The sequence below is a fragment of the Pseudomonas paraglycinae genome, from assembly GCF_021601625.1.
GTDB classification, from domain to species: Bacteria; Pseudomonadota; Gammaproteobacteria; order Pseudomonadales; family Pseudomonadaceae; genus Aquipseudomonas; species Aquipseudomonas paraglycinae.
The window spans coordinates 57,672-113,703 of record NZ_BQHR01000014.1 but is presented as its reverse complement, the minus strand read 5'-3'; the positions used below and the strand labels follow the sequence as shown (position 1 = coordinate 113,703).

The window sequence follows — 56,032 nt, the reverse complement described above, 5'->3', positions numbered from 1 at the left end:
ACCGGTTGCGTGGAGTCACCGACGAACACTGCGTTCGGCAATTCGTGCAGCACGGTTTCGAGGAAACGGGTCTGGGCCAGCGTCGGGGCATCCCAGGTCGCAGCCAGGTCTTCACGCAGACGCGCGGCACGCACCTGACCCCAATCGTTGCGGCGCTCGGCCAGCGGTTTGTGCGACAGCGCGCTCAGCAATGCTTGCGCAGCGTTGCGCGAGTCGGCCACCAGCGCCACGTGCGGCGGGTAGTTGCGCACGGTCTGGTCGGGATCGATATCGACGCGAAGCAACTTGCCGGGGATTTCGAAGCCGCCGGCGAAGGTGACGTCGTAGTCGGTTTCCGCCAGCTCGGTGCCGATCGCCAGCACCACGTCGGCATCGGCCACCAGAGCGCGAGTCGCCACCAGGCTCTGGGTCGATCCGATCAGCAGAGGATGGCTGGACGGTAGCATGCCTTTGGCGTTGATGGTCAGGGCCACCGGTGCGTCGAGCAGCTCGGCCAGTTCGGTGAGTTCGGCCGCTGCGTCGATGGCGCCGCCACCGGCGAGGATCAGCGGACGCTGAGCGCCGGCCAGCAGTTCAGTCATGCGGCTCACGGCGGCCGGCGCAGCACCGGCGCGGTCGATGTTGACCGGCACGCTGGCGAGCAGTTCGTCGGCTTCTTCGACCAGCACGTCCAGCGGAATTTCGATGTGCACCGGACGCGGACGCCCAGCCTGGAACAGCGCGAAAGCACGGGCCAGCACGCCCGGCAATTCGGACGCCGACATCAGGGTGTGGGAGAACGCCGCCACGCCGCCGACCAGTGCGCTCTGGTTCGGCAGTTCATGCAGCTTGCCGCGACCGCCGCCCAGTTGACTGCGCGACTGCACGCTGGAGATCACCAGCATCGGGATCGAATCGGCGTAAGCCTGGCCCATGGCGGTGGTGATGTTGGTCATGCCTGGACCTGTGATGATGAAGCACACACCCGGTTTGCCGCTGGTGCGGGCGTAGCCGTCGGCCATGAAACCGGCGCCCTGTTCGTGGCGCGGGGTGACGTGGTTGATGCTCGAACGGGCCAGCCCGCGATACAGCTCCACGGTATGCACCCCGGGGATGCCGAACACCTGCTCGACCCCATAATCTTCGAGTAACTTGACCAGTACTTCGCCACACGTCGCCATGTCTTTGCCCTTCTTGTTCGTTGAGGCACCGGGCTTTAAAGGAACCGGTGATTGGCCTCATTGAAACGGGCGACCCGTAGCCGCAACAATCGATAAAAGCTCATACTAGCCATGTCCTCACGTCATACCTTGGATCCACATGAAACGACTGCCTCCCCTGCCCGCCCTGCACACGTTTCTGATTACCGCGCAGTGCTGCAACTTCACCCGGGCCGCCGAGCAGTTGCACATCACCCAAGGCGCGGTGAGCCGGCAGATCGCGGGGCTTGAGGAACATCTGGGTTATGAGCTGTTCATTCGCCTGGCCCGAGGCCTGGAGCTGACGGCCGAAGGTCGCGAATGGCTGCCACGGGTGCAGCAGGTGTTCAGCCTGATCGGCGACTCGGTGGAGCAGATCGGCGCCAAACGCGAGACCTTGCAACTCAAGGCGCCGAGCTGCGTGATGCGCTGGTTGTTGCCGCGCCTGCTGCAATGGCAGCGCGAGCGCCCGGACGTGCCGGTGAAACTCACGGCGTCGCTGCAACACGGGGTGGATTTTCATCGCGAGCAGTTCGACGCAGCGGTGATCTACGGCACCGCGCCCCACGACTCACCCGCCACCCTGCACCTGTTCGATGAACAACTGACGCCGGTCTGCTCGCCGACGCTGCTCAACGGTGGGCCGGCCCTGCACACACCGGCAGATCTGCAACAGCATCTGCTGCTGCACCCGACTCACACGGATGACGACTGGACTCTCTGGCTCGAAGCCGCCGAACTGCACTTGAGCAATATCGCCAGCGGTCAGCATTTCGAAACGCTGGATCAGGCGATGTCGATGGCGTCCCACGGGACGGGGGTGGCGATCGGCGACTGGTCACTGATCGGCGACGACTTGAACGCCGGGCGACTGGTGATGCCGTTCGATCTGAAGGTGAAGACGGGACTGGGCTATTACATCGTGGCGCCGGCGTCGGAGCCGTCGGCGAAATTGCAGGAGTTGATGGGGTGGTTGGTTGAGCAGGCTCATACGCGGTGAGGCCTTGCCCTCACCCTAACCCTCTCCCGGAGGGAGAGGGAACTGACCGAGGTGTCTTACGTAATACATCGACCTGAAAAATCTGGGCGATTATGGATTCAATACATCCCGTTCAAGTCGGCGTAATTTTCAAGCATCCCACGATCGGCTCCCTCTCCCTCCGGGAGAGGGCTGGGGTGAGGGGCTTTTCAGTACTTAATAACCGACAGTAAACCGCTGACGCGAATGCTTCGGCGTTTCCACTTCGTCGATCAACGCAATCGCATAGTCGGCAAAGCTGATCGAGCTCTGCCCTTCGGCACTCACCAGCAAGTCATCCTTGCCCACGCGGAACTTGCCGGTGCGCTCGCCTTCGACAAACAGCGCCGACGGCGACAGGAACGTCCAGTCCAGTTCCTTTTCCTGACGCAAGGCATCAAGGAACGCCGCACCGGCGCTGGCCTCAGCCTTGTACTCGGCCGGGAAACCGGCGCTGTCGATCACGCGGGTGCCGTCCGGCAGCAACAGCGAACCGGCACCGCCGACCACCAGCAGACGTTTCACCCCGGCCTGTTTCACCGGACCGATCAGCGCGCTCGCCGGCACCGTGGCGAAATGCGCTGCGCTGATCACCACATCGTGGCCGGCGACGGCGTCCTGCAACGCGGCTGCATTCAGCACGTCGACATTCTTGCTGACCACACCGGCGCGGGCGCCGATCTTCGAGGTATCCCGAGCGATGGCGGTGACGCTGTGGCCGCGACGCAGGGCTTCTTCCAGCAATTGGCTGCCGGCACGGCCGGTGGCACCAATGATTGCGATCTTGCTCATGACATTCTCCAGTTGGCTTGAGAGTGCTGCGTTTTTCAGATTCGGGTTACCACTTCATCTCGCCCTTGGCGACTTTGGCGCTCAGCTCCAGCGAGCTTTCCTCGCCCAGTGTCGGGTAGCGTTTTTTCATCGCGGCGATCAGCGCGGCAGAGTCCTTGGCCTTGGCGGTTTCGGCATCGAACGCCTTGATGTAGTCGGCGGTGAATTTCACCGCCGCCAGCGAACGGGCGCTGTCACCCAGGTAGTGACCCGGCACCACGGTTTTCGGTTTCAGGGTTTCGATCGAGTGCAGGGTTTCCAGCCAGTCGGCGTGGGATTGCGCAGTCTGGGTGTCGGCCATCCACACGTGAATGTTCTCGGCGACAACCACACCACCGACCACGGCTTTCAGCGAAGGAATCCACACGAAGCTGCGATCCGGCTGCTTGCCTTCCAGACCAACCACCTGCAATTTCTGACCTTCGAGCATCAGGCTGTCGCCCTTGAGCACGCCCGGCACGATGGTTTTGGCCGGCACGTCGGCGCCCATTTTCGGACCCCAGAACGCAAGCTTGCCGTCGACGGTTTTTTTGATGTGATCAACGGTCGGTTGCGAAGCCAGCACCTTGGCGTCCGGGAAGGCTTTGGTCAGGGTGTCGAGACCGAAGTAGTAATCCGGGTCACCGTGGCTGATGTAGATGGTGGTCAGTTGCTTGCCGCTGGCGCGGATCTTTTCCACCACTTGCTCGGCCTGGGATTTGCCGAACTGCGCGTCCACCAGAATCGCGTCCTTCTCGCCACTGACCAGCACCGAGGTCACCGGGAAGATCGCATGGGTGCCCGGGTTGTAGACATCGAGGGTCAGATTCGCAGCCGCTGCGTGGGCAGCAAAGCCGAGGGTGGCGGTGGCCAGTAAAACGCGCTTGAGGGTGGTGAAGCCGATCATGGGTTGCTCCGCTGTTCGAATGCCGTGCTTGGCGATGGGGACAGAGCTTAGTTGCCAGACTCGTTACAAAAAATGCGATGCTTGAACATAGTTTGTTTCTGAAAGCGGGCAAATCATGGATCGTCTCCAAGCAATGCGGGTGTTTGTCACGGTAGTGGATCTGGGCAGCCAGTCGGCGGCGGCCGATCACCTGGACCTGTCGCGGCCGGTGGTGTCGCGCTATCTGGCGGAACTGGAAGACTGGGTCGGCGCGCGCCTGATGCACCGCACCACGCGCAAGTTGAGCCTGACCGCCGCCGGCAACGAAATCCTGCCGCGCTGCCGGCAGATGCTGGAGCTGTCCGGCGACATGCAGGCCGCCGTCAGCGAACCTGCCGATGCGCCACGGGGTTTGCTGCGGATCAGCGTCAGTACCTCGTTCGGCCATGCGCAACTGGCCGATGCCATGGCGGCGTTCGTCAAAGCGTATCCGGGGGTGAACATCGACCTGCAAATGCTCGATCGCACCGTGAACCTGGTGGACGAGCGCATCGACCTGGCGATCCGCACCAGCAACGATCTCGATCCCAACCTGATCGCCCGGCGACTGACAGTCTGCCGTTCGGTGGTCTGCGCGGCGCCCGCCTATCTGCAGGAACATCCGCAGCCACAACGGGTCGAGGATCTGAGCCGGCACAACTGCCTTACCCATTCCTATTTCGGCAAGAGCCTGTGGCACTTCGAGGAAGATGGCGAACCGGTTTCGGTGCCGGTGCAGGGCAACATCAGCGCCAACGAGGCCAGCACCCTGCTGCGCGCGACTCTGGCCGGCGCCGGGGTCGCGATGCTGCCGACCTATCAGGCCGGGGTGCATGTGCACAGCGGTGAACTGGTTCGCCTGCTGCCCCACGCCGAGCCTCGGCAGATGAACATCTACGCCGTATATGCCTCGCGCAAGCACATGCCGGCGGCGCTGCGCTGCATGCTGGATTTTCTGGTGCAGCGTTTTCCCGAAAACCCGCAGTGGGATCAGCTTTAAGCTGCAAGCTGCAAGCTGCAAGCTGCAAGCGGAGAGCTCCAAGCGGAGAGCGGAGAGCCTGCGTCAATCTTGAAGCTTCAATCTTGAAGCTCGAAGCTTGCAGCTGCTCCCCTCTGGCCTATGCTGAAAGTAGTACCCAAGGGTATTCGTTCAGAGGTCAACGCCATGAACACCAGAACAAGAAGATACCTCGCGATTTTCATCACCTGCGCGGCCACGCTGGCGCTGTACGGCACCGCGGCATGGCGCGTGGAGCAGTTGCGGCAACTGCCCCGTGAGTACGCGAGCTGCAACTTCGAGCGCTGCATCCCTCACAACGCCACCCTCAACGCCCTGCGCTGATACAAGGCTCAGGCGTCGTCGTTCTGCTCGGCCTTCAAGCGGTCGCGGAACGCCTTTGGCGAGATCCCCACCCGGCGCCGGAACAGGCGCGTGAAGTTGGTCGGATCGGAAAACCCCAACACCTCGGACATCTCGTAAATGGTCATGCTGGTGTAAGTCAGCAGGCGCTTGGCTTCCAGCAATTGACGCTCGTGCATGATCTGCAACGCCGGCTGCCCCGCCAGTTCACGGCAGGTGCCGTTGAGGTGCGAGACGGAAATCCCCAGCCGATGGGCCAGGTCTTCGACCTTGACGTGCTGGCGGTAGGTTTCTTCCACCAGCTGAATGAACCCGTTGAGGTATTCGCGCTGACGCTGCGGACGTTGCGTGGCGTTGTGACGGTGAATCGCCTGACGGCTGACCCAGACCATGATCACACTGACCAGCGAATGCATGAGCATTTCCCGCGCCGGTTGATGGCCGTTGTACTCGGCCTGCAACGCGGCGAACAGACTGTTGAGGTACTCCGCGTCCTTGCCCGCCGGATAACTTTCGGCCTGGGCCAGGGCCTGCACCGCGCTACCCAGTTGCGCCTGCAAATGGTTGATCAACGGTGTGGCGAGGGTGACGACAAATCCTTCGACGTCCTCGGAAAAACGGAATCCATGCACCGATAACGGCGGCAGGATCTGGATCGCGGCTTCGTTCAGTTGCGTGCGTTGGCCTTCGATTTCAAGCTCTGCCTGACCTTTGAATACGAAGAGCAACTGGCACAAATCGGCGTGGCGGTGGGGTTTGATTTCCCATTGGTGTTCGCGGCTGCGTTTGGAAATGGTTTCACAGTGCAGCAAGTCAGGGGTCGGCCAGTCCAGGCTTTCACCGTAGAGCTTGAACACCGGAATCGAAGGCAGGTCAGGCTTGTTCATCACTTCAATCCAGGCCTCGAGGTTTGCGGGCGATAATCGCACCGATTGGCAGAATGTACAGGTATCGGCTCAGTTTTCACCTTCAATTGACAGACCCGCAAGGGAAAAATGCAAGCACTCGAATCCTGAAAATCATTCACCGGCCGTTGTCGCGTGAAGCTTGCGAGTCATAAAAACAATGAAAACGCTGAAAACCCAAGTCGCCATCATCGGCGCCGGTCCGTCCGGATTATTGCTCGGCCAACTGCTGCACAACGCCGGCATCGACACTCTGATTCTGGAGCGCCAGACACCTGACTATGTGCTCGGCCGAATCCGCGCCGGCGTGCTTGAACAAGGCATGGTAGAGCTGTTGCGCGAGGCTGGCGTAGGTCAGCGGATGGACGCCGAAGGTCTGGTGCACGGTGGTTTCGAACTGGCCCTCGACGGGCGCCGGATCCACATCGACCTGCAAGCCCTGACCGGCGGAAAAACCGTGATGGTCTACGGTCAGACCGAGGTCACTCGCGACCTGATGGCCGCTCGTCGGGAGACCGGCGGACAGACAATCTATGAAGCCAGCCATGTCGTTCCCTGTGGCATGAAAAGCGACGAAGCCTATGTCACCTTCGAAAAGGATGGCGAAACCTGGCGCGTCGATTGCGACTACATCGCCGGTTGCGACGGTTTCCACGGCGTAGCCCGGCAGTCGATTCCCGAGGACTGCCTGAAAGTCTTCGAACGGGTGTATCCGTTCGGCTGGCTGGGGATTCTCGCCGACACACCACCGATTCATGATGAACTGGTCTACGCCCGCCACGAGCGCGGCTTCGCCCTGTGCAGCATGCGCTCGGCGACCCGCACCCGTTATTACCTGCAAGTGCCGGCCGAGGAAAACGTCGACGACTGGTCGGATCAGCGTTTCTGGGATGAGCTGCGCAATCGTCTGCCGGAGGATCTGGCGCAGAAACTGGTGACCGGTCCGTCGATTGAAAAGAGCATCGCGCCGCTGCGCAGTTTTGTGGTCGAGCCGATGCAATACGGGCGGATGTTTCTGGTCGGGGATGCGGCGCACATCGTTCCGCCGACCGGTGCCAAGGGCTTGAATCTGGCGGCCAGCGATGTCAGCACGCTGTTCAGGATTTTGCTGAAGGTTTACCGCGAAGGTCGCACTGACTTGCTGGAGAAATACTCGGAGATCTGCCTGCGCCGGGTGTGGAAAGCCGAGCGGTTTTCCTGGTGGATGACTTCGATGCTGCACCGCTTCGACGAGCATGATGATTTCAGCCAGCGGATCTGCGCTTCGGAACTGGACTACTTTGTCAGCTCGGAGGCCGGTCAAAAAACCATTGCAGAAAATTACGTCGGGCTTCCTTATGAGGCTATCGAATAGCCTGCTACCGACTTACACTGGCGAGCACTCACCCGCTCGCCGTGGCACTGCGGGTCAATCACTGCCCGCAGGTTCGCCCGTGACCAATCTCAACCATCCCGAAACGCCCAAACCGGCCATTCGCAGCGTGCTGGTCGCGCTGATGATGGCGATCTTTCTCGGTGCGCTGGACCAGACCATCGTCGCCGTTTCCATGCCGGCCATCTCCGCCCAGTTCAAGGACGTCAGCCTGCTGGCCTGGGTGATTTCCGGCTACATGGTGGCGATGACCGTCGCGGTGCCGATCTACGGCAAGCTCGGTGACCTGTACGGGCGGCGCAAACTGATGCTGTTCGGCATGGGCCTGTTCACCCTCGCCTCGCTGTTCTGCGGCATGGCCCAGAGCATGGAGCAACTGGTGCTGGCGCGGATTTTCCAGGGCATCGGTGCCGGCGGGATGATTTCGGTGAGCCAGGCGATCATCGGCGATATCGTGCCGCCTCGCGAACGAGGCCGCTATCAGGGTTATTTCTCCAGCATGTATGCGGTGGCCAGCGTCGCCGGTCCGGTGCTCGGCGGTTACATGACCGAGTACCTGTCATGGCGCTGGGTGTTCCTGATCAACCTGCCGCTGGGTCTTGGCGCGTACTGGGTGGCGCGACGCAACCTGATCGGCCTGCCGATTCCCCAGCGCAAACCGGTCATCGATTACCTCGGCACGCTGCTGATGATCATCGGCCTGACCGCGCTGTTACTGGCGATCACTCAGGTCGGCCAGGGCCATGCTTGGCGCAGCAGCGAAGTGCTCGGGCTGTTCGCTTGTGCGGTGGCGGTGCTTGCGGTGTTCGTCTGGCATGAGCGGCGCGCCCGGGAGCCGTTGCTGCCGATGCACCTATTCACCAACCGCAGCGCCCTGCTGTGCTGGTGCACGATTTTCTTTTGCAGCTTCCAGGCGATTTCCCTGATCGTGCTGATGCCGCTGCGCTTTCAGAGCGTGACCGGCGCCGGGGCCGACAGCGCTGCGCTGCACTTGCTGCCGCTGGCGATGGGTTTGCCGATCGGCGCGTATTTCGCCGGACGTCGCACCTCGATCACCGGGCGCTACAAACCGCAGATTCTGACCGGTGCGCTGCTGATGCCGATCTCGATCCTTGGCATGGCCTTCAGCCCGCCTGATGCGACGCTGCTCAGCAGCCTGTTCATGCTGCTCAGCGGGATCGCCGGTGGCATGCAGTTCCCGACGTCGCTGGTCGGTACGCAGAATTCGGTCGAGCAAAAGGACATTGGCGTCGCCACCAGTACCACCAACCTGTTCCGCTCTTTGGGCGGCGCGGTGGGTGTGGCGTTGATGTCGGCACTGTTGCTGGCATTGTTGCAGGACTCCAGTTTCGCCCACCTGACCGGCAGCTCGCTGATGAGTGAAGGGCATTCCGGCAACGTGCTGCTCGATGGCCTGAACGCGGCGCCCGGCGATGCGCAGAATGCCTTGCGCGCTGAGCTGCTGGTGACGTTCCGGCATTTGCTGATGGTCAGTGCGGCGGTGTCGCTGCTCGGGCTGGCGGCGGCGATTGCGATGCCCAACCGGTTGCTGCGGGGCCGTGAGCACGGCGCCCGCTGATTGATGCCGATGGCTCCCACGCGCCGCGTGGGAGCTTTCAGCAATCAAGCACTGTAATAACCGACCGCCACCAGCATGTTCCCGACCTTCTTCAGGTAGGCATGCTTGTTCTCGACCTTGCCGGTCACCGGATTTTTCCAGCGGTATTCATACTCGCCCTCATCCTGTTTGCCGATCAACGACAGAATCGGCTCGCCCACCGGTTTGCCTTCCGGGTCGTCGACCTTGGCGAAATCGGTGTTGATCAGCCGCAGGTTGGTGCCGTGGGCGACGTAGCGGTGGTTGTTGAGATTGACCACGAACACATACAGGTCGTCCTGCAGGTAACCGCCCTTGAGCGAGTTGATCGCGGACAGCGTGCCCTTCTCGTCCTTGGTCAAATCGCTGGCCGCTTTGTCGAGCAACGCTTTTGCCTGCTCCGCCGACGCCCGCGGCAAGTAATAACCCACCGCCAGAATCCGCTGACCGATGCGTTGATAGTAAACGTGCTTGCGCTCGACCTTGCCGTCGGACCAGTTCTGCCAGCGGTATTCGGCCTGCTGGATGCCGTTGCCTTCCGGCACTTTCAAGGCGTCCTTGAAGGACTTCTGCAAGTCCGGCCCGAGGACTTCGCTGACGTCGCGACCGATCAATGCCGACGACGGCCCGCCGCTGGCGAGCATCACGCCCTTGGTGTCGACCACGAACACGTAACGGTCCTTGTCGACGAATTCGCCCTGGCGGCTGAACGCCGCGAACGCCTTGTCGCCGTTGTCGTGGTAATAGGCCAGAGCCTTTTCCAGCAAGGCGATGGCGGCCTTGCTGTCGTCTTTTTCCGTGGTGGCCGCATTGGCCTGACCGAAACTCAACAGCAGCACCGCGCCGAGCCAGGCCAGCTTGTGCACAAACCCCATGACGCATCCCTCGTTCTTGTTGGTGTTTCAAGAGCGTAGACGGCCTGAAGGCATGTATGGATATTCAGAAAGCTTCTGAATGTTGCTGTGGCGAGGGCGTTCGCGCCCTCGCCACACAAGAGGCTTACGGACGGGCGTTGAGTTGCTGTTGCAGGTTCTGGATCTGCGCTTGCAGGGTGTTGATGTTGCGGGTCATCTGCGCTCGGAACGCATCGAACTCGGCGGTGTTGGTGCCTCCCTGCGCAGCGGCCGGACGGTTGTCCTGCTCGCTCTTGAGGATGACGATTTCCTGCTCCAGACGATCGATCGCCGGGTTCGACCCACCTTGTTTTTTCAAAGCCGTAATGTCGGCACCGAGGCTCTTGAACTGCGCATCGAATCCCTTCACCTGTGCATCAAAGCTCTTGAGCTGAGCATCGAGCTTGCTGGTGTCGGCCGAGGTGCTTTTCAGCGTGGCCAGTTCGGCGCTCAGGGCTTTGACCTGGGCCTGCAACTGAGTGTTGGCGTTCTGTTGTTCAGTGGTCTGGGCGGTCATCTGCGCCAGCCGCTTGTCCAGATCCGTCGCCTGCCCGGCCACGCCCTGCTGCTGTTTGCTCTGATCCTGAAGCGCACTTTGCAGCTGTTTGATCTGCAGCTTCAACGCTTCGCTGTCGGTGGTGACGTTGGTCTGGCTGGCCACGACCTTACCGGAAATGTCCTGCAGGCGCCCCGCCGCTTCCTCACTGATGCGCGCGAAACTTTCCTGGGTCGCCACCAGTTGCTGCTCCATCAGCGAGATCTGCTGGAAGCTCCACCAGGCAAGACCAATGAAGGCGAAGAACAATGCGCCGACCAGTGCCCACAACGGCCCGGTGCTGGCGGCCTTGACCTTGACCACCGGCGGCGTGCGCGAATGCACGGTGGTGCGGGCGGTGACCGGAAAATCGTCGTCATCGAGGGTGTCGGCGCGCAGGCTCGGTACATCGTCGAAATCGTCGTGGGCATCGTTACGCATGGACATTGAGGCAACCTTTGTGAAACGCGGTGATGGCAGAGTGGGGCGAAGTATAAACCCCGCGGCCGCTGGGGTTGACCCTCAAGCCGTGGCGCGGTTCAGTGCCGGCCGGCAGATTCGTATCAACGAATGTCCTGGGCCTTCCACCAGCCACAGAACTCATCGAGGGCCGTCCACAGACTGACTTTCGGATCGTAGTCCAGATAATGCCGGGCGCGACTGATGTCGAGGGTGAAATTTTTGTTCATCACCTGCATGCCCAGGCGCGACAGGGTCGGCTCGGGACGCCCGGGCCAGAGCTTGCACACCCCTTCGTTGAGCGCCGCCACGCTGTAGGCCAGACCGTAGGAACGGTACTTGGTGACCTGTGGGACTTCCATCTTGCGCATCACGTAATTGACCACATCCCACAGCGGCACCGGAGCGCCGTTGCTGATGTTGTAGGCTTTGCCCAACGCGGAGGCGTCGGCCAGCAGGCTGCTGAGCAACGCTTCGTTGAGGTTGTGTACGCTGGTGAAATCGACCTTGTTCAGACCGTTGCCGATGATCGCCAGACGGCCCTTGCGCTGCATGTTCAGCAAGCGCGGAAAGATGCTCATGTCGCCGGCGCCGGTGACGAAACGCGGGCGCAGGGCGAGGGTTTCGAGGCCGAATTCCTGGGCGCCGAAGACCTTTTGCTCGGCCAGGTATTTGGTCGCGGCGTAGTGATGCTTGAAGCGCTTGGGCACTTGCTCTTCGGTCAGGCCGAGATGGTCGCGACCGTCAAAGTAGATCGAGGGCGACGACAGATGCACCAGCCGCCGGACCCGTTGCTTCAGGCAGGCCTCGACCACGTTTTCGGTGACTTGCACGTTGCCCTGATGGAAGTCCTGATAACGGCCCCACAAACCGACCGCGCCGGCGCAATGCACCACGGCTTCGACATCGCTGCACAGCGCACGCACCAGATCCGGATCGCTCAAATCGCCTTGAACGAACTCGGCACCGCGACGCACCAGATGCTCGACACCCTCGGCCCGGCGACCGTTGACCCGCACGTCCAGGCCCTGCTCCAGGGCGAAACGCGCAAAGCGTCCGCCAATGAAGCCGCTTGCGCCGGTGACCAGAATTTTCATGTAGAGCTCCAACAAAACCAGCTGCAAGCTTCGAGCTTCGAGCTTCGAGCTGCAAGGTAAATACAGTACGCAAGCGCTTTACTTGGCGCTTGCAGCTTGACGCTCGTAGCTGCTTTCAGGCCACCAGCCATTGCGCCGACGAGCGCACCAATTGCTCGGTCAACAGCCCGAGCAACTGACCGCCATTGCGCCAATGATGCCAATACAAGGGCACGTCGATCGGTTTATCTGGCAACAGTTCGCGCAGTACGCCGCGCTCCAGCTGCTCGCGCACCTGCAATTCCGGCACCAGTCCCCAGCCAAGCCCGGCTTCGGTCAGGCGGATGAAACCTTCGGACGACGGGCACAGGTGATGTTCGAAACCGCCATCGACGCCGAGGGAGGCGAGGTAACGATGCTGGAGAAAATCGTCCGGGCCAAACACCAGCGCCGGGGTGCGCGGCAATTGTTCGGCCCGCACGCCGTCGGGAAAATGCCGCTCGATGAACGCCGGACTGGCCAGCGCCCGATAGCGCATCGCTCCGAGCAGCACGCTGCGCGCGCCTGCCACCGGACGCTCACTGGCGCACAGGCAACCGGCCACTTCACCGGCGCGCATGCGCTTGAGGCCGACGGTCTGGTCTTCGACGATCAGATCGAGCAATAGATGTTGTTCGGCGCAGAAGTCGCCCACCGCCTCGGCCCACCAGGTGGCTAGGCTGTCGGCATTCAGGGCGATGCGCAGGCGTTCCGGCAGGCCCTCTTCGTCCAGCGCCGGCACCAGCGTCTGCAAATCCCGTTCGAGCAGGCGCACCTGCTGCACATGGTTGAGCAGACGCCGGCCAATTTCGGTTGGCGACGGCGGTGTCCCGCGTACCAGCACCGGTTGGCCGACCCGAGCTTCCAGCAGTTTGATCCTTTGGGAAATCGCCGATTGCGAAAGGCCCAACACCTGCGCCGCGCGTTCGAATCCGGCCTGCTCGACCACAGCGGCCAGAGCGGAAAGCAATTTGTAGTCGAACATCAGTTTTCCTAATGAGCGATCAGCACTATTGGTTTTTCTTATACCGCGTCAACCGGGAGAATAGCCAGCAAGCACTCTTTATCAAGGACCACCATGATGGCTGGCGAAACCTCATTGACCACCCTGCTGCGCAGCATGAGCCCGCAGCTCAATGCCGGCGAATACGTGTTCTGCACCTTGCGCGACGGCCAGTTGCCGAGCGGTCTGGAAATCGTCGGCAGTTTCCGCGAACAGGAAGGCCTGACGGTAATTCTCGAACGTTCCCGCGCCGAGCGCGCCGGTTTCAGCTTCGACTACGTCGCAGCCTGGATCACCTTGAACGTGCATTCGGCGCTGGAAGCCGTCGGCCTGACCGCCGCATTCGCCACCGCACTGGGTAAGGCCGGGATCAGTTGCAACGTGATTGCCGGCTACTACCACGATCATTTGTTCGTCGGTCAGGCCGACGCCGAACGCGCCATGCAAGTGCTGCGCGATCTCGCAGCCAACGCGGAGTAACCGTCATGTGGCAAAGCTATACCAACGGCTTGCTGGTGGCGTTCGGGCTGATCATGGCGATCGGCACCCAGAATGCTTTTGTCCTGGCGCAGAGCCTGCGGCGTGAACATCACCTGCCGGTCGCCGCGCTGTGCGTCGCCTGTGATGCGTTGCTGGTGGCGGCCGGTGTGTTCGGTCTGGCCACGGTGCTGGCGCAGAACCCGACCTTGCTGGCGGTTACCCGCTGGGGCGGCGCGGTGTTCCTGATCTGGTACGGCAGCCAGGCGCTGCGCCGGGCCTGTTCGAAACAGAGCCTGCAACAGGGTGAAAACCAGACCGTACGTTCGCTGCGGGCGGTGATGCTCAGCGCTCTGGCGGTGACCCTGCTCAACCCACACGTCTATCTCGACACCGTTTTGCTGATCGGCTCCCTCGGTGCGCAACAGTCGGTACCCGGCGCTTATGTGGTCGGCGCGGCGAGTGCTTCGCTGCTGTGGTTCTTCACCCTGGCGTTCGGCGCGGCATGGCTCGCACCGTGGCTGGCACGGCCGAGTACGTGGCGGATTCTGGATCTGCTGGTAGCGGTGATGATGTTCACGGTGGCGGGGCAATTGATATTGGCTTCCTGAATTATTCCAAAAGGCTCTGGAACCTCTATCCCACACAGTTGTTGCGTGGTTAAGCCGCACCCCCGGTGCTATGATCCGAACCCTGCGCCGCAAAGAGTAAAAACTCGCCGGTGCATTTCTGGCCGCCCGTGATCGGCCTTGCGCTCACCGCAACAGACCTGATTAGGAGAATCATCATGGCTTTCGAATTGCCGCCGCTGCCTTACGCACACGATGCCCTGCAGCCGCACATTTCCAAGGAAACCCTGGAATTCCACCACGACAAGCACCACAACACCTATGTCGTGAACCTGAACAACCTGGTGCCAGGCACCGAGTTCGAAGGCAAGACCCTGGAAGAAATCGTCAAGACTTCCTCGGGCGGCATCTTCAACAACGCCGCTCAGGTCTGGAACCACACCTTCTACTGGAACTGCCTGGCGCCAAACGCCGGCGGTCAACCAACCGGCGCCCTGGCTGAAGCCATCAACGCGGCTTTCGGTTCGTTCGACAAGTTCAAGGAAGAGTTCAGCAAAACCTCGATCGGCACATTCGGTTCCGGCTGGGGCTGGCTGGTGAAAAAGGCTGACGGTTCCCTGGCTCTGGCCAGCACCATCGGCGCCGGCAACCCGCTGACCAGCGGCGACATCCCGCTGCTGACCTGCGACGTATGGGAACACGCTTACTACATCGACTACCGTAACCTGCGTCCTAAGTACGTCGAGGCGTTCTGGAACCTGGTCAACTGGAAGTTCGTGGCCGAGCAGTTCGAAGGCAAGACCTTCACCGCTTAAGCTGCACGCCAGACAAAAAACCCGGCTATTGCCGGGTTTTTTCTGCCCGCGAAAATCATCACCGTTGCGTCCCATCACAAACAGGGCCTTTTCCCACACGCAAAGCAGCCCTTCTCGCCTTGCTCCCAAGCCACGGCGAACTACCATCAAAAGAGGAAAAATTGTCCGACGCCCCTCAAGTTGGAGGCCAAAACTACCGACACAGTACAAATAGGGCAAATACTCCAGACAGCAGCATTTCGGCCAAGGCCACGGACAAATTTTCCGCGGCTCGATTGTCCCTTTGACTGCCAACACGGGATTGCCAATACTCATGGCAACTTGACGCTACCCGCACGGAACAAGGAATAACCCTTTGAAGCTGGAACTCAAGAACAGCTTGTCGGTGAAGTTGCTCCGGGTCGTGCTCCTGTCGGCATTGATCGTCGGCGTGGTCTTGAGCTGCGCGCAGATCGTTTTCGATGCCTATAAAACACGCCAGGCCGTCGCCGGCGATGCCGAACGCATCCTCGACATGTTCCGCGATCCCTCAACCCAGGCGGTCTACAGCCTGGACCGGGAGATGGGCATGCAGGTGATCGAAGGCCTGTTCCAGGACGACGCCGTGCGCCAGGCCTCCATTGGCCATCCCAACGAAGCGATGCTCGCGCAGAAATCCCGTGAGCTGCAGCATTCCAACAGTCGCTGGCTGACCGACCTGATCCTCGGCCAGGAACGCACGTTCACCACCCAACTGGTGGGACGCGGGCCCTACAGCGAGTATTACGGCGATCTGAGCATCACCCTCGACACGGCCACCTACGGTCAGGGCTTCATCGTCAGTTCGGTGATCATCTTCATTTCCGGCGTGTTGCGCGCCCTGGCCATGGGCTTGGTGCTGTATCTGGTCTATCACTGGCTGCTGACCAAACCGCTGTCGCGGATCATCGAACACCTCACCGAAATCAACCCGGACCGCCCCAGCGAACACAAGATTCCGCAACTCAAGGGCCACGAGAAAAACGAACTGGGGATCTGGATCAACACCGCCAACCAGTTGCTCGAATCCATCGAACGCAATACCCACCTGCGCCACGAAGCGGAAAACAGCCTGCTGCGCATGGCCCAGTACGATTTCCTCACCGGCCTGCCGAACCGCCAGCAATTGCAGCAGCAACTGGACAAGATCCTGGTGGATGCCGGCAAGCTGCAGCGCCGGGTTGCGGTGTTGTGTGTCGGACTGGATGACTTCAAAGGCATCAACGAACAATTCAGCTACCAGACCGGCGACCAATTGCTGCTGGCACTCGCCGACCGCCTGCGCGCCCACAGCGGTCGCCTCGGCGCCCTCGCCCGTCTTGGCGGCGACCAGTTCGCGCTGGTGCAGGCCGATATCGAACAGCCTTACGAAGCGGCGGAACTCGCGCAAAGCATCCTCGATGATCTGGAAGCACCGTTCGCCCTCGATCATCAGGAAATCCGTCTGCGCGCGACCATCGGCATCACCCTGTTCCCGGAGGATGGCGACAGCACGGAGAAGCTGTTGCAGAAAGCCGAGCAGACCATGACCCTGGCCAAGACCCGCTCGCGCAACCGTTATCAGTTTTATATCGCCAGCGTCGACAGCGAAATGCGCCGCCGTCGCGAACTGGAAAAAGACCTGCGCGACGCCTTGCTGCGCGATCAGTTCTACCTCGTCTATCAGCCGCAGATCAGTTACCGCGATCATCGCGTGGTTGGCGTCGAGGCATTGATCCGCTGGCAGCATCCGGAACACGGTCTGGTGCCGCCGGACCTGTTCATCCCGCTGGCCGAGCAGAACGGCACCATCATCGCCATCGGCGAATGGGTGCTGGATCAGGCCTGCAAGCAACTGCGCGACTGGCACGATCAGGGCTTCGTCGATCTGCGCATGGCGGTCAACCTGTCCACCGTGCAACTGCACCACGCCGAGCTGCCGCGGGTGGTCAACAACCTGTTGCAGATGTACCGTCTGCCACCGCGGAGCCTGGAGCTGGAAGTCACCGAAACCGGCCTGATGGAAGACATCAGCACCGCCGCCCAGCACCTGCTGAGCCTGCGCCGCTCCGGCGCCTTGATCGCCATCGACGACTTCGGCACCGGCTACTCCTCGCTGAGTTATCTCAAGAGTCTGCCGCTGGACAAGATCAAGATCGACAAGAGCTTCGTCCAGGACCTGCTGGACGACGACGATGACGCGACCATCGTTCGCGCCATCATTCAACTGGGCAAGAGCCTGGGCATGCAGGTGATCGCCGAGGGCGTGGAAACCGCCGAACAGGAAACCTACATCATCTCCGAAGGCTGCCATGAAGGTCAGGGCTACCACTACAGCAAACCGCTACCGGCGCGCGAGCTGAGCATTTATCTCAAGCAGGCCCAGCGCAGCAACGCGGCCATCCTCTGAAATCTCCCTGCGAAGCCCGGCAAACCCCTTGATCCGCCGGGCGTGCTCTACGCTATTGATCCAGCGCAACCCCCGCGCAAATAAGAAATATTTCCAGCTACAACCCTTTACACATAATGCGAAAGATTTGCATTATGTCGCAGCTTTTGCGCACCCCCGCGCCTGTCCACTCAATTACCGAAGCAGGATGTTCGCCATGATTCGTATGCCTCTGGCTACCGCCAGTCTGCTGGCCATCGCTATTTCCCTCGCCGGTTGCGGCGAAGGTAAAGACAAAGACAAGGCCGCCGCTCCTGCGCCGACCCCGGCTGCCAGCACCGCTGCACCGGCTGCGCCTGCTGCCGCCGGTAAAGTCGACGAGGCCGCCGGCAAAGCCGTTGTCTCGCACTACGCCGACATGGTCTTCGCCGTTTACAGCGATGCCGAATCCACCGCGAAAACCCTGCAAACCGCCATCGACGCGTTCCTCGCCAAGCCGAACGCCGACACCCTGAAAGCCGCCAAGGCTGCCTGGGTCGCCGCCCGCGTTCCTTACCTGCAGAGCGAAGTGTTCCGCTTCGGCAACACCATCATCGACGACTGGGAAGGTCAGGTGAACGCCTGGCCTCTGGACGAAGGCCTGATCGACTACGTCGACAAGTCCTACGAACACGCACTGGGCAACCCGGGCGCCACCGCCAACATCATCGCCAACACCGAAGTACAGGTCGGCGAAGACAAGGTCGACGTCAAGGACATCACCCCGGAAAAACTCGCCAGCCTGAACGAGCTGGGCGGTTCCGAAGCCAACGTTGCCACCGGCTACCATGCCATCGAATTCCTGCTCTGGGGCCAGGACCTGAACGGCACCGGCCCTGGCGCCGGCAACCGTCCAGCCTCGGACTACCTGGAAGGCGCCGGCGCCACCGGCGGTCACAACGATCGTCGTCGTGCCTACCTGAAAGCCGTGACCCAGCTGCTGGTCAGCGACCTGGAAGAAATGGTCGCTAACTGGAAGCCGAACGTGGCCGACAACTACCGCGCCACCCTGGAAGCCGAACCGGCTGAAAGCGGCCTGCGCAAAATGCTGTTCGGCATGGGCAGTCTGTCCCTGGGCGAACTGGCCGGCGAGCGCATGAAAGTGTCCCTGGAAGCGAACTCCCCGGAAGACGAACAGGATTGCTTCAGCGACAACACCCACAACTCGCACTTCTACGATGCCAAGGGCATTCGTAACGTGTACCTGGGCGAGTACACCCGTGTCGACGGCACCAAAATGACCGGCGCCAGCCTGTCGTCGCTGGTGGCCAAAGTCGACCCGGCTGCCGACACCGCGCTGAAAGCCGATCTGGCCGCCACCGAAGCCAAGATCCAGGTCATGGTCGATCACGCCAACAAGGGTGAGCACTACGACCAGTTGATCGCGGCCGGCAACACCGCCGGCAACCAGATCGTCCGCGACGCCATCGCTTCGCTGGTCAAGCAGACCGGTTCGATCGAAGCCGCTGCCGGCAAGCTGGGCATCAGCGACCTGAACCCGGACAACGCCGATCACGAGTTCTGATCACAGCGTCCGCGTTAAAAAAGGCGACCTTCGGGTCGCCTTTTTCGTTCTGGCTGACCTGACGTGCATCAAGCAAACGATAATTCCTCTTATTCAAACCCCCTCGCCCTGTTAGACTTTGCGCCTTTAAATTCGCCCCTCTTGCAGGAAGTCTGATGCCCTCGCTGCCTCTTCGCTTGTCCGCACTGTTTCTGGCCCTGGGCCTGAGTGCCTGCGATGACGCCCCGCGTTTCACCAAGGCCGAGCCGGGTGAGGCCCGTTCCGGCGGCACGGCGACCGTGCGCAAGAGCGATCAGAACGCGTTTTCCCTGCCGTCGGCCAACCTGCCGCCTTCGCGGCGGGTGGACTTCAGCGTCGGCAACAGCTTCTTTCGCAGCCCGTGGGTGATCGCGCCATCGACCACCACGGCCCGCGATGGCCTCGGCCCGCTGTTCAACACCAACGCCTGCCAGAACTGCCATATCAAGGACGGCCGCGGCCATCCGCCGACGCCGGATGCGGCCAACGCGGTGTCGATGCTGGTACGCCTGTCGATTCCCGATGCGCCGGCCTATGCCAAGGTCATCGAGCAAGTGGGCGTGGTGCCGGAGCCAGTCTATGGCGGCCAGTTCCAGGACATGGCCGTCCCCGGCGTCGCGCCGGAAGGCAAGGTGCGGGTCGATTACACGCCGGTGCCGGTCCGCTTCAAGGACGGCACCGAGGTCGAGCTGCGTAAACCGGTCCTGCAGATCACCCAGCTCGGCTACGGCCCGATGCACCCGGACACACGTTTCTCGGCCCGCGTTGCACCGCCGATGATCGGCCTGGGCCTGCTCGAAGCGATCCCGGAAGAAGCGATCCTCGCCAATGCCGCCGCGCAGGCCAAAGAGAACAACGGCATCAACGGCCGGCCAAACCGGGTCTGGGACGATGAGCAGCAAAAGACCGTCATGGGGCGATTTGGCTGGAAAGCCGGCCAGCCGAACCTCAATCAACAAAATGTTCACGCGTTTTCTGGTGATATGGGCCTCACCACCAGCCTGAGACCGTTTGATGACTGCACCGACGCGCAAACCGCCTGCAAACAGGCGCCGAACGGCAACGGCCCGGACGGCGAACCTGAAGTCAGCGACAACATCCTGCGCCTGGTGCTGTTCTACAGCCGTAACGTCGCCGTTCCTGCCCGCCGTGGGGTCAACGATGCGCAAGTGCTGGCCGGCAAGAATCTGTTCTTCCAGGCGGGTTGCCAGTCCTGTCACACACCGAAATACACCACCGCCGCCAACGCGGCCGAACCTGAACTGGCCAATCAAGTGATTCGCCCGTACAGCGATCTGCTGCTGCACGACATGGGCGAAGGCCTGGCGGACAACCGCACTGAATTCCAGGCCTCCGGCCGCGACTGGCGTACCCCGCCGCTGTGGGGCATCGGCCTGACGCAGGCGGTCAGCGGCCACACTCAGTTTCTGCATGACGGCCGCGCCCGCAACCTGCTCGAAGCCGTGCTCTGGCACGGCGGCGAAGCGAAGGCGGCGCAGCAACAGGTTTTGTCTTTCAACGCCGAACAGCGTGCCGCGCTGCTGGCGTTCTTGAACTCACTTTAAACACTTAAAAGAATCGGGAGCCCGACATGTTCCGTCCCAAGCTGTTGTTCACCAGCCTTGCCGCACTGGCCCTCGGCGCGTGCTCGCCGCAGGATCCGCAAGCCGTCACCTCGGCGGCCATCGCCAAATCGGTGATCCTGCCGACCTACACCCGCTGGGTCGAAGCCGACAAGCAACTGGCCGTCAGCGCCCTCGCTTACTGCCAGGGCAAAGAGTCGCTGGACACCGCCCGTGCCGACTTCCTGCACGCGCAGAAAGCCTGGGCCGAGTTGCAACCGCTGTTGATCGGCCCGCTGGCCGAAGGCAACCGTTCGTGGCAGGTGCAGTTCTGGCCGGACAAGAAAAACCTGGTCGGCCGTCAGGTCGAGCAACTGGTCACCGCGCAGCCGCAGATCGATGCCGCCGCACTGGCCAAGTCCAGCGTCGTGGTTCAAGGCCTGTCCGCTTACGAGTACATCCTGTTCGACGCCAAACCTGACGTCGCCAACGACGCGCAGAAAGCCAAGTACTGCCCACTGCTGGTGGCCATCGGCGAGCGTCAGAAACAACTGGCCGAAGAGATTCTCAGCAGCTGGAACAACACCGACGGCATGCTCGCGCAGATGAGCAAGTTCCCGAACCAGCGCTACGCCGACTCCCACGAAGCGATCGCCGATCTGCTGCGGGTACAGGTCACCGCCCTCGACACCCTGAAGAAAAAACTCGGCACGCCGATGGGCCGTCAGAGCAAGGGCGTACCACAGCCGTTCCAGGCCGATGCATGGCGCAGCCAGTCGTCGATGGAGTCGCTGGAAGCCAGCCTCGCAGCGGCCAAAACCGTCTGGGAAGGCGTCGACAACAAAGGCCTGCGCGGCCTGCTGCCGGCTGAGCAAAAGCCGCTGGCGGACAAGATCGATGCAGCTTACGCGGCGTCGCTCAAACTGTTCGGCAGCACTCAGCGCTCGCTGACCGAAATGCTCAACGATGACGCCGGTCGCCAGCAGCTCAACGACATCTACGACAGCCTCAACGTCGTCCACCGCCTGCACGAAGGCGAGCTGGCCAAGGCGCTGGGCATCCAACTGGGCTTCAACGCCAACGACGGTGACTGATGAGGGCACGTGCCATGCTGCGACGCCAGGCTCTGACTTTAGGTAGTTTGCTGCTGGGAGCAGTGACACTGGGCGGCTGGACGCTGTTCAAACGCAAGGACCAAAGCCCGCTGCTGTTGTCGGCGCGGGACGACACCGATGGCAAGCATTACGCCGTCGGTTATCGGCTGGACGGCACCCAGGTGTTTGCCACCGAAGTCGGCCAGCGCTGCCACGACATCATCAATCACCCGACGCTGCCGATCGCGCTGTTCGTTGCCCGTCGGCCGGGCACCGAGAGCTACCTGATCGATCTGCGCAACGGTGCATTGCTGCAAACCGTGACGTCGCAGCCGAACCGGCACTTCTACGGCCACGCGGTGATCCACCACAGCGGCGACTACCTGTACGCCACCGAAAACGACACCACCGATCCGGGCCGTGGACTGCTCGGGGTGTACAAGTTCGAAGGCGAACGGCTGGTGCACAGCGGCGAGATTTCCACCCACGGTCTCGGCCCGCATCAGGTGTCGTGGATGCCCGACGGTGAAACCCTGGTGGTGGCTAACGGCGGGATCCGCACCGAGGCCGAAAGCCGGGTCGACATGAACCTCGACGCCATGGAGCCAAGCCTGGTGCTGATGCAGCGCGATGGCACCCTGCTGAGCAAGGAAACCCTCGCCCAGCAGATGAACAGCGTGCGCCACCTGGGGATCGCCAGCGACGGCACCATCGTTGCCGGCCAGCAATTCATGGGGCCTTCCCACGAGCGCTCGGAGCTGCTGGCGATCAAGCGACCGGGCCAGCCTTTCGTGGCGTTCCCGGTGCCGGAGCATCAGTTGCAGTCGATGGGTCATTACACCGCCAGCGTCGCCGTGCACAGCGACCTGCGTCTGGTGGCACTGACCGCACCGCGCGGCAACCGCTTCTTCATCTGGGACCTGGACAGCGGCGAAGTGCGCCTCGACGCACCGTTGCCCGACTGCGCCGGCGTCGGTGCGGTGAAGGACGGGTTTGTCGTGACCTCCGGTCAGGGACGTTGCCGCTACTACGATTGCCGTCAGAACGATCTGCTGGCCAAACCGCTGGATTTGCCCGCAGGGCTCTGGGACAACCATCTTCATCTGATGGCCTGAAATTCGCCGCCGGCCGTTCGGTCGGCGGCGCTGCTTTTTTGTATCGCCTCCCCTCATACCCGGTAAAAACTGGCAGTTGGAATCCCTGCCGGACTCGGGGTAATGTGCCCGCCTGTCTCGCCTGATTTTCTCCAAGGAACTGGAAATATGCTGCGTCGCCGCATGCTGATCATGTTGGGTGTTGTACTGCTGATCGTTCTGCTTCTCGCCGGTTACAAGGCCTTCTCGATCTATACGATGATCCAGGGCTTTTCCAAACCGAAGCCGCCGATCAGCGTCGCCGTGGCCACCGCCGTCGAGCGCCCGTGGCAGATGCGTCTGCCCACCGTCGGCACGCTGAAAGCGCTGCAAGGCGTCGACCTGAGCCTGGAGAACGCCGGCACCGTCACCGAGCTGAAGTTCGAATCGGGGCAGAAGGTCAAGGCCGGCCAGCCGTTGCTACAACTGGACAGCGCCGTCGAAGCCGCCTTCCTCGAAACCGCCAAGGCCGATCTCGGCCTCGCGCAGCTGGATTACGGTCGCGGCAGTCAACTCGTCGGCAGCAGCGCCATCTCCAAAGGCGAATTCGACCGGCTCTCGGCGCAGTTGCAAAAGAACAAGGCCACGGTCAATCAGCTCAATGCGGCGCTGGCGAAAAAACGCATCGTCGCGCCCTTCAGCGGCACCATCGGCATCCGCCTCGTCGACATCGGCGACTACCTCGCCAGCGGCACCAAGATCGCCACCCTGCAGGACCTGAGCAGCCTCTACGCCGATTTCTACGTGCCCGAACAATCGGTGCCGAAACTGGCTATCGGTCAACCGGTACAGATCACGGTCGCGGCGTATCCCGGCCAGCATTTCACCGGCGCCATCAGCGCCATCAACCCGATCGTCGAAAGCACCACTCGCAACATTCTGGTGCGCGCCACCCTGGCCAACCCCGATGGCAAGTTGCTGCCGGGCATGTTCACCAGCGTCGAAGTGCTGCTGCCGGATCCGCAGAAACACATCGTGGTCCCGGAAAGTGCGATCACCTACACCCTGTACGGCAACTCGACGTACGTGGTCACCCAGAAGAAAGCCGAAGATGGCACCGTCGAAAAAGACGACAAGGGCCAACCGGTACTGATCGCCGAGCGTCGGTTCGTCGAGACCGGCGAACGCCGCGATGGTCAGGTGATGATCAACAAGGGCGTGCAGAGCGGCGAACAGGTGGTGACGGCCGGCCAGATCAAACTGGACAACGGCGCCCACATTGCCATCAGCGACGACAAGACCCTCGGCGAGCAGAACAGTCCGCCCCGCGCCGACTGATCAAGGAAACCCCATGGCTTTTACCGATCCGTTCATCCGCCGCCCGGTGCTCGCCACCGTGGTCAGCCTGCTGATTGTGCTGCTGGGCTTCCAGGCCTGGAGCAAGCTGCCGCTGCGCCAGTACCCGCAAATGGAAAACGCCCTGATCACGGTGACCACCGCGTACCCCGGGGCCAACGCCGAAACCATCCAGGGCTACATCACCCAGCCGATGCAACAGAGCCTGGCCAGCGCCGAGGGCATCGACTACATGACTTCGGTCAGTCGCCAGAACTTCTCGGTGATTTCGATCTACGCGCGCATCGGCTCCAACAGCGACCGCTTGTTCACCGAACTGCTGGCCAAGGCCAACGAGGTGAAGAACAAGTTGCCTCAGGACGCCGAAGATCCGGTGCTGAGCAAGGAAGCCGCCGACGCCTCGGCGCTGATGTACATCAGCTTCTTCAGCAAGGAGCTGAACAACCCGCAGATCACCGACTACCTCTCACGGGTGATCCAGCCGAAACTGGCGACCCTGCCGGGCATGGCCGAGGCAGAGATTCTCGGCAACCAGGTGTTCGCCATGCGCCTGTGGATCGACCCGGTGAAACTCGCCGGCTTCGGCCTCAGCGCCAGCGACGTGACCAACGCGGTGCGCCAGTACAACTTTCTCTCCGCCGCTGGCGAAGTGAAAGGCGAGTACGTGGTCACCAGCATCAACGCCAACACCGAACTGAAGTCCGCCGAAGCCTTCGGCAAGATCCCGCTCAAGGTCAGCGGTGACAGCCGGGTGCTGCTCAGCGATGTGGCACGGGTCGAAATGGGCGCGGAAAACTACAACTCGATCAGTTCGTTCGGCGGCACGCCTTCGGTGTATATCGGGATCAAGGCCACACCCGGGGCCAACCCGCTGGAAGTGATCAAGGAAGTGCGCAAGATCATGCCGGAGCTGGAAGCCCAGCTGCCGCCCAACCTCAAGAGCGAGATCGCCTACGACGCCACGCTGTTCATCCAGGCCTCCATCGACGAAGTGGTGAAAACCCTGTTCGAGGCGGTGCTGATCGTGATCGTGGTGGTGTTCCTGTTCCTCGGTGCCCTGCGTTCAGTGGTCATTCCGGTGGTGACCATTCCGCTGTCGATGATCGGCGTGATGTTCTTCATGCAGATGATGGGCTACTCGATCAACCTGCTGACCCTGCTGGCGATGGTGCTGGCCATCGGGCTGGTGGTGGACGACGCGATTGTGGTGGTGGAAAACATCCACCGACACATCGAGGAAGGCAAGACACCGCTGGACGCCGCGCTCGAGGGCGCACGGGAAATCGCCATGCCGGTGGTGTCGATGACCATCACCTTGGCGGCGGTGTATGCACCGATCGGTTTTCTCACCGGACTGACGGGGGCACTGTTCAAGGAGTTTGCGTTGACCCTGGCCGGGGCGGTGGTGATTTCCGGCGTCGTCGCCCTGACCCTGTCGCCGATGATGTGCGCCATGCTGCTGCGCCATGACGAAAATCCCACGGGCCTGGCCCACCGCCTCGACCGGATTTTCGACAGCCTCAAGCGTCGCTATCAGAGCATGCTGCACGGCACGCTCAATACCCGGCCGGTGGTGCTGGTGTTCGCGGTGATCGTGCTGTGCCTGATTCCGGTGCTGCTCAAGTTCACCAAATCGGAACTGGCACCGGACGAGGATCAGGGCATCATCTTCATGATGGCCAACGCCCCGCAACCGACCAACCTCGATTACCTGAACACCTACACCGACGAGTTCATCAAGATCTTCAAGGAGTTTCCGGAGTACTACTCCTCGTTCCAGATCAACGGCTACAACGGGGTGCAGAGCGGCATCGGCGGTTTCCTGCTCAAACCATGGAACGAGCGCAGTCGCACGCAAATGGAAATCCTCCCCGAGGTACAAGGCAGACTCGAGGGCATTCCGGGCCTGCAGATCTTCGGCTTCAACCTGCCGTCCCTGCCTGGCACCGGTGAAGGCCTGCCGTTCGAGTTCGTGATCAACACCGCCAACGACTACGAGCTGTTGCTGCAAGTGGCCGACCGGATCAAGAAGCGCGCCATGGAATCGGGCAAGTTCGCCTTCGTCGACCTCGACCTGGCTTTCGACAAACCCGAAGTGGTGGTCGACATCGACCGCGCCAAGGCTGCGCAGATGGGCGTGTCGATGCAGGATCTGGGCGGCACCCTCGCAACCTTGCTCGGCGAAGCCGAGATCAACCGGTTCACCATCGAAGGCCGCAGCTACAAGGTCATCGCCCAGGTCGAACGGGCCTACCGCGACAACCCGGACTGGCTGAACAATTACTACGTGAAAAATACCCAGGGCGAACTGCTGCCGCTGTCGACCCTGATTACGGTGACCGACCGCGCACGACCGCGACAGCTCAACCAGTTCCAGCAACTCAACGCGGCCAAGCTGTCCGGGTTCCCGCTGGTGAGCATGGGCGAAGCCATCGACAGCGTGTTGCAGATCGCCCGGGAAGAGGCCCCGGCCGGGTTTGCCTTCGATTACGGCGGCGCCTCCCGCCAGTTCGTCCAGGAAGGCAGCGCGCTGTGGGTGACCTTCGCCCTGGCATTGGCGATCATTTTCCTGGTGCTGGCGGCGCAGTTCGAAAGCTTCCGCGACCCATTCGTGATTCTGGTGACCGTGCCGTTGTCGATCTGCGGGGCGCTGATTCCGCTGTTCCTCGGCTGGTCGAGCATGAACATCTACACCCAGGTCGGGCTGGTGACGCTGATCGGGCTGATCAGCAAGCACGGGATCCTGATCGTCGAGTTCGCCAACCAGTTACGCAAGGAGAAGGGCCTGACACCCCGCGAGGCAGTGGAGGAAGCGGCAGCGATTCGCCTGCGCCCGGTGTTGATGACCACGGCGGCGATGGTCTTCGGCATGGTGCCGCTGATCGTGGCCACCGGCGCCGGTGCGGTCAGCCGTTTCGACATCGGGACGGTGATTGCCACCGGGATGTCGATCGGGACGTTGTTCACGCTGTTTGTCCTGCCGTGCGTTTACACCGTGCTGGCGAAACCCGATCCCAAGGCATGACGCAGTAAAAAAAGCCATGACGAAATAAAAAAGGCCTCGCATCAGCGAGGCCTTTGGCTCTTCTAGAAAGAGATTTCAATCGATTCAACTCTGCGGCCTCATTCCTTGAGAGAGTCCGAACATGAACAGCAACAGATCATGGTCCGGCTGGGTGGCCACGGCGGCTTTCGCCACCCGTGGCATCGGGCAATGCGGATCGCTCGCCGAGGCACCGATCACCTGCATGCGTGGCTGTTCCCAGGCCGCCACCGCCAATGATGCAACTGCCAAGGCTCCTACCAGAAACAAACCTCGTGCAATTTCTAGTTTCATCGCTATAAACCTTTGATAGCGCTGCCAAACGCCGTCTCATAAAAGTAGACGAGTTTTTTCCAGTCCGTTGCGCTGAACGACGAGTGGCGACGCAATTGCTTCATGTCATGGGCGGCTGCGCGATAAGCGGTCAATCGCTGACGGCACTTTTCCAGATCGATCAGGGCGACTTCGACCTTGACCGATTCACCTTCGCCCGTCACCCGCACAAATACGTGCTTGATGTAGATGCAGCTGTGCTGCCAACGGCCCTTGTGCATGCGCGCGAGGTTTTCGGCGAGGTCCTTGAGCACGCGCTCATAGACAGCTTCGCCATATTGCTCGCGACCGCCGCCGGCTTCCCAATGCTCAAGCTCCTGAAAGCCATCGAGGGATTTGGTCACCAACAGCGCTCGCCATTTGAATTGCGAATCGGGCTGGGCACCGCAGAACACGATTTCGGGGACTCGAACGCCGATCTTGGCAACGCCCGTCAGCGCATCGAGCTCGCGCAACACGGTCGGCCGTCCGAACGGGTGCAGCCAGCTGCGATAGATATGTCCGGTCTGGCGTTTGGCATACAGCAGCTGGCCGTCACGTCCCATGATCCGTTGCACACCACTTTCGCCACCCCGGCGTACATTGGGTTCCTCGACCCATTCGCCACGCTGGTTCCAGTAGTAGTCGAAGCGATCCTCGGGAGCGACTTCCGCTTCTGCTGCAAATTGCACTGCCATCCTGTTACCTCTTGCGTAATACGTAGACTCGCCACATGGCATAGAGCGGAATAAAGTCCAGTTGTTCCTGGATCCGGAACCCCGCGTCTTCAAATTCCTTTTCAACTGTAGCGGCCGGTAACACAAACCGGTTCTGGTAACCTTCCTGCCCACGCGTGCGCTCGGCGCGCTTGCGTTTCCAGGACTTGAAATTGCCGTCGACCCACAGCGAAATGATCACGCTGTCGCGAGTGACGCGCTCGAATTCGCGCAGAATCGCCCGGCGGTGCTCGGCTTCGCCGATGTGATGCAGCAGTCGCATGCAAAAAATGCTGTCGACGGCGTTATCGGGCAAGGCAATGTCGAACGCAGATGTGTGCAAGGGTTGTACCCGTTTCACCACATCCGCCGGTTGTGCCTGCATGGCGGTCTTGATCATCGACTCGGAATTGTCCGCACCGATGATCACCCGGTTGGGTTTTTCCGCGAGCATCGGCCAGAAACGCCCCGCACCGCACGGCAGGTCGAGTACCAGCCCCGGCTCACCGACCAGGGTCAGCGCCTTGCGGGCCATCTGCTGATCCCGCCAGTTGGACAAACGACGTCCCAGACCGTCCTGGTGCTTGCGCAGGTATTTCTGCGCATGTTTATCGTCGTACTTTTCGGAAAAATCGAGCTTGATCGGGCCGGCCATCACCAGGACTCCTGAATTACTGATGACGCCACCTTAAGCAGCGGCGTGTCAGCGTCAGGTCATCCCTTTGTGAAAAAAACGTCATGTAAATCGGCAATCTATTTCAAGGTTATACAGGAATTAGACAGGTTGGCGGGAGTACCCTCGTCGACCGGCTGATCTTCAGCGCTTGCCCAGATCGACCTCGAAACGGCAGCCATTGGGCTCCATCGTGCTCAACGTGACGCTCCAGCCCTGGTTCTCGCAGATGCGTTGAACCAGTGAAAGACCCAACCCCAGCCCTTCGCCGCGTTTTTCGTTTCCGCGTACAAAAGGCTGGAACATCGCCTCGCGTTTTTCCTCGGGAATGCCTACGCCCGAATCCTCGACCACGAAACCGTTCTCGTTGAGCGTCAGGCGAATGAACCCCTGCTCGGTGTAGTGCAAGGCATTGCGCAGCAAGTTGCCCATCACCGCATTGAGCAGCGTCGCGTTATAACAGGTGTCGGGCGGATTGCCCGGCTCGAAAATCAGCTGCAAGCCCTTGGATTCGATGGGTTCTCGCCACAGGCAAAGCAAACTGTCGGCCACTTGCGAGAGGTTATGCTGGGGCGCCGCGCCTGCGTCTTCACGCTGGGCGCGAGCGAGCATCAGGAAGGTCTGCACCAGCTCACGCATCTCTTCACTGGCCCGCGCAATGCGCTGAACCTGGGCCTTGCCGCGCTGATCGATGCCCGGATTTTCCAGCAGCAGTTCACAGGAGCTGGCCAATACCATCAGCGGTGTACGCAATTCGTGGCTGACGTCGCTGGTGAACAGGCGCTCCCGCGTCAGCGCCTGACGCAGGCGCCCAAGCGTGGCATCGAACGCCACTGCCAGTTCGCCCACCTCGTCAGCCGCATAGTCCGGCGCCAGTGGAGGTGCCAGCCCGAGCAACTGGTCGCGATGGCGCACCTGGCGGGCAAGACGCACCACCGGGGCCATCACTTTGCGCGCCAGCACCCAGCCAAGGAACACCGCCAGCGCCAGACTGAGCACGAAGCCCACCAGCACCACGGCGAACAGCACGCGCTCGCGTTCTTCAAAATCGCTTTGATCCTGCAGCAGCACGTAGCGGCGACCGTCGACCACCTCGACCATCGCGTGGTACGACAGCTGCTCGCGAAAGACTTCATGGAACCCCGAATCCAGGTGTCGCAGGTCCTTGGGCAGCTCGAAGTCGCCCGGCCCGCCGCTGAAGTAGAACAGTTGATCCGGCTCCGGCCGATGGCTCCAGTCCGAGACGTTGTCCATCAGCAGCAGGCGTTGCAGATCCCCGCCCAACCCGGCGGAAATCAGTTTTTCCTCGACCAGGTGCACGGTCGCGACGATGCCCATGGCAAACGCCCCGGCCACCAGCGCACTCATCAGCGCAAAGGCGATGATGATCCGCTGGGCAAGGCTTTGCTTAAACTCCATCGCGGCCCTCGGCCAGGCGGTAACCCACGCCGTGCACGGTGTGCAGCAGTGGCTTGGCGAATGGTTTGTCGATCACCTGGCGCAATTGGTGGACATGGCTGCGCAGGCTGTCGCTGTCCGGACAGTCATCGCCCCACAGCGCTTCTTCGAGAATTTCCCGACGCAAAACATGCGGGCTCTTTTGCATCAGCACCGCCAGCAGTTTGAGGCCGACCGGATTGAGCTTGAGCAGTTTGCCTTCGCGGGTCACTTCTAGGGTATCGAGGTCGTAGCTCAGATCGCCGACCTGCAGGGCCCGACGACCGCCGCCCTGGGTGCGACGCATCACCGCTTCGACCCGCGCCGCCAGTTCCGACAGCGCGAACGGCTTGACCAGATAATCGTCGGCTCCGGACTTGAAGCCCTGCAAGCGGTCATCGAGCTGATCGCGAGCGGTGAGCATGATTACTGGCGTATCGCGACGGGCGTCTTCGCGCAGGCGCTTGCACAGGGTGTAGCCGTCGATGCCTGGCAGCATGATGTCGAGCACGATCAGGTCGTAATGCTCGGTGGCGGCCAGATGCAGGCCCGACAGACCGTCCTGGGCGCAATCGACGGTATAGCCTTTGAGCCCCAGGTAATCGGCCAGATTGGCCAGGATATCGCGGTTGTCTTCGACCAATAGAATTCGCATGGGCACCTCCTACGTACACAGTAGCGGCCGTCTTGGCCCGCGCAGCTTACGGCCAAGTGTGGCTCACGGCTAGGCACCGAGTGGGTTGATTTGACTTAATTGCACGGATCGCCGGACTTGACGAGTTTTTCACGAGCGACCGACAAATCGCCGACAGAACCGGGCGCAGACTCACACGGTTGTGCTTCTTTGAAGACCTTACCGATGAAGGAATTGCCATGGTTTCGATCTCTGCCCGCCCTGCTTCAAGGCCTTTGAATGTATGGCTTTGCCTGGGCATTCCCGCCGTCGCGGCGGTCATTCTGGTGTTGCTGGAGCTGACCGACCTGGACATGGATCTGGCCCGGCTGTTTTACGATCCGGTCGCGGGCGACTTCATCGGCCGCCACAGTTACTTTCTCGAAGACATCCTCCACGACCGCGCCAAACAAGTGGTGATCGCCTTTTCGGTGTTATCCATCCTCGGGTTCATCGGTGCTTTTTTCATCGAACGGCTCAAACCATTCAAGCGTGAACTGGGTTGCCTGGTGTTGTCGCTGGGTCTGGCCACCTCGTTTGTCACGCCGGTGAAAGCCGTGACGGCGGTGCAATGCCCATGGAGCCTCGAACAGTTCGGTGGCCACGAAACCTACAGCAAACTGCTGGATCATCGCCCGCCGACCGACAAGCCCGGTCGTTGCTGGCCGGGTGGTCATGCGGCCACCGGTTTCACCTTGTTTGCGCTGTTCTTCGTGCTGCGTGACCGCCGCCCGCGGCTGGCCCGTCAGGCATTCATCTTTGCCTTTGCGCTGGGTTCGGTGTTTTCGATCAGCCGGATGATGCAGGGTGCGCACTTCTTCTCCCACAACGTGTGGACGGCGATCTTCTGCTGGCTGATCTGTCTGGGTTCGTATTACTGGATTCTGTATCGCCCGGCAGCCAAGAACCAGGCCACGACGTTGGCACAACCCGCCAACGCCTGACCCCTGAAACGCGGGCAATAAAAAACCCCGTCTGCTTTCGCAGACGGGGTTTTTCGTTACAGGGTGAGGCTGGCTTACATCATGCCGCCCATGCCACCCATGCCGCCCATGTCTGGCATACCGCCGCCAGCTGCACCTTCTTTCTTCGGTGCGTCAGCAACAGCAGCTTCGGTGGTCAGGATCAGACCGCCGATGGAGGCTGCAGCTTGCAGAGCCGAACGGGTGACCTTGGTTGGGTCCAGGATGCCCATTTCGATCATGTCGCCGTATTCGCCGGTAGCAGCGTTGTAGCCGAAGCTGCCTTCGCCGTTCTTGACCTTGTCGACAACCACGCTTGGCTCGTCGCCGGAGTTGGCAACGATCTGGCGCAGCGGCGCTTCAACAGCGCGGCGCAGTACAGCGATACCGACGTTCTGGTCAGCGTTGTCGCCTTTCAGTTCGGTCAGGGCTTCCAGAGCGCGGATCAGCGCAACGCCACCGCCAGGTACCACGCCTTCTTCAACGGCTGCGCGGGTTGCGTGCAGGGCGTCTTCAACGCGGGCTTTCTTCTCTTTCATTTCAACTTCGGAACCGGCGCCAACCTTGATCACTGCAACGCCGCCGGACAGCTTGGCCAGACGCTCTTGCAGTTTTTCACGGTCGTAGTCCGAGGAAGTCTCGGCAACCTGGGCACGGATCTGAGCGATACGGGCTTCGATGTCGCCTTGAACGCCAGCACCGTCAACGATGATGGTGTTTTCCTTGGACAGGGTCACGCGCTTGGCGCTACCCAGGTGTTCCAGGGTGGTGCTTTCCAGGCTCAGGCCGATCTCTTCGGAGATAACGGTACCGCCGGTCAGAACAGCGATGTCCTGCAGCATGGCCTTGCGACGGTCGCCGAAGCCTGGAGCCTTGACGGCTGCGACTTTAACGATGCCACGCATGTTGTTCACGACCAGAGTCGCCAGGGCTTCGCCTTCAACGTCTTCGGCAACGATCAGCAGTGGACGGCCGGCTTTGGCAACGGCTTCCAGCACTGGCAGCATTTCGCGGATGTTCGAGATCTTCTTGTCGACCAGCAGGATCAGCGCGCCTTCCAGCTCGGCAACCATGGTGTCCGGCTTGTTGACGAAGTACGGGGACAGGTAGCCACGGTCGAACTGCATGCCTTCTACAACCGACAGTTCGTTTTCCAGGCCCGAGCCTTCTTCAACGGTGATCACGCCTTCTTTACCGACTTTTTCCATGGCTTCGGCAATGATGTCGCCGATGGAGTTGTCGGAGTTGGCGGAGATGGTGCCTACCTGAGCGATAGCCTTGGTGTCGGCGCATGGCTTGGACAGGGCTTTCAGTTCTTTGACGATCGCGATGGTCGCTTTGTCGATACCGCGCTTCAGGTCCATCGGGTTCATGCCGGCAGCGACGGCTTTCAGGCCTTCGTTGACGATCGACTGAGCCAGAACGGTAGCGGTGGTAGTACCGTCACCAGCGTCATCGTTGGCACGGGAGGCAACGTCTTTGACCAGCTGCGCGCCCATGTTTTCGAAACGGTCTTCGAGTTCGATTTCCTTGGCGACGGAAACGCCGTCCTTGGTGATGGTCGGAGCGCCGAAGCTCTTCTCGAGAATCACGTTACGGCCTTTCGGGCCCAGGGTCGCTTTTACCGCGTCAGCCAGGACGTTTACGCCAACCAGCATTTTCTTGCGGGCGGAATCGCCGAATTTAACTTCTTTAGCAGCCATGATCGATATTCCTTAAATACTTTGTAGTAGCGGGAAAATGAACGGGGGTAATCAGCCTTCGATAACGGCGAGGATTTCGTTCTCGCTCATTACCAGCAGGTCTTCGCCGTCGACTTTCACAGTGTTGCTGCCGGAGTACGGACCGAACACAACCTTGTCGCCTACCTTCACGGACAGTGCGCGCACTTCACCGCTTTCCAGTGCCTTGCCCGGGCCTACAGCCAGAATCTCACCGTGGTTGGCTTTTTCAGCAGCCGAACCTGGCAGGACGATACCGCCAGCGGTTTTCTTTTCTTCTTCGCTGCGACGGATGACGACGCGGTCATGCAGAGGACGAAGCTTCATTGTCGATCTCTCCTAATTGTGGTTTTCATCGGCCGGTGTAGTCCCGGCGGGTTTAACGAATCCGGCCTGCGCCGGTTGCGGCTCGTCGAGCGAACCGCGGAAGTCTGTCCGGTTCAAATACCGGAAACCTTTCGGTGACCGATACATAAGGGCGCATAAGCTTATTACAAGGGCGGGGGCTAAAAAATTTTCACGCACATTGCATGAATTCGCCCCACAAACGAACACGGCACCCGAAGGTGCCGTGTCGACGTAGAAGTTACTTGGTGTCGCGGTGTTCGAATTCGCCTTCGATCACATCACCTTCGCGGCCAAGAGGCTGGCGCGGTGCAGGACCGCCGCGAGGTTGCAGGTCATCGGCGAACGCTCGCTGGCGCATGGCCTGTTCTTCGGCACGCTGGCGCATCTTGTTGGCGACCAGTCGACGACTGAACGGCAACAGCAGCACCAGACCGACCACGTCGCTGATAAAGCCCGGCAGGATCAACAGACCACCGGCCAGGGCCAGCATCAGGCCTTCCAGCATGGTTTGCGCAGGCAGTTCGCCGCGGTTCAGGCTTTCACGGGCACGCAGTGCGGTGGCCAGCCCGGCGACGCGCAGCACAAACACGCCGAACATCGAGCCGAGAATGATCAGCAGCAGGGCCGGGAAAAATCCGATCGATCCTGCCACTTTGACGAATACGAACAGCTCCAACACCGGGAACAGCAGAAAGAGCAACAAAAAAGGGCGCATCAAAGTTTCCTCAACGCAAGAAATGCCTTGCAGTAAGCCTTAGATGACGTCGCCCTTTCGTGAATTCAAGCGTCGGCCACCGCATTTTTTGGCCAGACCTCGGCGTGAGCCAGAGAAACCAAGGCCTCGCGCACTTGTATCGGCGTATGACAAGGCGCTTGAAACGGCAGCCAGTACAGCGCCTGACCGATGCGCAGGTGCATGCCTTCGGTGTCGATCCCGGCCAGTTGCGCCGGTACGGTTTTCGGCAGACCGGCGAGGTCGACGTAATGGGCGATGGCCTTGGCGTGGTCACTGTTCATGTGCTCGACCATGCTGATTTCGGCCTTGCCGGCGAACGGGTTGGCCAGGGTCAGGTGATCGACCCAGTGGATCGCGCCAAAACCGCCGATGTAGCGATGGCGCACCGGATTGAGCACCCAGAAATCGAAATCGTGGGCCTTGTGGTAATTCTGCGAATCGGGGAAATAGCGGTAGTAACGCTCGGCGGCGGCTTCGATGGCGGCAGCGTCTTCGAGTTTTTCCGCCTCGGCCAGATAGGTCAGGCGACCAACGGCTTGCACATCGTCAGCCTCGCGCTCGCCCACCAGCAGCGAACATTTCGGATCTTTCTGCAGATTGTGAGTGTGCTGGGCGATGCGGCTGATCAGGATCAGCGGCCGGCCCTGGTCGTCCAGGCAGTAGGGAACCACAGAGCCGAATGGAAAACCGGGCATTGATTTGGAGTGGGTCGACAGCACGCCACGGTATTCCTTGAGAAGCAATTCTCGGGCATTCTTAGCCGCTTCAACGCTCAATTTATGACTCCTTAAATAGAATCCGTCGACAAAACGGACAGGCGCATGGGTTTTGTCCCACTCGCCATCGGGCAGTTCTCATGTGCAACAGGCTGCTGGCCGGTGCAGATCGAGAGGCTACCTGTAAGGACCACTCTGACCTGCTCTCGGGGGCATGCGAATGCAACTCAACGACAAAGTAATCATTATCACTGGCGGTTGCCAAGGCTTGGGCCGCTCGATGGCCGAGTATTTCGCGGGCAAGGGCGCGAAGCTGGCGCTGGTCGACCTGAACCAGGAAAAACTCGACGACGCGGTTGCGACCTGCAAGGCCAAGGGTGTCGAGGCGCGCAGCTACCTGTGCAACGTCGCCAACGAAGAGCAGGTGACGCACATGGTTGCCCAGGTCGCCGAAGACTTTGGCGCGATCCACGGCCTGATCAACAACGCAGGGATCCTGCGCGACGGCCTGCTGCTCAAGGTCAAGGACGGCGAGATGACCAAGATGAGCCTGGCCCAGTGGCAGGCGGTGATCGACGTCAACCTGACCGGCGTGTTCCTCTGCACCCGTGAAGTGGCGGCGAAAATGGTCGAGATGAAGAACAGCGGCGCGATCATCAACATCTCGTCGATCTCCCGCGCGGGCAACGTCGGCCAGACCAACTACTCCGCCGCCAAGGCCGGTGTGGCGGCAGCGACCGTGACCTGGGCCAAGGAACTGGCGCGCTACGGCATTCGCGTGGCGGGCATTGCACCGGGCTTCATCGAAACCGAAATGACCCTGGGCATGAAACCCGAAGCGCTGGAGAAAATGACCTCGGGCATTCCGCTCAAGCGCATGGGCAAGCCGGAAGAAATCGCCCACTCGGCGGCGTACATCTTCGAGAACGACTACTACACCGGCCGGATTCTGGAGATGGATGGCGGGTTGCGCATCTGACCTCTGTCGCGTAATGAAAAACGCCCCGGTGCACAGGCACCGGGGCGTTTTTGTTTAAACCACAGCCATCAATCGTCGCTGATGGTGATGTTCGGCATCGCCGGCGAAGCCGCTTCCTGCAACACGATCCGCGCGCCGACGTGGCGGGCCAGCTCCTGGTAAACCATGGCGATCTGGCTGTCCGGCTCGGAAATCACCGTTGGCTTGCCGCCATCGGCCTGTTCGCGGATCAGCATCGACAGCGGCAACGAAGCCAGCAGCTCGACGCCGAACTGGGTCGCCAGCTTCTCGCCACCGCCCTCACCGAACAGATGCTCGGCGTGTCCGCAGTTCGAGCAGATGTGCACGGCCATGTTTTCCACCACGCCCAGCACCGGAATGTTGACCTTGCGGAACATCTCCACGCCTTTACGCGCGTCCAGCAGCGCCAGATCCTGCGGTGTCGTGACAATCACAGCACCGGCCACCGGGACTTTCTGCGCCAGGGTCAGCTGGATGTCGCCGGTGCCTGGCGGCATGTCGATCACCAGATAATCCAGGTCGCCCCAAGCGGTTTGCGTGACCAGCTGCAGCAGCGCGCCGGAGACCATCGGCCCGCGCCAGACCATCGGCGTGTTGTCGTCGGTCAGGAACGCCATCGACATCACTTCCACGCCATGGGCCTGCAACGGCACGAACCACTTCTGATCCTTGATCTGCGGTCGGGTGCCCTCGGGAATGCCGAACATGATGCCCTGACTCGGGCCGTAGATATCGGCGTCGAGAATCCCGACCTTCGCACCTTCGCGAGCCAGCGCCAGCGCCAGGTTGGCGGCGGTGGTGGATTTGCCCACACCGCCCTTGCCCGATGCCACGGCGACCACGTTCTTGACGTTGGCCAGCCCTGGGATCTGTGCCTGGGCCTTGTGCGCGGCGATCACGCTGTTGACTTCAACCTTGGCCGACACCACGCCGTCGAGGTTTTCGATGGCCAGTTGCAGCAATTGCGCCCAGCCGCTCTTGAACAGACCGGCGGCATAACCGATTTCCAGTTGCACGCTGACGCGATCGCCGGTGATTTCGATGTTGCGCACGCAACCGGCGCTGACCGGATCCTGATTCAGGTAAGGGTCGGTGTATTGGCTGAGGACGGCTTCCACCGCTGCGCGAGTGACGGCACTCATGGGCAACTCCGATAACAAGACTGGGAAAAGATGGCGGGTATCCTACCCCTTCTGTCCTCCGGACGGCATGCCCGGCAACGATTTGCAGAGGTGAAATATCTTTCCCGGCGCTTTATAGTGGCCGACCTCCGTTTCATCAAGTAGCGAAGCCCCACATGTCCGAACCACGCAAGATTCTCGTCACCAGCGCCCTGCCCTACGCCAACGGTTCGATCCACCTTGGCCATATGCTGGAATACATCCAGACCGATATGTGGGTGCGCTTCCAGAAGCATCGCGGCAATCAGTGCATTTATGTCTGCGCCGACGACGCCCACGGTTCGGCGATCATGCTGCGCGCGGAAAAGGAAGGCATCACCCCGGAACAACTGATCGCCAACGTCCAGGCCGAACACAGCGCCGACTTTGCCGAGTTCCTGGTGGACTTCGACAACTTCCACTCCACTCACGCCGAAGAAAACCGTGAGCTGTCGAGCCAGATCTACCTGAAGCTGCGTGACGCCGGGCACATCGCCCAACGTTCGATCACCCAGTATTTCGACCCGGAAAAGAAAATGTTCCTGGCCGACCGCTTCATCAAGGGCACCTGTCCGAAATGCGGCACCGAAGACCAGTACGGCGACAATTGCGAAAAATGCGGTGCAACCTACGCGCCGACCGACCTGAAGGATCCGAAGTCGGCAATCTCCGGCGCCACCCCGGTGCTCAAGGATTCCCAGCACTTCTTCTTCAAGCTGCCGGACTTCCAGGAAATGCTGCAGGCCTGGACCCGCAGCGGCACCCTGCAAGACGCCGTGGCCAACAAGATCGCCGAATGGCTGGACGCCGGCCTGCAACAGTGGGACATCTCCCGCGATGCGCCGTACTTCGGCTTCGAGATCCCGGGCGAGCCAGGCAAGTACTTCTATGTGTGGCTGGACGCGCCGATCGGCTACATGGCCAGCTTCAAGAACCTCTGCAACCGTACGCCGGAGCTGGACTTCGACGCGTTCTGGGGCAAGGACTCCACCGCCGAGCTGTATCACTTCATCGGCAAGGACATCGTCAACTTCCACGCCCTGTTCTGGCCAGCGATGCTCGAAGGCGCGGGTTTCCGCAAGCCGACCGGGATCAACGTGCACGGCTACCTGACCGTCAACGGTCAGAAGATGTCCAAGTCTCGCGGCACCTTCATCAAGGCCCGTACCTACCTGGATCACCTGTCGCCGGAATACCTGCGCTACTACTACGCAGCCAAACTCGGCCGTGGCGTGGACGACCTCGACCTGAACCTCGAAGACTTCGTGCAGAAGGTCAACTCCGACCTGGTCGGCAAAGTGGTCAACATCGCCAGCCGTTGCGCCGGTTTCATCCAGAAGGGCAACGCCGGTCTGCTGGTGGACACCAACGCCGCACCGGAACTGACCGAAGCGTTCCTGGCTGCCGCGCCGAGCATCGCCGACGCCTATGAGGCCCGCGACTTCGCCCGTGCCATGCGCGAAACCATGGCGTTGGCCGACCGCGCCAATGCCTGGATCGCCGACAAGGCGCCATGGTCGCTGAACAAGCAGGAAGGCAAGCAGGATGAAGTCCAGGCGGTCTGCGCCACGGCGATCAACCTGTTCCGCCAGCTGGTGATCTTCCTCAAACCGGTGTTGCCAGTGCTGGCCGCCGATGCCGAGGCGTTCCTCAACGTCGCCCCGCTGACCTGGAACGACCACACCACCCTGCTGGCCAACCACCAGTTGAACGAATTCAAACCGTTGATGACCCGCATCGACCCGGTAAAAGTGCAAGCCATGACCGACGCCTCGAAAGAAGACCTGACCGCCAGCCAGACCGACACCGGCGCCACCGCGCCTGCCGGCAACGGTGAATTGGCCAAGGATCCGCTGTCGCCGGAAATCGACTTCGACACCTTCGCCGCCGTCGACCTGCGCGTCGCGCTGATCGTCAAGGCCGAACACGTTGAAGGCGCGGACAAGCTGCTGCGTCTGACCCTCGACATCGGTGACGAGCAACGCAACGTGTTCTCCGGGATCAAGAGCGCCTACCCGGATCCGTCCAAGCTCGACGGTCGCCTGACCATGATGATCGCCAACCTCAAGCCACGGAAAATGAAGTTCGGCATCTCCGAAGGCATGGTGATGGCGGCAGGCCCTGGCGGTGAAGAAATCTACCTGCTGAGCCCGGATAGCGGCGCCAAGCCGGGTCAGCGCATCAAGTAAGGTTCTGCCCTGACAGATCCCACAGGCGTGCTCCGTGCGCCTGTGGGATTTTTCATATCTGGCCCACCCGTCATGGCGGCCGGATAATGCCTAATCTTAAGTGACACCCGCCCGCTCTCACCGGCAGAACCATGACCGAACTCGTGCTTACGCTCTTCAGTGCTGCGCTGATCAACAACTTTGTGTTGCACTGGCCGCTGGGCGTCGATCCGCTGCTGGCCGGCGAACGCCGTCAGGTACATGCGCTGGGGCTGGCAACGTTGTGCCTGATGCTGATTGTCGGCGTGGCGGGTTATGCGATCTGGCATTGGCTACTGGTGCCGTTGCAACTGGAATTCCTGCGGCTGTTTGTATTCCTGCCGCTGAGCGTCCTGCTGATCACGCCGTTGCTGAAGTTGCTGACGCGTTGGCGACCCGATATGCCGTTCGACGGTTTGTGGCCGCTGCTGCTGGGCAATGCCGGTGTGCTGGGGCTGACGCTGATCAACGCGCAAGCGGACAAAGGCCTGTTTCATACGACAGCGCTGAGCCTTGGCGCCGGTCTGGGTTTCTGGCTGGTGTTGAGCCTGTTCAGCGATTTGCGTGAGCGCACGGCCGACAACGATATTCCCCTGCCCTTTCGTGGCCTGCCGATCCTGTTGATCGGCGCCGGACTGATGGCCGTGGCTTTTCTCGGATTCAGTGGACTGATCAAAACATGAGTCTGATTCAACGCATCGATGCCCTGCTGCCGCAGACCCAATGCGGCAAGTGCGGCCATCCCGGATGCAAACCCTACGCTGAAGGCATTGCCGACGGCGAGCCGATCAACAAGTGCCCGCCGGGTGGCGACGAAACCATCGCGGCACTGGCCGGACTGTTGAAAATCCCGGTGCTGGAGCTGGACATCAGTCGTGGTTCGGCGCCGCCGCAAGTGGCCTACATCCGCGAAGCCGAATGCATCGGCTGCACCAAGTGCATTCAGGCCTGCCCGATCGACGCCATTGTCGGCGCGGCGAAGCTGATGCACACCGTCATCATCGACGAATGCACCGGTTGCGATCTGTGCGTGGCGCCCTGCCCGGTCGATTGCATCGAGATGCACCCGCTGCCTTTGGGCACACTGCCGGTGGTAGGCGGTCTGGCCGCCAGCCTTGAAGAACAACAGGCCCGCGCGGCCAAACGCGATCACGCCCGACAACGCTTTGAACGGCGCAATGCTCGCCTGCAACGCGAAGAACAGCAGAAGCAGGCCGAGCGCGAGGCCCGGGCACAGCGCGCGGCACAGGTCGAAGTCGCCGCCACCACGCTCGATCCGGTGCAGGCGGCGCTGGAACGGGTGCGCGCGCAAAAGGCCGCGACCGCCGATGCTGCGCTGAAAAAAGCCAAGATCGACGTGGCCATGAGTCGGGCGCAGTTGAACAAGTCGCTCAAGGCGTTCGGTCATCCGCCGACCTTCGATCAGCAATCGCAACTGATCCTCCTGCAACAGCAGTTCGAGGCGGCCGAACAGGCACTGGCGAAGCTGGAAAACAGCGCGGCACCTGCGCCGGTCGTGGCCGCCCCGGCAAAGGACGCCGATCTGAAGCGGGCGAAAATCCAGTTGGCGATGCGCCGCGCCGAGCTGAAAAAGGCGCAAACCGCAGAGGCTCCGCCAGCCGAGATCGCCGCGCTGGAGCAAGCGCTGCGTGACGCCGAACAGGCGTTGCACAACGCCGAAGCGGCCAGCGATCAACCGGCGCCCGAGCTTGTGCGTGTCGAGAAACGTCCGATCGACGACCACCTTCGTAAACTGAAAACCGAATTGGCCTACGCTCGCGCCGACCTGAACAAACTGCAACGGCGCGACGGCACGCCCGCCGATATCCTCGAAAAGGCCCGCGCCCGCCTGCAAGACGCAGAGCGCCAGGTACAAGCCCATGTCACCCATTGAAACCGGAGACGAGCGCCTGCAACAGGCGATGAAGCTGGTTTTGCTGGCGACATTGCCGGGATGGCTGGCGTTGTTCTGGTTTTATGGTTGGGGCGTGTTGATCAACCTGATTCTGTCCGTTGTCACAGCTTTGGGCGTTGAAGCCGCCGTGACTTATCTGCGCCGGCAACCGCTGAGGGCCAACTTGAGCGATGGCAGCGCGGTGGTCAGCGCGACGTTGCTGGCAATTGCCCTGCCGCCTTATTGCCCGTGGTGGCTGACGGCCACGGCAATCGCCTCGGGCCTGCTGCTGGGCAAACATCTGTACGGTGGTGTGGGCCGAAACCCGTTCAATCCGGCCATGCTCGGCTTCGCGCTGGCCATGGTGATGTTTCCTCAGCCGATGACCCACTGGCCGGGCCATGGCATGGATCTGGCGGCGGCTTTTGGCCAGGTGTTCAATCTGGGCGCGCAACCGGATGCCTGGGTTCAGGCCACCGCGCTGGACAGTCTGCGCATCAATAAAAGCCTGACCATGGACGAACTGTTTGCCGGCAATCCGGCATTCGGGCGCTTTGGCGGGCACGGCGTTGAATGGGTGAACCTGGCGTTCCTCGCCGGTGGACTGTTTTTGTTGCAGCGTCGAGTGTTTGGCTGGCACGCGCCGGTCGGCATGCTCGCCAGCCTGTTCGTGATCAGCCTGTTGTGCTGGAACGGTTCGGGATCCGACTCCCACGGCTCGCCACTGTTTCACCTGCTGAGCGGCGCGACGATGCTGGGAGCATTTTTCATCGTCACTGAACCGGTGTCGGGGGCAAAAAGTCCGCTCGCCCGCCTGCTGTTCGGTGTCGGCGTGGGGTTGCTGACTTACGTGATTCGCACCTGGGGCGGTTACCCCGATGGCGTTGCGTTTGCGGTGCTGTTGATGAACCTGTGCGTGCCGGCGCTGGAGCGCTTCGCGATGGCCCGTCAGGCGCAGGTGGCACCATGAACCGGACGAACAGCCTGATCACACTGGCGTTGATTACTGCGTTGGGCATCGGCGTGACGTGGTTGGTGCAACGCAGCAACGCACCTCAGATCGCCGCCGAACAGCGTCTGCTTGAAAGTCGCAAGCTGTTGGACGTGCTGCCGGTCGACGCTTACGACAATCAGCCGCTTGAACAACCTCTGGCGCTGACCGACATCAACCTGAGCCACAGTCTGTTGCTGGGCGGTTATCGGGCGAGCAAAGGCGGCCAACCCGTGGCAGTCCTGTTGCGCAGCCAGGCCCAAGGTTATGCCGGCAATATCGAGTTGCTGATTGCCATCGACGCTAACGGCCGATTGCTCGGTGTGAGAACCCTCGAGCAAAACGAAACACCTTCGCTGGGTGGACATATCGGCGACTGGCCAAATAGCTGGCTTCAGACCTTTAGCGGAAAATCGAGCAACCAACCGACGGACGCCGGATGGGCCTTGAAGAAGGATCAGGGGCAATTCGACCAGATCGCGGGCGCAACCATTACCTCTCGCGCGGCCATCAATGCCATCCACGATGCCCTGCGTTACTTTGATGAACACCGGACGACCCTGCTCGGGAGCACGCCATGAATACGTCAGCGACTCTGGCGAACTCAATGATGCTGGTGTTGTTGATCGGTGCCACCGACTCTGTGGCGGGCGCGCTGGCGACTCTGTTGATATTTGCGGTTGTCGTGGGCATTTACGGTTTGTGCATGGCACCGCTGCGCTCGCGCCTGAGCAACGAGAGCCTGTTGCCGGTCAGCCTGGTACTGGCCGCGACCCTGGCCGGCAGCGCCGATATTGTTCTGCAACGCGGTGCGCTGCAGTGGCATCAACTGATCAGTCTTTATGCCGGGCTGATTGGCTTGCAGTGCGTCGTGCTGGAGCACAATGGATTTTTTCGCCGGTCGGTCCGTAATCGACTGAAACTGTACGGCCTGTTTGCCGCACTGATGATTGTGCTCGCGGTGTTGCGTGAACTGATCGGTCAGGGCAGCATCGGCCATCATTTGTCGGAACACTGGCAAGGTTTGATTCTGTTCGGCGACGGCCTGCATTTCGCGACGCTGGCGCCCGGCGCCTTCATATTGCTTGGACTGTTACTGGCCGCCCGTCAGGCCTGGGCTCGCCCCTCCGACCTACCCGAGGAAACGCATCACCCATGAATGCCGCAAAACGTCTGGAGATCTTCCGCAGGCTTCACGAGGACAACCCCGAACCCAAGACCGAACTGGCCTACTCGTCGCCTTTCGAACTGTTGATCGCGGTGATTCTGTCCGCGCAATCAACGGACGTCGGGGTAAACAAGGCGACGGCCAAGCTGTTCCCGGTGGCGAACACGCCGGCAGCCATTCACGCCTTGGGCGTCGAAGGGTTGTCCGAGTACATCAAGACTATCGGCCTCTACAACAGCAAGGCCAAAAACGTGATCGAGACCTGCCGCCTGCTGGTCGAGTTGCACAATGGCGAAGTCCCGCAGACGCGCGAAGAACTGGAAGCCTTGCCCGGCGTTGGCCGCAAGACCGCCAACGTGGTGCTAAACACCGCGTTCCGCCAGTTGACCATGGCGGTGGACACCCACATTTTCCGGGTCAGCAACCGCACCGGGATTGCACCGGGTAAAAATGTGGTCGAGGTGGAAAAGAAGCTGATGAAATTTGTGCCAAAGGAATACCTGCTCGACTCCCACCACTGGCTCATTCTTCACGGACGCTACGTGTGTCTGGCGCGCAAACCCCGTTGCGGCAGCTGTCGGATCGAAGATCTGTGCGATTACAAGCACAAAACTTCCGACGATTGAGCGGCTATGGGTTTTATTGATTTATCGATTGAAAAAATCTTTTTTACCATCTGCTGGAATATCGATATAAGGAGCGCCAAAGGCAGTCTTAGCCTGGAGTCGACCTTATGAGCACCAGCAAAGAGCAATTAGAAGCGGATGACGATTTTATCGCCACGGAGGCCGATGATGCCGAACCTGTGGTTGAAGTCGCCAAGACCAACTTGAGCAAACGCCGAACCATCGACAACCTGCTCGAGGAGCGCCGACTGCAGAAGCAATTGGCCGATTACGATTTTGATCTCTGACATTTGAAAGCCTCCTGAAACGGAGGCTTTTCTCTTTATGTCACACGCTGATTCCGATCCGCCCATGATCCGTCAGCCACTGAAACCCTCAGACAAGGCCGTTTCGTTGCGCCAGTTCAATCAGATCCACCAGCGAGCGCGCATTGAGTTTCAATAACAACCGAGTCTTGTAGGTACTCACGGTCTTGTTGCTGAGGAACATTCCGTCGGCAATCTCCTTGTTGGTCTTGCCGCGCGCCAATTGCTGCAACACCATCATCTCGCGCCCGGACAGGCGATCAACCATGTCCGCCTCGCTGGCATTCCCCAGGCTGGTTCGCACGGTGTGCAACGCCTGGTTCGGAAAATAGCTGTATCCAGACAGTACCGCCTTGATTGCACTCAGCAACTCCGTCAGATCCTGTTGCTTGCAAACATATCCCGCCGCCCCCGACTGCATGCATCGCATGGAGAAGTGTCCCGGTGACTGGGACGTCAGCACGAGCACTTTCAACGGCATTGCACTTGTTGTAAGGCGCGCGATGACTTCCAGTCCATCCAGTTTCGGTATGCCGATATCCAGAATGACGATATCCGGCATCTGGTCACGAGCCAGTTGTAACGCATCTACGCCATTATCGGTTTCTGCAATGACTTCGTAGCCATGACGTTCCATCAGCATACGTACCGCAAGACGAATGACGGGGTGATCATCCACGATCAGCACTTTATTCATGGGCAAGTCCAGTTTCGCTGTTCGAATTTTTAGAACCGGCACAATAACGTAGTCATTTCCTACATGGCATAGAGAAGTTCCTCTACACGGGTAGCGAGAGACGCCTCCTACAGCCAATAAAGACTATTCCTACAGAAATGACTCACCCACACAAAAACATAAACTATTTTCAGTACGACGAACGCCTGCCACCCTGCTTAAGAGAGCGCCCGCAAATCCAAAAAGAAAAAAAACACGAGTTATTATCGAGCACAAAAAAACAGCAGATACAACTTATCGGTATCGCAAACACGAGAATTAATATAAACACAAAAAACACACCTCAGACTGACCCAGTCATTTCACACCCACCCAACCCAAGACAACGAGAAAGACTAAAACCATGAGTAAATAACATGCTAAAACTCAACAAGAAGATACCCAACCCGATCAGCGTTATCGCCATCTTTGCATTTATATCAGAGACTTCCGCTGCCGTTTCCCTGCCATTCCTCAATAACAATGAACGGGAAATCTACGTCTGGTTTCTGATCACCTTTCCTTTCTACCTGCTGCTTCTATTTTTCATCACACTCAACTTTAACTATCGCGCACTATATGCACCTTCGGATTTTGATAATGACAAGAATTTCCTGAAGGCTTTCGAGGAAACAACTACCCACCCACCAGAAGTACCCTGCGAACACGTCAATAGCGGGTCATACCCAATAAAACTACCGAAACCGTTGAGCGAGGTGTACATCATTGATGCTCGACAGAAAAACACGACTCTGAAAATAGAGGAGCTACTGGAAAAAATCCCACACCCAAACAAGCATTCGCCCCGATTATTCCTTTTTTTAACTGACGCAGTGTCGGACATTTTACTCAATGAACATGTCGCCAGATCAGCAAAACAGGCGAAAACGCCACAAGGAACAACGTACTTTAGTATTTACAACACCCAGTCATCTAACATTTCCGTATTGGGAAAGTTTTAAAAAATAGAACGCGGAGCGCGACATCCATGCAATGCAAGATCTACAGCCGATGAAGACGGGAACGCTGACCGATATCAATCAGGTCGAAAAAGAAACACCAAAAAAAACGGCCTTGTCATTAAGACAAGGCCGTTTTTTCACATCAAGTCCCGATGGACTCAGAACAGCTTGCGGCCCTTGTTGGCAGCAATGCGCATGCGTAGCGCGTTGAGCTTGATGAAGCCCGCCGCGTCGGCCTGGTTGTAGGCGCCGCCGTCTTCTTCGAAGGTCGCGATGTTGGCGTCGAACAGCGAATCGTCGGACTTGCGGCCGGTCACGATCACGTTGCCCTTGTACAGCTTCAGGCGCACTACGCCGTTCACGTTGACCTGGGAGGCGTCGATCATCTGTTGCAGCATCAGACGCTCAGGGCTCCACCAGTAACCGGTGTAGATCAGGCTGGCGTACTTCGGCATCAGCTCGTCTTTGAGGTGAGCGACTTCGCGGTCCAGGGTGATCGATTCGATGGCGCGGTGAGCGCGCAGCATGATGGTGCCGCCCGGGGTTTCGTAGCAGCCACGTGACTTCATGCCGACGTAACGGTTCTCGACGATGTCCAGACGGCCGATGCCGTGCTCGCCACCGATCTTGTTCAGCGTCGCCAGCACGGTGGCCGGGGTCATTTCAACGCCGTCCAGCGCAACGATGTCGCCGTTGCGGTAGGTCAGTTCCAGATATTGCGGGGTGTCGGGAGCCTTCTCCGGAGAGACGGTCCAGCGCCACATGTCTTCTTCGTGCTCGGTCCAGGTGTCTTCCAGCACGCCGCCTTCATAGGAGATGTGCAGCAGGTTGGCGTCCATCGAGTACGGGGATTTCTTCTTGCCATGACGCTCGATCGGGATCGCGTGCTTCTCGGCGTAGTCCATCAGCTTCTCGCGGGACAGCAGGTCCCACTCGCGCCAAGGGGCGATCACTTTCACGCCTGGCTTGAGTGCGTAGGCACCCAGTTCGAAACGGACCTGGTCGTTGCCCTTGCCGGTCGCGCCGTGGGAAATGGCGTCGGCGCCGGTTTCGTTGGCGATTTCGATCAGACGCTTGGCGATCAGCGGACGCGCGATGGAAGTACCCAGCAGGTACTCGCCTTCGTAAACGGTGTTGGCACGGAACATCGGGAACACGAAGTCACGCACGAATTCTTCGCGCAGGTCGTCGATGTAGATCTCTTTGACGCCCATGGCCTGCGCCTTGGCGCGAGCCGGCTCGACTTCTTCGCCCTGACCCAGGTCAGCGGTGAAGGTCACGACTTCACAGTTATAAGTATCCTGCAGCCACTTGAGGATCACCGAAGTGTCCAGGCCGCCGGAATACGCCAGAACGACCTTGTTTACGTCCGCCATGCCATCACTCCACGGGGTTCTACGGAAAGCCGAGGAGTCTACCGCTCAAACGCGATAATTTACAGAGGCGCGACAGCTTAAGACGACAAAGCGACAGAATCTGTCGAGAGGGCGACGATGACCTGCAGGTCAGGAAGTCGCCGCAGTGTTGGCAGGCGTGCTGGCCTGAGGTGCCGGAGCAGTCGTCGGTGCCACCCGCGCCAGATGCACGTTGACCCGACGGTTCTTGGCCCGGTTGGCGGCATTGGTGTTCGGCACCAACGGGTAGCGTTCGCCATGGAAACGCACGGTGATCTGCGATTCCTGGATGCCATTGGCCTTGAAGAAGTCGACCACCGCCAGCGCGCGGCGGCGCGACAGTTCGCGATTGGTCAGGCGATTGCCGCTGTTGTCCGAGTGGCCGTCGAGTTCGATGTGATTGACCGTCGGATCAGCCTTCATGTACTCGAGCATCACTTGCAGCTTGGCCTTGGCGGCGGCGTCCAGTTCGATGCCTTCGCCGGGGAAGCCGATCTGCGATTGTTTGACCTGATCGAAATTCTGCGGGAGCAGTTTCGCCACGCAGGTCTGATAGTCATTGAACGCCTTGCTGAACTTGACCGGTAACAGGCGCACTTCCGACACCCGACCATCGCCCGATGCCCGGCGTACCACCGGGCTGCGACCGTCCATCAGCCCGCTGATCAGTTGCCCGGCCTGGGACTGAGAACTGTTGAACAGCACGTTGCCGCTGCCCAGTCGAACCGTGCCCAGATTGATGTCGCCACGTCCCGGCTGCCACGGCGCAGCCGCTGCCAGCAGGGTCGCCGAACCGCCGCCGAGCATGGCGTTGTAGGCGTTCAGGCGGAAGGTCGCCTGCTCGCCGGCCTTGCGCACGAATTGCCCCGAGCCGAAGTCGGTGATCGGCTGCGTCAGGCGGCACTCGAACTTGTCGCCCTCGACCGTCCACTCAATGTTCTCCAGACGGGTCTGGTAGGTCAGTGCCATCGCGGGAAGGCTGGCAAACACACTGAGCAAGGCTAAATATCGCTGGCGCACGGGAGGCTCCATTGGCTTCTACAACAAAAAAGACCGAGACATACATCTTTACGGCATACCTATGGGATATCGGACGCTCGTCGCAAAACTTGATAGCGAGTGCCTGCAAGAGTCTTTTCCGGTAGCATTCGCCTCAGTTTGACCCGCCTGGAATCCCCTCATGTCCGACCGCCTGACCCTGCTGCGTCCCGACGACTGGCACATTCATCTTCGCGATGGTGCCGTGTTGACCAATACCGTTGCGGATGTCGCGCGCACCTTTGGTCGCGCCATCATCATGCCCAACCTGGTACCTCCGGTGCGCAACGCCGCTGAAGCCGACGGCTATCGCCAGCGGATTCTCGCTGCCCGCCCGGCCGGCAGTCGTTTCGAGCCGCTGATGGTGCTGTACCTCACCGACCGCACCCAGCCCGAAGAAATCCGTGAGGCCAAGGCCAGCGGTTTCGTGCACGCCGCCAAGCTGTACCCGGCCGGCGCCACCACCAACTCCGATTCCGGGGTCACCAGCATCGACAAGATTTTCCCGGCGCTGGAAGCCATGGCCGAAGTCGGCATGCCGCTGTTGATCCACGGTGAAGTCACCCGTGGCGACGTCGACGTGTTCGACCGCGAAAAAATCTTCATCGACGAGCACATGCGCCGCGTGGTCGAGCGTTTCCCGACGCTGAAAGTGGTGTTCGAACACATCACCACCGGCGACGCCGTGCAGTTCGTCAACGAGGCTTCGGCCAACGTCGGCGCGACCATCACCGCGCATCACCTGCTCTACAACCGCAACCACATGCTGGTGGGCGGGATCCGGCCGCACTTCTACTGCCTGCCGATCCTCAAGCGTAATACCCATCAGGAAGCTTTGCTCGACGCGGCCACCAGTGGCAGCGCGAAGTTCTTCCTCGGTACCGACTCGGCGCCGCACGCCCAGCACGCCAAGGAAGCCGCCTGCGGCTGCGCCGGCTGCTACACCGCGTACGCCGCCATCGAGCTGTATGCCGAAGCCTTCGAACAGCGCAATGCGCTGGACAAGCTCGAAGCCTTCGCCAGCCTCAACGGCCCACGTTTCTACGGCCTACCGGCGAACACCGATCGCATCACCCTGGTTCGTGACGAATGGACCGCCCCGACCAGCCTGCCTTTCGGCGAGCTGACCGTTATCCCGCTGCGCGCCGGTGAAAAACTGCGCTGGCGCCTGCTGGAGGAACACGCGTGAGTGAAGACCATTTCGACGACGAACTGGACGGTCAAGGTGGCGGCGGTTCGCGCCATCCAATGGCAGCACGTTTTCGCGGCTACCTGCCGGTTGTCGTCGACGTAGAAACCGGTGGTTTCAACTCGGCCACCGACGCTCTGCTGGAGATTGCCGCGACCACCATCGCCATGGATGAAAAGGGTTTCGTCTACCCGGATCACACCTACTTCTTTCGCGTCGAGCCGTTCGAAGGCGCCAACGTTGAAGCGGCGGCGCTGGAGTTCACCGGGATCAAGCTCGATCACCCGTTGCGCATGGCCGTCAGCGAAGAAACAGCGCTGACCGACATCTTCCGTGGCGTGCGCAAGGCCTTGAAGGCCAACGGCTGCAAGCGGGCGATTCTGGTTGGCCACAACAGCAGCTTCGACCTGGGCTTCCTCAACGCCGCCGTCGCGCGGCTGGACATGAAGCGCAACCCGTTCCACCCATTCTCCAGCTTCGACACTGCGACCCTCGCCGGTCTGGCTTACGGTCAAACCGTATTGGCCAAGGCCTGTCAGGCAGCCGACATCGACTTCGATGGCCGTGAAGCGCACTCCGCGCGCTACGACACCGAGAAGACGGCCGAGCTGTTCTGCGGCATCGTCAACCGGTGGAAACAGATGGGCGGTTGGGAAGACTTCGACGACTGATACTCGTCGGGTTTCTTCCATTCATGAAAAAACCGGCCACATGGGCCGGTTTTTTTGTACCTCGACGTTGCGCCTTACAGGGCAGCAGCGTTCTCGGTCAGGTAAGCCGCAACGCCTTCTGGCGAAGCGTTCATGCCTTTGTCGCCTTTTTTCCAGTTGGCAGGGCAGACTTCGCCGTGCTCTTCGTGGAATTGCAGAGCGTCGACCAGACGGATCAGCTCTTCCATGTTACGGCCCAGCGGCAGGTCGTTGACGATCTGCGAGCGGACAACGCCTTTGTCGTCGATCAGGAACGCGCCACGGAAAGCCACGCCGCCTTCGGATTCAACGTCGTAGGCCTTGGCGATGTCGTGCTTCATGTCGGCAGCCATGGTGTATTTCACCTGGCCGATGCCGCCATTGTTGACCGGGGTGTTGCGCCAGGCGTTGTGGGTGAAGTGCGAGTCGATCGACACGGCGATCACTTCTACGTTGCGTGCCTTGAAGTCGGCCATGCGGTTGTCCAGAGCGATCAGCTCGGACGGGCAGACGAAGGTGAAGTCCAGCGGGTAGAAGAACACCAGGCCGTATTTGCCTTTGATGGCCGAGGACAGGGTGAAGCTGTCAACGATCTCGCCATTGCCGAGTACGGCCGGGACGGTGAAGTCAGGGGCTTGTTTGCCTACGAGTACGCTCATTGATATCTCCTGGTGTAGAAACTTGAAGTTCAGGGTTCGGGCCAGCCTGCCACCCTCAGGCGACAGCCCTGTGACACGAACCCCCTTCGCAAGGGCCGACCATCATACACTGCGTTTTTCGACTGTCCTCAAAGGTTTTTCGCGAAATCCCGGCTGGCATCCGGCCATGTACCACCGTTCGTCAGTCACAGGCGTTGGCGATGAAAACCACTGGGAAAGCACTTTGACAATCATTCTCGTTAACATTAAGATCCATCGCAATTGAGTCACAACCAGCGACGGTTCTCACTTATGTATGTTTGCCTCTGCACTGGCGTCACCGACGGACAGATCCGCGAAGCGATCTATGAAGGTTGCTGCAGCTATAAAGAAGTCCGCCAGGCCACCGGCGTAGCCAGCCAATGCGGCAAATGTGCGTGCCTGGCGAAGGAAGTGGTTCGCGAAACCCTGACCAAGCTGCAAACCGCCCAGGCTGCGATCCCCTACCCGGCAGAATTTACCGCCGCATAATTACCCCGATTTCGAAGAACCGGACTTAAGTCCGGTTTTTTTATGCCTGAAAATCAACTGCTTAGCGCCCAGACGCGGAACACAAACATTCTTATTCCGATTAATTTTCATTTATTATTCAATAACTTAGGTTTGACACTTATAAATACCAAGCTCAAACTCTGCCTTATATACCGTTACTTAGGGCAGGACTCCCATCATGAAAGGCGACGTAACAGTCATCCAGCATCTCAACAAGATCCTTGCCAATGAGCTGGTCGCGATCAATCAGTACTTCCTGCATGCACGCATGTATGAAGATTGGGGCCTGAACAAGCTCGGCAAACACGAGTACCACGAATCCATCGACGAGATGAAGCACGCGGACAAGCTGATCAAGCGCATCCTGTTCCTCGAAGGCCTGCCGAACGTGCAGGATCTGGGCAAGCTGCACATCGGCGAGCACACCAAGGAAATGCTGGAGTGCGACCTGCGTATCGAGAAGACCGGCCACGCCGATCTGAAGGCCGCCATCGCCCACTGCGAATCCGTCGGTGACTTCGGCAGCCGCGAACTGCTCGAAGACATCCTCGAATCCGAGGAAGAACACATCGACTGGCTGGAAACCCAACTGGGCCTGATCGATAAAGTCGGTCTTGAGAACTATCTGCAATCGCAGATGGGCGAAGACGAGTAATTAGCCAGCGCTAAACTCGAGACACTAAAAAGCCCCGCCCTCTTTCAAGAGGCGGGGCTTTTTATTGCCCGGATTTCAGACTGGCTGAAACCCGGGCAGAAGCCAATCAGGCTTCGGACTTGGCCGCAGCAGCCTTGGCGGATGCTTCCTTGACCAGAGTCTGCAGCTCACCGTTGGCGAACATTTCAGCCATGATGTCGCTGCCGCCGACCAGTTCACCGCCGACCCACAGTTGCGGGAAAGTCGGCCAGTTGGCGTACTTTGGCAGGTTGGCACGGATTTCCGGGTTCTGCAGGATGTCGACGTAGGCGAACTTCTCGCCACAGCCCATCACAGCCTGCGCAGCTTTCGCGGAGAAGCCACACTGCGGGGCATTCGGCGAGCCTTTCATGTAAAGCAGAATGGTGTTGTTGGCAATCTGCTCTTTAATCGTTTCGATGATATCCATGGAGCACCTCGGCTGAACTTTCCGACTCATGGGTCGGCACGGTGGCGCATTGTAACGGAATCCCGAGCGCGCTGCTCGGTCTCCCCGACAGACATGCTCAAGCCGCCGCCACCGTCACCGGCACGCCATTGAGCGCCGCGTTGCCTGACAGCTCGTCGAGCTGGCATTCATCGGTCAGGTCATTGGCACTGGAGCCCGGCTGACCGCTGGCAATCGCCATCTGCACGCCCGGCCGGGCATGGCCCCATCCATGCGGCAGGCTGACCACGCCCTTCATCATGTCCGCACTGCCCAGCACTTCGACCTCGATCTGCCCGACCCGTGAACTCACGCGCACAAGCTGACCATCACTGAGCCCGCGACTGGCGAGATCGTCCGGGTTCATCAACAGCTGATGACGCGGCTTGCCCTTCACCAGTCGATGGTAATTGTGCATCCACGAATTGTTGCTGCGCACATGACGGCGGCCGATCATCAACAGCTCATCGGCGGCCGGTGCCTGCAAAGCGGCGAAACGCGCGAGGTCAGCGAGGATTTCCGGCGGCGCGGCCTGAACTCGTTGATTGGCGCTCTTCAATCGCGGTGCCAGGTTGGGTTTCAGCGCTCCCAGATCAACGCCGTGAGGATGATCGAACAGCGTCGCCAGCGACAATTTGTGCTCGGATGCATCGCCATACAAACCCATGCGCAACCCCATGTCGATCATCTTCGCCGGCGGCATCGTTGGCTTCAGCTCCTTGCCGGTCATCGCGGCAAAGGCCTTGGCCAGGCCGACGAAAATTTCCCAGTCGTGCAGCGCCCCTTCGGGTTTGGCGAGGATTGCCCGGTTGAACCGGGTGACGTTGCGCACCGCGAACAGGTTGAAGGTGGTGTCGTAGTGATCGTTCTCCAGCGCCGAGGTCGATGGCAGGATCAGGTCGGCATAGCGCGTGGTTTCGTTGATGTACAGATCGACGCTGACCATGAACTCCAGCCCGTCCAGCGCCTGCTCCAGTTGCCGGCCGTTGGGTGTGGACAGGACCGGATTGCCAGCCACGGTAATCAGCGCGCGGATCTGCCCCTCGCCTTCTGTGAGCATTTCTTCGGCCAGCGCCGAGACCGGCAACTCGCCGCCGTACTCAGGACGCCCGGACACGCGGCTCTGCCATTTATTGAAGTGTCCACCCGAAGTCGACGCCACCAGATCCACCGCCGGCTCGGTGCACAAGGCACCGCCGACGCGGTCGAGGTTGCCGGTGACCAGATTGATCAACTGCACGACCCAATGGCACAGCGTGCCGAAGGCTTGAGTGGAAACACCCATCCGACCGTAGCAAACGGCGCTTGGCGCGGCGGCGAAGTCCCGGGCCAACTGGCGGATCTGTTCGGCAGGAACCGCGCACAACGGGCTCATGGCTTCAGCGGTGAACCCCGCCACCGCTGCGCGGACCTCGTCCAGACCGTCCACCGGCAAATGACTGACCGACGTCAGCCCTTCGCTGAACAGCGTGTTGAGCACACCAAACAACAACGCCGCATCGCCACCGGGACGCACGAACAAATGCTGATCGGCCATCGCCGCCGTCTCGCTGCGCCGTGGATCGACCACCACCACTTTGCCGCCTCGGGCCTGGATCGCCTTAAGACGCTTCTCGACATCCGGCACGGTCATGATGCTGCCGTTGGACGCCAGCGGATTACCGCCCAGGATCAGCATGAAATCGGTGTAATCGATATCCGGGATCGGCAGCAGCAGGCCGTGGCCGTACATCAAGTAGCTGGTCAGGTGATGAGGCAGTTGATCGACCGACGTCGCCGAATAGCGGTTGCGGGTTTTCAACAGGCCGAGGAAGTAGTTGCTGTGGGTCATCAACCCATAGTTGTGGACGCTGGGGTTGCCCTGATACACGGCGACCGCGTTCTGCCCATGACGCTCCTGAATCGCCGAGAGTTTTTCGGCGACCAGTTCGAACGCTTCGTCCCACTCGATCGGCAGCCATTCGCTGCCGACCCGGCGCATCGGCTGGCGCAGGCGATCCGGATCGTTCTGGATATCTTGCAGTGCGACGGCCTTGGGGCAGATGTGTCCACGACTGAACGTGTCCAGCGCATCGCCCTTGATCGAGGTGATCTGCACCTGACCGTCGGTTTCGGTGGTTTCGATGGTCAAGCCGCAAATGGCTTCACACAAGTGGCAGGCACGGTGATGGAGAGTCTTGGTCATGGCCAGTCTCTGTCTTGTTCTGGGCAGGCAATCACGCCTGCGGGAACAAAACTATGGCCCGCGACCCGGTGCAGCGCCAGCGACGTTCGTCTTGTGAATCGGCGGCCATCAGGCCCGCCGATAGACGCGTCAGTTCGCCGGAAGCTGGGGCGGTGCGGCCAGCTGGATTTCCTGGATGGTCTCGATCTGCTCGTGGGCGACGTGGACGCCGGTGAGTTCGCCGATCAGTCGCCAATGCTCGTCGAGCCCGGCGCTGATGGTCGCCATGCGGTCGATCATCTGCCGGCTGGCGGCCTTGACCACGTCGTCATCGCTGCGCAGCAGTTCGAAGGACATCGAGGTCATCGAGGCGGTAAGGTGGGTCAATGAGCGTGCCGTGTGGCCCAGCAGTTCCATTAACAGTTTTTCTTTCGATTCCATGCGGAGGCTTCCTGCGTCGCTCGTGATTTATTTATAACCCAGCACTTTGCTTTAGCAAATGTTTCAACCTGCGCATCCGACCAAGCGAACCAGTGGCTCATCGGTCGCAAACCGACCAGGGCTGTGCCATCCCCGCCGCGCCGGATTGCCAAGCCCGGTGGGGCCAGTGTACAAATGCCTCGCTGCCCTCTCGAAAACTGACCGGAAATCACAGTGTTCGCACTGTTCTCACCCCGGCACATTTCTGCAAAACCCGTAGCCTATTGGAAAAACGCGACATTTAGTGTCAATATCGCGCCTTCCCCTATTTCGTCGCCCCCGTGCGGCTTACGCCGCAGGTCTCGCCCGTTGTTCCGA

General features: G+C 60.5%; 55 protein-coding genes (1 of these 55 running past the window's edge). 30 read left to right on the top strand and 25 right to left on the bottom strand.

The genetic code is table 11. The features are described 5' to 3' along the window. On the bottom strand, window positions 1-1,160 hold the 5' portion of the coding sequence (locus L6D82_RS20920; RefSeq protein ID WP_236191411.1) for a 5-guanidino-2-oxopentanoate decarboxylase. It extends 478 nt beyond the left edge of the window; the window shows 1,160 of its 1,638 coding nt (coding positions 1-1,160); it begins with the start codon at window positions 1,158-1,160; the stop codon falls past the left edge of the window. A gap of 139 nt (window positions 1,161-1,299) precedes the next feature. Between L6D82_RS20920 and L6D82_RS20915 the strand changes: the two genes are divergently transcribed. Then, window positions 1,300-2,178, top strand: coding sequence for a LysR substrate-binding domain-containing protein (locus L6D82_RS20915; protein ID WP_074688417.1), 879 nt, complete (start codon window positions 1,300-1,302; stop codon window positions 2,176-2,178). A gap of 195 nt (window positions 2,179-2,373) precedes the next feature. Here the strand turns inward: L6D82_RS20915 and L6D82_RS20910 are convergent, their stop codons facing one another. Beyond that, window positions 2,374-2,988 carry an NAD(P)-dependent oxidoreductase gene (locus tag L6D82_RS20910; RefSeq protein WP_236191410.1) on the bottom strand — a complete coding sequence of 205 codons (615 nt, stop codon included), beginning with the start codon at window positions 2,986-2,988 and terminating at the stop codon, window positions 2,374-2,376. Window positions 2,989-3,034: 46 nt separating this feature from the next. Beyond that, on the bottom strand, window positions 3,035-3,913 hold the full coding sequence (locus L6D82_RS20905; RefSeq protein WP_236191408.1) for an MBL fold metallo-hydrolase: 879 nt from the start codon (window positions 3,911-3,913) through the stop codon (window positions 3,035-3,037). Between the two features lie 115 nt (window positions 3,914-4,028). Here L6D82_RS20905 and L6D82_RS20900 point away from each other — a divergent pair, with 115 nt between their 5' ends. Beyond that, entirely contained in the window at window positions 4,029-4,931 is a 903-nt protein-coding gene (locus tag L6D82_RS20900; protein WP_236191406.1) for a LysR family transcriptional regulator, read from the top strand. Window positions 4,932-5,096: 165 nt separating this feature from the next. Continuing rightward, window positions 5,097-5,273, top strand: a complete 177-nt coding sequence (locus L6D82_RS20895) for a hypothetical protein (protein ID WP_007953274.1) — start codon at window positions 5,097-5,099, stop codon at window positions 5,271-5,273. 8 nt (window positions 5,274-5,281) lie between these two features. Here L6D82_RS20895 and L6D82_RS20890 read toward each other — a convergent pair whose 3' ends face one another. Further along, entirely contained in the window at window positions 5,282-6,178 is an 897-nt protein-coding gene (locus L6D82_RS20890) for a helix-turn-helix domain-containing protein (RefSeq protein ID WP_007953272.1), read from the bottom strand. 178 nt (window positions 6,179-6,356) lie between these two features. Between L6D82_RS20890 and pobA the strand changes: the two genes are divergently transcribed. After that, window positions 6,357-7,550, top strand: a complete 1,194-nt coding sequence (pobA, locus tag L6D82_RS20885) for a 4-hydroxybenzoate 3-monooxygenase (RefSeq protein WP_102718059.1) — start codon at window positions 6,357-6,359, stop codon at window positions 7,548-7,550. Between the two features lie 79 nt (window positions 7,551-7,629). Next, on the top strand, window positions 7,630-9,147 hold the full coding sequence (locus L6D82_RS20880) for an MDR family MFS transporter (protein WP_085745252.1): 1,518 nt from the start codon (window positions 7,630-7,632) through the stop codon (window positions 9,145-9,147). 44 nt (window positions 9,148-9,191) lie between these two features. On the opposite strand, the gene L6D82_RS20875 is transcribed toward L6D82_RS20880, so the two are convergent. The 4 genes from L6D82_RS20875 to L6D82_RS20860 all read right to left on the bottom strand — a co-directional run bounded on the left by L6D82_RS20875 (window position 9,192) and on the right by L6D82_RS20860 (window position 13,152). Then, window positions 9,192-10,040: a cache domain-containing protein gene (locus L6D82_RS20875; RefSeq protein WP_102687219.1), complete on the bottom strand. Its 849-nt coding sequence runs from the start codon at window positions 10,038-10,040 to the stop codon at window positions 9,192-9,194. 124 nt (window positions 10,041-10,164) lie between these two features. Next, window positions 10,165-11,040, bottom strand: coding sequence for an ATPase (locus L6D82_RS20870; protein ID WP_102687218.1), 876 nt, complete (start codon window positions 11,038-11,040; stop codon window positions 10,165-10,167). 116 nt (window positions 11,041-11,156) lie between these two features. Next, window positions 11,157-12,149: an NAD-dependent epimerase/dehydratase family protein gene (locus L6D82_RS20865; protein ID WP_085684455.1), complete on the bottom strand. Its 993-nt coding sequence runs from the start codon at window positions 12,147-12,149 to the stop codon at window positions 11,157-11,159. 115 nt (window positions 12,150-12,264) lie between these two features. Next, entirely contained in the window at window positions 12,265-13,152 is an 888-nt protein-coding gene (locus tag L6D82_RS20860; RefSeq protein ID WP_064383809.1) for a LysR family transcriptional regulator ArgP, read from the bottom strand. A gap of 96 nt (window positions 13,153-13,248) precedes the next feature. Between L6D82_RS20860 and L6D82_RS20855 the strand changes: the two genes are divergently transcribed. The 10 genes from L6D82_RS20855 (at window position 13,249) to L6D82_RS20810 (ending at window position 27,109) form a co-directional block, all read left to right on the top strand. Next, the gene (locus L6D82_RS20855; protein ID WP_102718061.1) at window positions 13,249-13,650 is read left to right on the top strand and encodes an ACT domain-containing protein; all 402 of its coding nucleotides are present in this window, start codon (window positions 13,249-13,251) and stop codon (window positions 13,648-13,650) included. Between the two features lie 5 nt (window positions 13,651-13,655). After that, a complete protein-coding gene (locus L6D82_RS20850) occupies window positions 13,656-14,258 on the top strand; it encodes a LysE/ArgO family amino acid transporter (RefSeq protein WP_102718062.1) in 603 nt (200 codons plus the stop codon). A gap of 176 nt (window positions 14,259-14,434) precedes the next feature. Next, the gene (locus tag L6D82_RS20845; RefSeq protein ID WP_085745256.1) at window positions 14,435-15,031 is read left to right on the top strand and encodes a superoxide dismutase; all 597 of its coding nucleotides are present in this window, start codon (window positions 14,435-14,437) and stop codon (window positions 15,029-15,031) included. 355 nt (window positions 15,032-15,386) lie between these two features. Continuing rightward, a complete protein-coding gene (locus L6D82_RS20840) occupies window positions 15,387-17,438 on the top strand; it encodes a putative bifunctional diguanylate cyclase/phosphodiesterase (RefSeq protein WP_011335711.1) in 2,052 nt (683 codons plus the stop codon). Between the two features lie 196 nt (window positions 17,439-17,634). Further along, complete coding sequence (locus L6D82_RS20835) at window positions 17,635-18,981, top strand: imelysin family protein (RefSeq protein WP_236191404.1); 1,347 nt, start codon at window positions 17,635-17,637, stop codon at window positions 18,979-18,981. Between the two features lie 155 nt (window positions 18,982-19,136). Next, window positions 19,137-20,564 carry a di-heme oxidoreductase family protein gene (locus L6D82_RS20830; protein WP_236191402.1) on the top strand — a complete coding sequence of 476 codons (1,428 nt, stop codon included), beginning with the start codon at window positions 19,137-19,139 and terminating at the stop codon, window positions 20,562-20,564. A 26-nt stretch (window positions 20,565-20,590) separates the two neighbouring features. After that, entirely contained in the window at window positions 20,591-21,655 is a 1,065-nt protein-coding gene (locus L6D82_RS20825) for an imelysin family protein (RefSeq protein WP_007953243.1), read from the top strand. Between the two features lie 14 nt (window positions 21,656-21,669). Beyond that, window positions 21,670-22,770 (top strand): DUF1513 domain-containing protein, encoded by a 1,101-nt coding sequence (locus L6D82_RS20820; protein WP_236191400.1) that lies wholly within the window; start codon window positions 21,670-21,672, stop codon window positions 22,768-22,770. A 147-nt stretch (window positions 22,771-22,917) separates the two neighbouring features. Further along, window positions 22,918-24,066, top strand: a complete 1,149-nt coding sequence (locus tag L6D82_RS20815) for an efflux RND transporter periplasmic adaptor subunit (protein WP_085610855.1) — start codon at window positions 22,918-22,920, stop codon at window positions 24,064-24,066. Between the two features lie 13 nt (window positions 24,067-24,079). Then, entirely contained in the window at window positions 24,080-27,109 is a 3,030-nt protein-coding gene (locus tag L6D82_RS20810; protein WP_236191398.1) for a multidrug efflux RND transporter permease subunit, read from the top strand. 84 nt (window positions 27,110-27,193) lie between these two features. Here the strand turns inward: L6D82_RS20810 and L6D82_RS20805 are convergent, their stop codons facing one another. The 5 genes from L6D82_RS20805 to colR form a co-directional block, all read right to left on the bottom strand. Beyond that, entirely contained in the window at window positions 27,194-27,421 is a 228-nt protein-coding gene (locus tag L6D82_RS20805; RefSeq protein WP_011335717.1) for a hypothetical protein, read from the bottom strand. Window positions 27,422-27,423: 2 nt separating this feature from the next. Continuing rightward, window positions 27,424-28,137 carry a lipopolysaccharide kinase InaA family protein gene (locus L6D82_RS20800; protein ID WP_236191396.1) on the bottom strand — a complete coding sequence of 238 codons (714 nt, stop codon included), beginning with the start codon at window positions 28,135-28,137 and terminating at the stop codon, window positions 27,424-27,426. A gap of 4 nt (window positions 28,138-28,141) precedes the next feature. Further along, on the bottom strand, window positions 28,142-28,810 hold the full coding sequence (locus L6D82_RS20795; RefSeq protein WP_085745263.1) for a class I SAM-dependent methyltransferase: 669 nt from the start codon (window positions 28,808-28,810) through the stop codon (window positions 28,142-28,144). 162 nt (window positions 28,811-28,972) lie between these two features. Then, window positions 28,973-30,247, bottom strand: a complete 1,275-nt coding sequence (locus L6D82_RS20790; RefSeq protein ID WP_085745264.1) for a sensor histidine kinase — start codon at window positions 30,245-30,247, stop codon at window positions 28,973-28,975. Beyond that, a complete protein-coding gene (colR, locus tag L6D82_RS20785) occupies window positions 30,237-30,920 on the bottom strand; it encodes a two-component system response regulator ColR (RefSeq protein ID WP_007953224.1) in 684 nt (227 codons plus the stop codon). The genes L6D82_RS20790 and colR overlap by 11 nt, the downstream gene beginning before the upstream one ends. Before the next feature lie 218 nt (window positions 30,921-31,138). Between colR and L6D82_RS20780 the strand changes: the two genes are divergently transcribed. Continuing rightward, window positions 31,139-31,882 (top strand): phosphatase PAP2 family protein, encoded by a 744-nt coding sequence (locus L6D82_RS20780; RefSeq protein ID WP_102687212.1) that lies wholly within the window; start codon window positions 31,139-31,141, stop codon window positions 31,880-31,882. Window positions 31,883-31,956: 74 nt separating this feature from the next. Here L6D82_RS20780 and groL read toward each other — a convergent pair whose 3' ends face one another. The 4 genes from groL to L6D82_RS20760 form a co-directional block, all read right to left on the bottom strand. Then, complete coding sequence (gene groL, locus L6D82_RS20775) at window positions 31,957-33,603, bottom strand: chaperonin GroEL (protein ID WP_007953220.1); 1,647 nt, start codon at window positions 33,601-33,603, stop codon at window positions 31,957-31,959. Window positions 33,604-33,654: 51 nt separating this feature from the next. Next, on the bottom strand, window positions 33,655-33,948 hold the full coding sequence (locus tag L6D82_RS20770) for a co-chaperone GroES (protein WP_011335724.1): 294 nt from the start codon (window positions 33,946-33,948) through the stop codon (window positions 33,655-33,657). A gap of 259 nt (window positions 33,949-34,207) precedes the next feature. Beyond that, on the bottom strand, window positions 34,208-34,684 hold the full coding sequence (locus L6D82_RS20765; protein WP_007953217.1) for an FxsA family protein: 477 nt from the start codon (window positions 34,682-34,684) through the stop codon (window positions 34,208-34,210). A gap of 65 nt (window positions 34,685-34,749) precedes the next feature. Continuing rightward, window positions 34,750-35,481, bottom strand: coding sequence for a HugZ family pyridoxamine 5'-phosphate oxidase (locus L6D82_RS20760; RefSeq protein ID WP_085745266.1), 732 nt, complete (start codon window positions 35,479-35,481; stop codon window positions 34,750-34,752). Between the two features lie 160 nt (window positions 35,482-35,641). Here L6D82_RS20760 and L6D82_RS20755 point away from each other — a divergent pair, with 160 nt between their 5' ends. Then, window positions 35,642-36,400 (top strand): SDR family oxidoreductase, encoded by a 759-nt coding sequence (locus L6D82_RS20755; protein WP_102718067.1) that lies wholly within the window; start codon window positions 35,642-35,644, stop codon window positions 36,398-36,400. Window positions 36,401-36,468: 68 nt separating this feature from the next. On the opposite strand, the gene apbC is transcribed toward L6D82_RS20755, so the two are convergent. Further along, window positions 36,469-37,563 (bottom strand): iron-sulfur cluster carrier protein ApbC, encoded by a 1,095-nt coding sequence (gene apbC / locus L6D82_RS20750; protein ID WP_085745267.1) that lies wholly within the window; start codon window positions 37,561-37,563, stop codon window positions 36,469-36,471. A gap of 155 nt (window positions 37,564-37,718) precedes the next feature. Between apbC and metG the strand changes: the two genes are divergently transcribed. The 8 genes from metG (at window position 37,719) to L6D82_RS20710 (ending at window position 44,754) form a co-directional block, all read left to right on the top strand. Then, complete coding sequence (gene metG / locus L6D82_RS20745; protein WP_236191394.1) at window positions 37,719-39,770, top strand: methionine--tRNA ligase; 2,052 nt, start codon at window positions 37,719-37,721, stop codon at window positions 39,768-39,770. A gap of 131 nt (window positions 39,771-39,901) precedes the next feature. Continuing rightward, complete coding sequence (locus L6D82_RS20740) at window positions 39,902-40,471, top strand: electron transport complex protein RnfA (RefSeq protein ID WP_236191391.1); 570 nt, start codon at window positions 39,902-39,904, stop codon at window positions 40,469-40,471. Beyond that, window positions 40,468-41,682, top strand: a complete 1,215-nt coding sequence (gene rsxB / locus L6D82_RS20735) for an electron transport complex subunit RsxB (RefSeq protein ID WP_236191389.1) — start codon at window positions 40,468-40,470, stop codon at window positions 41,680-41,682. The genes L6D82_RS20740 and rsxB overlap by 4 nt, the downstream gene beginning before the upstream one ends. Further along, complete coding sequence (locus L6D82_RS20730) at window positions 41,669-42,652, top strand: RnfABCDGE type electron transport complex subunit D (RefSeq protein ID WP_236191386.1); 984 nt, start codon at window positions 41,669-41,671, stop codon at window positions 42,650-42,652. Before rsxB ends, L6D82_RS20730 begins: the two co-directional genes overlap by 14 nt. Further along, entirely contained in the window at window positions 42,649-43,254 is a 606-nt protein-coding gene (locus L6D82_RS20725) for an RnfABCDGE type electron transport complex subunit G (RefSeq protein WP_236191384.1), read from the top strand. The genes L6D82_RS20730 and L6D82_RS20725 overlap by 4 nt, the downstream gene beginning before the upstream one ends. Next, complete coding sequence (locus L6D82_RS20720) at window positions 43,251-43,832, top strand: Rnf-Nqr domain containing protein (protein WP_236191382.1); 582 nt, start codon at window positions 43,251-43,253, stop codon at window positions 43,830-43,832. The genes L6D82_RS20725 and L6D82_RS20720 overlap by 4 nt, the downstream gene beginning before the upstream one ends. Further along, entirely contained in the window at window positions 43,829-44,467 is a 639-nt protein-coding gene (gene nth, locus L6D82_RS20715; protein ID WP_007953205.1) for an endonuclease III, read from the top strand. Before L6D82_RS20720 ends, nth begins: the two co-directional genes overlap by 4 nt. 107 nt (window positions 44,468-44,574) lie before the next feature. Further along, window positions 44,575-44,754: a PA3496 family putative envelope integrity protein gene (locus L6D82_RS20710; RefSeq protein WP_007953204.1), complete on the top strand. Its 180-nt coding sequence runs from the start codon at window positions 44,575-44,577 to the stop codon at window positions 44,752-44,754. Window positions 44,755-44,842: 88 nt separating this feature from the next. On the opposite strand, the gene L6D82_RS20705 is transcribed toward L6D82_RS20710, so the two are convergent. Then, on the bottom strand, window positions 44,843-45,469 hold the full coding sequence (locus L6D82_RS20705) for a response regulator transcription factor (protein WP_007953203.1): 627 nt from the start codon (window positions 45,467-45,469) through the stop codon (window positions 44,843-44,845). A gap of 395 nt (window positions 45,470-45,864) precedes the next feature. Here L6D82_RS20705 and L6D82_RS20700 point away from each other — a divergent pair, with 395 nt between their 5' ends. After that, window positions 45,865-46,449, top strand: coding sequence for a hypothetical protein (locus L6D82_RS20700; protein WP_102718072.1), 585 nt, complete (start codon window positions 45,865-45,867; stop codon window positions 46,447-46,449). 158 nt (window positions 46,450-46,607) lie between these two features. On the opposite strand, the gene L6D82_RS20695 is transcribed toward L6D82_RS20700, so the two are convergent. Beyond that, window positions 46,608-47,825: an argininosuccinate synthase gene (locus L6D82_RS20695; protein WP_007953201.1), complete on the bottom strand. Its 1,218-nt coding sequence runs from the start codon at window positions 47,823-47,825 to the stop codon at window positions 46,608-46,610. A 129-nt stretch (window positions 47,826-47,954) separates the two neighbouring features. Continuing rightward, the gene (locus L6D82_RS20690; protein WP_007953200.1) at window positions 47,955-48,863 is read right to left on the bottom strand and encodes a flagellar protein MotY; all 909 of its coding nucleotides are present in this window, start codon (window positions 48,861-48,863) and stop codon (window positions 47,955-47,957) included. 160 nt (window positions 48,864-49,023) lie between these two features. Here L6D82_RS20690 and pyrC point away from each other — a divergent pair, with 160 nt between their 5' ends. Both pyrC and rnt read left to right on the top strand, forming a co-directional pair. Next, entirely contained in the window at window positions 49,024-50,070 is a 1,047-nt protein-coding gene (gene pyrC, locus L6D82_RS20685; RefSeq protein WP_039765844.1) for a dihydroorotase, read from the top strand. Further along, complete coding sequence (rnt, locus tag L6D82_RS20680; protein WP_007953196.1) at window positions 50,067-50,741, top strand: ribonuclease T; 675 nt, start codon at window positions 50,067-50,069, stop codon at window positions 50,739-50,741. The genes pyrC and rnt overlap by 4 nt, the downstream gene beginning before the upstream one ends. 74 nt (window positions 50,742-50,815) lie before the next feature. On the opposite strand, the gene L6D82_RS20675 is transcribed toward rnt, so the two are convergent. Beyond that, window positions 50,816-51,418, bottom strand: coding sequence for a peroxiredoxin (locus L6D82_RS20675; RefSeq protein ID WP_007953195.1), 603 nt, complete (start codon window positions 51,416-51,418; stop codon window positions 50,816-50,818). 291 nt (window positions 51,419-51,709) lie between these two features. On the opposite strand from L6D82_RS20675, the gene L6D82_RS20670 reads away from it, so the two are divergent. Both L6D82_RS20670 and bfr read left to right on the top strand, forming a co-directional pair. Beyond that, window positions 51,710-51,928, top strand: coding sequence for a bacterioferritin-associated ferredoxin (locus tag L6D82_RS20670; RefSeq protein ID WP_007953193.1), 219 nt, complete (start codon window positions 51,710-51,712; stop codon window positions 51,926-51,928). A 199-nt stretch (window positions 51,929-52,127) separates the two neighbouring features. Next, complete coding sequence (gene bfr / locus L6D82_RS20665) at window positions 52,128-52,604, top strand: bacterioferritin (RefSeq protein ID WP_011335740.1); 477 nt, start codon at window positions 52,128-52,130, stop codon at window positions 52,602-52,604. A gap of 106 nt (window positions 52,605-52,710) precedes the next feature. Here the strand turns inward: bfr and grxD are convergent, their stop codons facing one another. The 3 genes from grxD to L6D82_RS20650 all read right to left on the bottom strand — a co-directional run bounded on the left by grxD (window position 52,711) and on the right by L6D82_RS20650 (window position 55,675). Continuing rightward, window positions 52,711-53,052 carry a Grx4 family monothiol glutaredoxin gene (gene grxD / locus L6D82_RS20660; RefSeq protein ID WP_003227729.1) on the bottom strand — a complete coding sequence of 114 codons (342 nt, stop codon included), beginning with the start codon at window positions 53,050-53,052 and terminating at the stop codon, window positions 52,711-52,713. 97 nt (window positions 53,053-53,149) lie between these two features. Continuing rightward, window positions 53,150-55,255, bottom strand: a complete 2,106-nt coding sequence (locus tag L6D82_RS20655) for a molybdopterin oxidoreductase family protein (RefSeq protein WP_102687202.1) — start codon at window positions 55,253-55,255, stop codon at window positions 53,150-53,152. A 129-nt stretch (window positions 55,256-55,384) separates the two neighbouring features. Continuing rightward, a complete protein-coding gene (locus L6D82_RS20650; protein WP_007953190.1) occupies window positions 55,385-55,675 on the bottom strand; it encodes a hypothetical protein in 291 nt (96 codons plus the stop codon). Window positions 55,676-56,032: the final 357 nt, after the last annotated feature.

What these genes read in the sequence shown, in the direction of transcription:
- L6D82_RS20700 (WP_102718072.1), top strand. Translation starts at nt 45,865, where the DNA reads ATGCTAAAACTCAACAAGAAGATACCCAACCCGATCAGCGTTATCGCC.
- L6D82_RS20710 (WP_007953204.1), top strand. Translation starts at nt 44,575, where the DNA reads ATGAGCACCAGCAAAGAGCAATTAGAAGCGGATGACGATTTTATCGCC.
- pyrC (WP_039765844.1), top strand. Translation starts at nt 49,024, where the DNA reads ATGTCCGACCGCCTGACCCTGCTGCGTCCCGACGACTGGCACATTCAT.
- L6D82_RS20815 (WP_085610855.1), top strand. Translation starts at nt 22,918, where the DNA reads ATGCTGCGTCGCCGCATGCTGATCATGTTGGGTGTTGTACTGCTGATC.
- L6D82_RS20705 (WP_007953203.1), bottom strand. Translation starts at nt 45,469, where the DNA reads ATGAATAAAGTGCTGATCGTGGATGATCACCCCGTCATTCGTCTTGCG.
- pobA (WP_102718059.1), top strand. Translation starts at nt 6,357, where the DNA reads ATGAAAACGCTGAAAACCCAAGTCGCCATCATCGGCGCCGGTCCGTCC.
- L6D82_RS20740 (WP_236191391.1), top strand. Translation starts at nt 39,902, where the DNA reads ATGACCGAACTCGTGCTTACGCTCTTCAGTGCTGCGCTGATCAACAAC.
- L6D82_RS20855 (WP_102718061.1), top strand. Translation starts at nt 13,249, where the DNA reads ATGGCTGGCGAAACCTCATTGACCACCCTGCTGCGCAGCATGAGCCCG.
- L6D82_RS20790 (WP_085745264.1), bottom strand. Translation starts at nt 30,247, where the DNA reads ATGGAGTTTAAGCAAAGCCTTGCCCAGCGGATCATCATCGCCTTTGCG.
- L6D82_RS20825 (WP_007953243.1), top strand. Translation starts at nt 20,591, where the DNA reads ATGTTCCGTCCCAAGCTGTTGTTCACCAGCCTTGCCGCACTGGCCCTC.
- L6D82_RS20910 (WP_236191410.1), bottom strand. Translation starts at nt 2,988, where the DNA reads ATGAGCAAGATCGCAATCATTGGTGCCACCGGCCGTGCCGGCAGCCAA.
- L6D82_RS20875 (WP_102687219.1), bottom strand. Translation starts at nt 10,040, where the DNA reads ATGGGGTTTGTGCACAAGCTGGCCTGGCTCGGCGCGGTGCTGCTGTTG.
- L6D82_RS20650 (WP_007953190.1), bottom strand. Translation starts at nt 55,675, where the DNA reads ATGGAATCGAAAGAAAAACTGTTAATGGAACTGCTGGGCCACACGGCA.
- L6D82_RS20860 (WP_064383809.1), bottom strand. Translation starts at nt 13,152, where the DNA reads ATGTTCGACTACAAATTGCTTTCCGCTCTGGCCGCTGTGGTCGAGCAG.
- L6D82_RS20770 (WP_011335724.1), bottom strand. Translation starts at nt 33,948, where the DNA reads ATGAAGCTTCGTCCTCTGCATGACCGCGTCGTCATCCGTCGCAGCGAA.
- grxD (WP_003227729.1), bottom strand. Translation starts at nt 53,052, where the DNA reads ATGGATATCATCGAAACGATTAAAGAGCAGATTGCCAACAACACCATT.
- metG (WP_236191394.1), top strand. Translation starts at nt 37,719, where the DNA reads ATGTCCGAACCACGCAAGATTCTCGTCACCAGCGCCCTGCCCTACGCC.
- L6D82_RS20835 (WP_236191404.1), top strand. Translation starts at nt 17,635, where the DNA reads ATGATTCGTATGCCTCTGGCTACCGCCAGTCTGCTGGCCATCGCTATT.
- colR (WP_007953224.1), bottom strand. Translation starts at nt 30,920, where the DNA reads ATGCGAATTCTATTGGTCGAAGACAACCGCGATATCCTGGCCAATCTG.
- L6D82_RS20850 (WP_102718062.1), top strand. Translation starts at nt 13,656, where the DNA reads ATGTGGCAAAGCTATACCAACGGCTTGCTGGTGGCGTTCGGGCTGATC.
- L6D82_RS20890 (WP_007953272.1), bottom strand. Translation starts at nt 6,178, where the DNA reads ATGAACAAGCCTGACCTGCCTTCGATTCCGGTGTTCAAGCTCTACGGT.
- L6D82_RS20765 (WP_007953217.1), bottom strand. Translation starts at nt 34,684, where the DNA reads ATGCGCCCTTTTTTGTTGCTCTTTCTGCTGTTCCCGGTGTTGGAGCTG.
- L6D82_RS20720 (WP_236191382.1), top strand. Translation starts at nt 43,251, where the DNA reads ATGAATACGTCAGCGACTCTGGCGAACTCAATGATGCTGGTGTTGTTG.
- L6D82_RS20870 (WP_102687218.1), bottom strand. Translation starts at nt 11,040, where the DNA reads ATGTCCATGCGTAACGATGCCCACGACGATTTCGACGATGTACCGAGC.
- L6D82_RS20780 (WP_102687212.1), top strand. Translation starts at nt 31,139, where the DNA reads ATGGTTTCGATCTCTGCCCGCCCTGCTTCAAGGCCTTTGAATGTATGG.
- L6D82_RS20795 (WP_085745263.1), bottom strand. Translation starts at nt 28,810, where the DNA reads ATGGCCGGCCCGATCAAGCTCGATTTTTCCGAAAAGTACGACGATAAA.
- L6D82_RS20905 (WP_236191408.1), bottom strand. Translation starts at nt 3,913, where the DNA reads ATGATCGGCTTCACCACCCTCAAGCGCGTTTTACTGGCCACCGCCACC.
- L6D82_RS20830 (WP_236191402.1), top strand. Translation starts at nt 19,137, where the DNA reads ATGCCCTCGCTGCCTCTTCGCTTGTCCGCACTGTTTCTGGCCCTGGGC.
- L6D82_RS20900 (WP_236191406.1), top strand. Translation starts at nt 4,029, where the DNA reads ATGGATCGTCTCCAAGCAATGCGGGTGTTTGTCACGGTAGTGGATCTG.
- groL (WP_007953220.1), bottom strand. Translation starts at nt 33,603, where the DNA reads ATGGCTGCTAAAGAAGTTAAATTCGGCGATTCCGCCCGCAAGAAAATG.
- rsxB (WP_236191389.1), top strand. Translation starts at nt 40,468, where the DNA reads ATGAGTCTGATTCAACGCATCGATGCCCTGCTGCCGCAGACCCAATGC.
- L6D82_RS20655 (WP_102687202.1), bottom strand. Translation starts at nt 55,255, where the DNA reads ATGACCAAGACTCTCCATCACCGTGCCTGCCACTTGTGTGAAGCCATT.
- L6D82_RS20730 (WP_236191386.1), top strand. Translation starts at nt 41,669, where the DNA reads ATGTCACCCATTGAAACCGGAGACGAGCGCCTGCAACAGGCGATGAAG.
- L6D82_RS20810 (WP_236191398.1), top strand. Translation starts at nt 24,080, where the DNA reads ATGGCTTTTACCGATCCGTTCATCCGCCGCCCGGTGCTCGCCACCGTG.
- L6D82_RS20675 (WP_007953195.1), bottom strand. Translation starts at nt 51,418, where the DNA reads ATGAGCGTACTCGTAGGCAAACAAGCCCCTGACTTCACCGTCCCGGCC.
- L6D82_RS20820 (WP_236191400.1), top strand. Translation starts at nt 21,670, where the DNA reads ATGCTGCGACGCCAGGCTCTGACTTTAGGTAGTTTGCTGCTGGGAGCA.
- L6D82_RS20695 (WP_007953201.1), bottom strand. Translation starts at nt 47,825, where the DNA reads ATGGCGGACGTAAACAAGGTCGTTCTGGCGTATTCCGGCGGCCTGGAC.
- nth (WP_007953205.1), top strand. Translation starts at nt 43,829, where the DNA reads ATGAATGCCGCAAAACGTCTGGAGATCTTCCGCAGGCTTCACGAGGAC.
- L6D82_RS20865 (WP_085684455.1), bottom strand. Translation starts at nt 12,149, where the DNA reads ATGAAAATTCTGGTCACCGGCGCAAGCGGCTTCATTGGCGGACGCTTT.
- L6D82_RS20800 (WP_236191396.1), bottom strand. Translation starts at nt 28,137, where the DNA reads ATGGCAGTGCAATTTGCAGCAGAAGCGGAAGTCGCTCCCGAGGATCGC.
- L6D82_RS20915 (WP_074688417.1), top strand. Translation starts at nt 1,300, where the DNA reads ATGAAACGACTGCCTCCCCTGCCCGCCCTGCACACGTTTCTGATTACC.
- L6D82_RS20670 (WP_007953193.1), top strand. Translation starts at nt 51,710, where the DNA reads ATGTATGTTTGCCTCTGCACTGGCGTCACCGACGGACAGATCCGCGAA.
- bfr (WP_011335740.1), top strand. Translation starts at nt 52,128, where the DNA reads ATGAAAGGCGACGTAACAGTCATCCAGCATCTCAACAAGATCCTTGCC.
- L6D82_RS20805 (WP_011335717.1), bottom strand. Translation starts at nt 27,421, where the DNA reads ATGAAACTAGAAATTGCACGAGGTTTGTTTCTGGTAGGAGCCTTGGCA.
- L6D82_RS20845 (WP_085745256.1), top strand. Translation starts at nt 14,435, where the DNA reads ATGGCTTTCGAATTGCCGCCGCTGCCTTACGCACACGATGCCCTGCAG.
- L6D82_RS20725 (WP_236191384.1), top strand. Translation starts at nt 42,649, where the DNA reads ATGAACCGGACGAACAGCCTGATCACACTGGCGTTGATTACTGCGTTG.
- apbC (WP_085745267.1), bottom strand. Translation starts at nt 37,563, where the DNA reads ATGAGTGCCGTCACTCGCGCAGCGGTGGAAGCCGTCCTCAGCCAATAC.
- L6D82_RS20895 (WP_007953274.1), top strand. Translation starts at nt 5,097, where the DNA reads ATGAACACCAGAACAAGAAGATACCTCGCGATTTTCATCACCTGCGCG.
- L6D82_RS20755 (WP_102718067.1), top strand. Translation starts at nt 35,642, where the DNA reads ATGCAACTCAACGACAAAGTAATCATTATCACTGGCGGTTGCCAAGGC.